The following is a 57,671-nucleotide window of genomic DNA, read 5'->3' as shown; positions in this document are numbered from 1 at the left end:
AAAAGTGAACTTTGGAATCTTGAGTATCCAAGTGGCTATGGCTATTTACAGCATAGTTATGATCAACAACGTGATGAAACATTATTTTCTCAGCAGTACCCTAAGCTGCAAGCGACCCCTTTTAATCTTGAATTACTCACTTTTAGCGATAATCGTGTATTAAAGAATTAATGATGGCTCTATTATCTAAGCCGAAAAATAAGACGATCGAGTATCGTCTTATTTTTTATATTTGAAGAAAACGCATTACTCCGAAACACATGAAGAGTAACTATACCCTCTCCCACGCACTGTTTTAATGTGCTGTTTAGACATTCCTGCTAACACCATTTTACGACGTATATTACTGATATGCATATCAAGGTTACGATCAAACGGGCTAAGCTCTTTCTTCAAAACATCTTTTTGTAATGTGGCTTTTGAGACGACAATATCGTTATTCTTAATTAAGTATTTAAGTAAATCGAGCTCTGTACCAGTTAACGGTAAGCGAGAAAGCTGACTTTCTAATTCCACCGATGTTGAGGGCAAACAATGGCGCTGGCGCTCTAGTCCCACTCTTCGTAAGATTGCCGATATACGTACTAGCAATTCATCAACTTTAAATGGTTTAACCAAGAACTGATCAGCGCCAGCTTGCAAACCATCAAGCATCGTTGCTTCATCTCCTAGTGCTGTAAGCATAAGGATTGGCGTTGCAAAACGCTGACAAATACGGCGAGCAACCTGCATACCGTCAAGAGTAGGTAACATTACATCCAGCAATATCAGATCGACACCTGTTGATTGAAGGTATGTTAACGCAGATTCACCACAATGAACGCAGCTAACTTCATGACCTTCATCTTCGAGAACTTCAGTTAATAACACACATAATTGTACGTCATCATCAACCACTAATATCTTAGACACAATACAACACCTAAACACAATGAATGTGCATATTAATCACCTGCTAAACAGATAACAATAGCTATAACATCTATCCTATTAAGAAAAATTAAGAACTTACCGCTACAAACAAAAAAACGATGCTCTATCTCTAGAGCATCGCTTTTAATACGCTTATCTGATTATTCTTGGCAAATTAAGCTTGCAACTTTTGCTTCTCTTTGTGGCACATACCATGAATCTAACCCCGCCTGAACTAACTGTGTAGCTTGTTCTGGTGTCATTGTACCATTTAACACAGCAACACTGGTTTGGTCGATTTGAGCCTCAAAACTCTGTTTACCTCGAGATAAAATCTGCGCTGCACTTCGAATAGTAGAATCACACTCATTACGCCATCCCATCATTTCTTTCGCTATCGGGTTTTCAACTTCAAAGAAATGGTTAGATAATGAGAAGAAACCAGGAATAGAGTTAGTCAATAACTCAGCATACTCCGCCGTTGTCATCCATTCTAGTAACGCTTTTGCCGCTGGATTATTCTGTGCTTTAGTATTTAACCCTATACCAATATCAGTATGATCGCTGAAATAACATTCATCACCGCGATTTTCTACTGGAGGTGGAAATACGCCAAAATCTAGCTGGCCTGTAAAGGTGCTGATATCCCAAGAGCCAGCAGGATAAATAGCCGCCTTCCCTGTTTTGAACAATTCAATGGAATCGGCATATTTACGTGTCTGATAACCATTGCCTAAAAACTTATTCCAATTCGCTAATTCCTGAAATACTTGTCGGTATTTTGGTGAATCAAAACGCTCAGTGCCATTAATCAACCCTAATCGTCCATCTTCGCCCTTCCAGTAATTAGGGCCTATATTTTGAAAGCCCATCGTACTGGCTTCCCATTTATCATTCGTGCCTATTGCTAAAGGCACATACTGACCACTGTTTTTAATCATATTCAACACATGATTAAACTCAGCCGTTGTTTTAGGTACACTTAAATCGAGTTTTTTAAATGCATCTTTATTGTAGAAAAAACCATGGATTACAGAGGCCATAGGCAAACAGAAGGTCTGTGCACCTGAATCAGTTTGCCAAGGGCTTAATGCAAAGCTCGGGAAGTTCTCCATCCCAGCCATTTCTGTAATATCGCTAAGGTGCCCCTGCGTAAACAGCTTTAACGAACCATCAAATGGACGACAGGCAATCAAGTCGCCAGCATTACCATTGGCAAGATTGGTATTCAAATCATCAAGAAATGAGGTCAACCCTTCTGGTGAGCGATAGGTGATTTTAATATTCGGGTAATGCTTATTAAATGCTGGAATTATTTTATCTTTCCAAATCGCATCATCTTGTCGCCAAGAATCAACCAATACAGTACCTTTTAATGAGGAATCATACTGTTGTGCAGTTACCGATAGTGGTGAAAGACCAGCTAACGCGATACCACTAATAACAAAACTGCGACATAAGGTTGATTGAACCTTTGTATAAAAAGGGGAAGCCATTCTCTGTTTCATATTTATACCTTAAATCGTTCAATCAATTGACGTTGTTCTGCAGCTAGTTTAGATAGCGACTCACTACTGTTTGCAGACTCACGCGCTTCTGACTCTGCGTTGTAAGCAACACTCGCAATCCCATTAATATGCTCAGCAACATCTTGACTCACTGAAATTTGCTCTTCGGTTGCATGAGCAACTTGCTCTGCCATTTCAAGAATAACGCGCATACGATCAGCTATCGTTTGTAGTGTTTCATCTGTCAAACGTGTTTGTTCAACACATTGCTCCGTTTGTTTATGACTTCTCGCCATGACCTTAGTTACCATTTCAGCGCTGTGCTGAAGGTTATCGATCATCTCATTTATTTCTTCTGTTGATTGTTGAGTTCGATTTGCTAAAGCACGGACTTCATCAGCAACGACAGCAAAACCACGCCCTTGCTCACCCGCACGTGCTGCCTCAATCGCCGCGTTAAGTGCCAATAAATTCGTTTGCTCAGCAATGCCGCGGATAACATCTAAGATACTACCTATATTCACCGTAAAGCTTTCTAATTTGCGTGTGATATCAACCGCTTCAGTAATATCAATCGATAGTTGCTCTGTGATGTTTCGACTATTAAATACTAAGTCTCGCCCTTGTTGCGCAGCCTGATTTACTTCATTGACTTCATTCACAGTCAGATCTGATGAACGTGAAATTTCTTTCGCACTGACTTCTAATTCAGAAATAGCAGCGGCTACTTGATCTGTACGTTGTTTTTGATCTTCAACACGGCTCATCGCCTGTTCACTTGTAGCAGCGGTTTTATTTGCCTCTGTTACTAGTTGTAAAGAGCCATCGTTAATTTTGGTGAGAATATCAGCCATACTTTCAGACAGTTGGTCGATTGAGCGAGACAGCGCACCAAATTCACACTGAGATTGGTAATTAGTACGTTGAGTCATATCACCCGCTGTCATCTTACGTAATACCGCATTAATACGTGCTAATGGCGTGTGGATACTTTTTGCCGTAGTAAAGGCAATAATTAAAGCAATAACACCTGAAACCAAACAGGCAATAATAATACTGTACGTCGCTTGGTTGGCTGCAGCATCAGCAGCATTTCGACTATTATATGCATTGCTACTCGCATACTGCATATAATCATTAAGTGCTGTTTGAGTAATAACAACTTGCTGATTAGACTGTTGATTCAAAGCTGACAGTTGACTTTCTAGCTGGTTATTTTCAGCCATAACCGCCAGTAATCCTGTTTTACCCAATGCTAAATCATGGACGCGTTGTAAATTACGCGCATAACGCGCTTTCACATCTTCAGGTACATTAATGCGCTCTAAACCTTGTTTTGCTAATTCAATATCTTTAGCAAGCACTTGGCTTAGTTTTTCAAAGTTAGTATTTTTATTAGCACGACGGACATTTTTTAAGTCACGACTAATACCACTGGTAATAAGTTCAGCTCGATTGCTTAAAGAGCGTTTTACACTCGCACGTTGAAGTAATAAATTCGCAGACCATTGATAAGTATCTTCTAATCGAAGAAACGACAAATTAAGCTCTGTCAATCGGTCATTAACAGCAATCCATTGATTATGCGCATTAATTGTTTTTTGTGATAATTCAAAAAATTTATCAGCTGCAGCAAGTGCCGTTGATAGCTTTAGTCTCGCTTCCTCATCAACAGCATATTGCAATGCTTGTTGTTTTGCAGTGTTAAATTCACGTTGAGCCTGTAATACCGCCTCTTTTCGCTCATTTAATAAGTTCGATGATTGAGTCGTACGGTAATCAACAACTGATAGCTGATTTTCACGTAAGCTCGCGAGTAATTGACTTGCCGATGTAACCATAGGTGTCGACACCTCAGTGACATCAGTAAGGCGATCATGGATTCGACTGGTATTGATATAACTAATACTTCCAACTACGGCAATAAGAATAAACATTATTATAAAGCCGACAATGGTGCGCTGTACTATTGATAATGACATAACATGCTTCTATTTATGATTAAATCACGCCGCAGCTGATTAAATAAGATAAGTATGAATATACTTATTTCGCGGTTCTAAATAAAAAGTTAACAACAGAATCAATATCAAGATCACACTTTATTATTTAAATAGTGATAAAGGTATTTATTATTTTTAATAAAATCCCGTTTAAATTCCAATTTGGTATTAAATGACAGTATTTTTAAATTTAAAAATAACTAATGCGATGTACCTCATATAAATACTTTTAATTTTTAGTTATCTCACTTAATTAAACTTGGCGTATATGCAACAATGTATTTTTATAATTCAAAGATTGATGATAAGAGATAATTTCATGAAACTGTCTATCTATTATTCAGAATCAACCGATCCAAGCTTCAATCAAGCGATTGAAGAAACATTACTGAAACAAGCGAATGGCAACAATATTATTGCTTTTTTATGGCAAAATCAGCGCTCTGTTAATATAGGAAAAGACCAAAATCCTTGGCGTGTATGTAAGCCGAAGCTACTTCGTCGTGAAAATATTAACATTGTCAGGCGTCATACAATTGGCGGTGCTATCTATCAAGATTTAACACACACAAATATTGCGTTAATCGGCCCTACTCATTATTTAACACAATGCTTAATTGAAAAAATATTAATAGGTACATTTGAGCCATTGAAAATAGATATCGCAGTCTCTGACAATCTTGAATGCTTAGTTGAAAATAGAAAAATTTCTAATACTGCGCTATCAGTCTCTGAAGAATATTTATTTTTTCATACTACTTTAAGAGTAAATACCTCTCTTGCTGATATATCAAAGTACATGAACAGTCGTTATTCTATTCTCAATCATCAAAACCTTGAACGATCTTATACCTCTATTAACCAACATATTCGTCCATTAGAACATAATGAATTATGTCATTACATTAGTGACAGTATTCAAAAAACACTAAAGCTTGATGTCGAAAATACGGTTATTGTAAATAACCAGCATCCCGATTGGTTCGAATTTAGTACAAATTTTTATCGTCTGAAAAGTTGGGATTGGAATTACGGTCAATCACCTAGTTTTATTGAATCATTAGAAACTGAATTTTCATGGGGACACGTAGAACTGAAATTGAATGTTGATGCTGGAGTGATCACCAAAGTCTACTATGATGCGCCTACCCAATACCACAATATGATGAATGACCTAAGTCAAGCGGCAATTGGTTATCCATTTAATGCCAAATCTGTTATATCCATTGTCTGTGGCTTATTGCTCACGCATTCAGAAGATTATGATGAGTTGATGGCACTTTCTGAATGGCTACAACAAGAAATTGCATAAGAGTAAAGATGCTAACTTTTAAGGAAAAATTTAGTTTTATGTCTATATATTGAACTAAATCAATTGGACATCAATTACACTATTTTTATCATTAACAACTTCTTGACTTTAGCAGAGGCGGCACCAAATCTAGCCTATCTGCTTTTCCCACAGACTTATACACAGCTTCTGTGGATAATAGGGACTATTTGTTTCTCCTTACGATACGTATTCCATGGGTATTTTTATAACAAGAGTGACTTATACAAATAAAAATTAAACAATAAGAATCATAAGGTTAAATAAAAAAAATGAAATTATTAACTCTAAATAGTTATTAATTTCACTTTATTTATGACATAAAAATACTGTGAATAAATCGTTTTAATTACTCATAATTCAACACAACTTTTGATAAATTTATGCTAAGTAATTTCATCAATATCATTCATAAAAAACCACCAGCTTGTACTGATGGTTTGTGTAAATTAATAGTGAGTCATTTAGCTCTTTTTACGCCTTAAGTAAGTCATCATTCCAAGTAACGTAAGCGATAAAGCACCGATATGGCCGCCACTTCCACCATCATCTTCAGTGATATTACAGTTATTAGCAGAGATACTGTCATTACAGTTCATTTCTGCGTCTGCCTTTTCTTTGGCTAAAAATTCAGGCAATGTGATTACTTGTTCTGGTACAACAGCAACAGACTCATTGATCCAGTCATAATAAGTTCCCACACGGGTATAAAACGTTGGTCGTGTAAGTGATCCACATTGAGGCTCACCTGCTGAACCGCCGCTCACAATACCAATTTGTACCCAGTTGCTATTATTATCTTGGGTTAATAGTGGTCCGCCACTATCGCCAAAACAAGCATCAGGACCGAGCAAATCAGGGCCTTCAAGTTTACGCGCTGGCAATGTACAAAGTTTAGTTGTATTTGATGGGCTATCAATAAAAATACCGGCAGGATCTTGAGACTCAAAACGTTCATAACATTTATCAATTGGGAAACTTGCTAACATTGTTTCTAGCAAGGTATCTGAAGTATCACCTTCATAAGCTAAGCTATTTTCTTCCGCCGTCTCTTCATCTTCTGACGTTGATATTGCTTCTGTTACCCCCCAGCCTTGGACTTTGACATTTTCAGGAAGATTTTTCTCGTTCCACTCTGCCTTTAATTTATCATCAAGCTCCACGGCTAAGCTGGTTGACGCTAGCGTAACTTTACCAACACCATCAAAATCACGGTTTACACGTATAAGCGCGACATCATTATCTAATGCAGTATTAATAATCTCGGTTTCAAGATCAACGCCGTTATCTGTTGAAACTTGAAGTAAAATAAGAGGGTTATAATCAGGATGAACAACAACATGAGTCGCTGAATAAATATCTTTAATATTTGCTGATGCATTATCAACAAGGCCTGTGGTAACGGTTATATCGGATGGTGCTACCACTGCCAAGCCTGATGCTCCAGCTCCTCCGCCACCAACAACGCAGTGAGCTGCAGTGACTAACCAGCGATCATTTAAAACGGTGGCACCACAAAAATGTGATTCATTTGCTTTATTCATACGCAGCGACGCCATGAAATTATCTTCAGTTGCAACCGCGACTTCATCACCACCAATAATATAAGGAACGAGTTTTTGCTGTTCTGTTTGAGCGTAGACAGAACTACTTACCCCTAAAGCAATGCAGACACTCAAAGAATGAGCTAATTTGTTCACCATCATTAAATCCTTTTAAAATACAGCTAATTTAATGATACCGAATACTCTTCATTGCTTGCTTAGAAAGATAAACGAGTTGCGACAGGCTTCTTTTTTCTATGTAACTTGTTCTAACAAACATAGAAAATATTAAATCAAGTCCACAGCAACTCGTTTCAATAGTTATTAGCTACGCTTTCTTCGTAACCAGCCCATTGCCAGTAATGACATCATTAAACCTGCACCAACAGAACCGCCACCACCACCGTTATCGCTATTATCTTTAAGTATTGGTGTTTTCTCTGCAATTACGTTATTAATCCAGTCATCGTAAGCACCTACACGGGTATAGACATCAGGTGAATCAGTTCCACATGGCGGTAGACCAAAACTGGTAATTCCTAATTGAACAGTTTCTCCTGCAGTACTTTGATAATAAAGAGGCCCCCCACTATCTCCAAAACATACCCCCATAAGATCATCCTTCTCAAATGTGCACATCTTTAATGTATCTGCAGGGCTAGAGAACCAATTTTCTCCCGGTGATTGCAAATAACATTGGCTCATTGGTAAATAACTGAGATTTACTTCCATCAAAACATCAGATCCACCTTCATTATTCGTTGCTGTACGCCCCCACCCTTGAGCCAGTAACTTACCATCTTCTTCACTTAACGCAGTTTCAATTTCAAAGGCTTCTTGCTCTGTAGGTAAAGAAACAATCTTCGCCGTGTCTATGTTTCTAGATACAGCTATTAAAGCAATATCGTAAGCAAATTTAGTGTTATTTTTACTATCAAGGCTACCATCCTCATTTTTTAAAGGTTCAGGTAAATAATCTGGATGCACAATAACTTCAACAGCCTGATAAGTATTGTCCGGCTCAAAATCAGAACGCCCTGTTACACCTGCATAAATTTTAATATTTTCTGTAGGTATCGTTTGCAATGAGGCATTTTGCGGGCCCGTTCTTATACAGTGTGCTGCGGTTAATACCCAACGTTTAGCAATTAAACTTCCAGTACATTCCCAAGTCCCAGCTTGAATATACACAGTTGATAACTCTTCAGGATTTGTTTGAACCTGATTACCACCAATAATATATGCACTAATATCACTTTCTGATGCTGTTGCAGTGAGAGGAAAAGACAGTATTCCCGCAATAGCTAGCCCAAACGTTGTCATTTTATTCATACAAGCCTTCTTAATTATTTTCCTTTTAATTAGGCTTATAAAGTAACAAATTATGACCAAACGAGCAGAAGTAAGAAGTAAAAAAGTGACACCATTCATAACCTGAAATAATAATATCTATTACTTAAAGCAGCAATTTTAGCAATCATGCCCATTAAATAAATACGACATCGTAAACATAACTTTGGCTTTGGTTAAAAAGGTTAAAATCTGATTACTTTTTAGTTGTCTCTTGGATAATTTCCTATGATATTTTTCTTCCTTTGGACACTAAACAGTCTGATGTACTATATATTTCGTGATCTCACGCTTGTTTTCTTCCCTTATGATTATTTGATGTGCATAATGTGCCCACAATCACTCTATGGACAATTCCCATGACTATCGAACAAGCTTTAAAAGATCGTAGCGAATCAAAATGTGAACTATGTTCTTCTGAAAATAACCTAGCTGTATACGCAGTTCCAGCGTCTGAAGATAAGAGCGCAGGCTGTAGTGTATACCTTTGTGATACTTGCCGTGGTCAGCTTGAAGCTCCAGAGACAACAGATGAAAACCACTGGCGTTGCCTAAACGACTCTATGTGGAGTCAAGTTCCAGCTGTACAAGTAATGGCTTACCGTCAACTTAAGCGTCTATCTTCAAAAACTGACTGGGCAATGGACCTAGTTGACATGATGTACCTAGAAGATGATGTTAAAGAATGGGCAGATAAAGGCCTTGTTGAAGAAGAACAAGCTTCTGTTCCAACACTTGATGCAAACGGCGCCAAGCTACAAGCTGGTGACAACGTAACAATCATCAAAGACCTTCCAGTTAAAGGTTCTAGCATGGTAATTAAGCGTGGTACTCCGGTACGTAACATCAGCCTAACTGATAACCCTCTTCATATCCAAGGTCGTGCAGACGGCGTTCAAATGGTTATCATTGCGGCATACACTAAGAAATAATTTTTAGTTTCGCTGAACATAGATAAAAGAAAGCCCTTAGCATTCTCATCGTTAAGGGCTTTTTATTATCTCGTTATTTATATCCAACAAAGATCTTTTATTTAGATTTCTTGATAACAACCGTATTGGCTAATTTATCATGCCATCCTTGTTTTCGTTTATCCCAGCCAACGGCAAGTAAGCCTATTCCTAAAGGGATTGCTGATAAATAACGAATAATAAATTGCTTAACCGTCGGTTTATCCCCTGTTGTCGCATCAACAATGATCGATTTTATTGCCATTTTCCCTGGTGTCGCTGATTTGTATAACCAAAAAAGCATCACGCCAATAAATGGCAGACCATAATTAACGAGTAAGCTCGCAGGATCAAATGTAGCGCTCGACCCAGTCGAGAAGAAATCACCGTATAAACTGTACAATAATGGTGCCGTGACTAATGAAACAACCAATGTATCAACAATCGTCGCGACTACACGTTGCCAAAAGCCCACATAAATTACGTTATTAGTAATGCAATCAGTCATACTTTCCAAACTTTCGATTAACAATAAAGTTAATCATGCGTTTACCTAATGATGAATACGGTGAATATAATAGCTTCAATGCTGAAAAAGACGCTTGATACATTACAGGGCGCATCTTCGATAAACGTTCAAAGCCTTCTTTTCCATGATAATGACCTATCCCACTATGGCCGGAACCACCAAAGGGTAAATCATCTTGCGCCACATGTAACATTACATCATTAATTGTGACGCCACCTGAACGCGTCTGCTGAATAACCTTTTGTTGTATATCTTTATTGTTAGAAAAGAGATATAGAGCCAGTGGCCTATCACCTTTATTTATTGATGATATAACCTGCTCTATCGACTGATAGCCAAGGATGGGTAAAATAGGACCAAAAATCTCACGCTGCATGACTTGCATACTCTCATCCACTCCAATAACAAGGTGGAGTGGGAATTTACGCGAGTTCATATCAGGAGATGAATTGGGGATCAAGTTATAAATATCGGCCCCTTTCGCTTTTGCATCTTCTAAAGTCGTCACTAATCGTTCAAAGGACTGACTATCAATAATTGATGTGTAATCTTGGTGGTTAATATCGACAAAGCGCTTAGCTATAATCTTTTTTGCTTTTGTTACAACTTCTGGTAACAAAGCCTCAGGAACATACAGGTAATCTGGCGCTACACATGTTTGACCACTATTATACGTTTTTCCGCCTAAAATTCGCTCTAATGCCTTATTGAGATCATAATCATCAGCAATAATGGCTGGCGATTTCCCTCCAAGCTCCAAGGTCACTGGTACAAGGTTTTTCGCCGCATTTGCCATTACAGCTTTGCCCGTTGCACTTGAGCCCGTAAAGACTAAATGATCAAACGGTAATGCTGAAAATGCTTTACCTGTGTTGCCTTCTTCTGCAATAAAGCGAACCTTTTCTAACGAAAATGTATCTGTAAATAACTGTTGTAGCAATCGACAGAGCTCTGGGGAGTTTTCAGACATCTTCACCATCACTGAATTACCCGCAGCAATCGCGGCAACCAAAGGCGCAATAGCTAAAAATAAGGGATAGTTCCATGGCACTATAATACCAACAACGCCAACAGGTTGAGGTATCACTCTATTTTTAGCAGGTTGAAACCATATCGAGGTATGACGTTTTTGTACTCTCATCCAACGAGACAGATTTTTTTGTGTATATTTAATACATTCAATGCTGGTAAATATTTCAAGCAATGCTGTTTCTGAAGCCGAACGCTGACCAAAGTCCTGTGCAATCGCATGACAAATAGCATGTTGATTCTGCGTAATTAATAATGAGATCTTATCTAAATCGGTTAATCTTTCTTGTAAATCAGGCATTGGACATTGTAAAAATGCCTGTTTTTGTTGTGTTATATATTGATCTAACTGCTCATTCATCCGTATTACTCTCATCACAGAATCAAATTAAAACAAGGCTAAAATGTTATATGTATTGTAAGCATATCGTAAACACAGATCTTTATACTCTAATTCGTTAGCTTATGGTAATGAATCAATACAATACGTTACATAGATATACGCACCATGCTCTATTTTAGACTACCCTCAATTACAAAGGGGATAAGTTGAAGGTTTTAGATATGTCAGTACCTATTTTATATACACTACGACAATGTCCTTACGCCATTAGAGCAAGGTTGAGTCTGGCACTTGCTGAACTTGAATTTGAGCAACGTGATATTGATTTAAGGCGAAAGCCTGCCGAAATGTTAGACATAACACAGAAAGGAACGGTACCTTTACTAGTATTAGAAAATGGTGACTATATTGATGAAAGTTTAGAAATCATGATCTGGTCTTTGAACAAAAATGATCCTCATAATTTACTGTTAACTCATGCCCCCCACTTCTTTGCTGAGATGCTTAGCCTTATAGCAAGAAATGATCATAAGTACATATTAGCTTTAGATCACTATAAATCCGATGCTCGCCATTATAATCCAGAAGTAACAATCTATCGTAAACTTTGTGAATCATTTCTATCTGATCTCGAAAGCCGTCTGTCTAATCACAAGTATTTAATGACAGATACATTGAGCTTAGCTGATTACGCCATATTGCCTTTTATACGACAATTTTCGCATGTTGAACGTCAATGGTTTAGACAAGCCGATTATCCAAATATAAAGCAATGGTTAAGCAGTCTTTATCAAGAGCCTATCTTTTCACAAGCAATGAAAAAGTATCCATTATGGGATAATAGTAGAAGCACAGTTACCAATTAATACAATGACTTCACCATGACAAATTAGTGAATTAGTGGTGAATTTTACGAAGCGAATGTCAGCGCTGTGTTAATAACCATACTAACAATAATAGCTTAATAGTTATGAAATATTCCTTATTCAAATTAGCTTAAGGTTAATCAATAACCTGAGTTTTAATAAGGAATTATTATGGTAAACGATAGTCGTCGCTCATTTATAAAAAAGTCTGCCGTTGTTGGCGCAGGGGCTGCAGCAATAAGTACAACCCCAAATGTGTTTGCAAGTATTGAAAAGGCACTTTCAATCCCTGCGAACCGCAAGCACGGTAGTATCAAAGATGTTGAGCATGTCGTTATTTTAATGCAAGAAAACCGCTCCTTTGATCATTACTTTGGCACAATGACAGGTGTTCGAGGCTTTGCAGACCGCTTCCCGTTAAGGCAACCTAATGGGGATTTTGTTTGGAATCAGCATAACTCTAATCCAGACGAAGAAAGTACATTTAAAAAGACATTATTACCTTGGTATTTTAATACCAGCAAAAATATTGGCTACGAATTTTTTGCAGGTACTCCCCATCTTTTTAATAATGCACAATATGCAAATGCACACGGTAAAATGGACCAATGGCTACCGAATAAAACCGATAGAACAATGGGTTATTTTACAGAAAAAGAAGTCCCTTTTCAGTTTGCTCTCGCGAATGCGTTTACCTTATGTGAAGCTTATTATTGCTCAACACAAACAGGTACTAATCCTAACCGTGTCGTCCACTGGTCTGGTACAAATGATCCTCACGCAAAGAAAAATGGGCCTGTTATTAATAATAATCATGAAAACTTTGATAGCCCAGATGAAATCGAAAACGGTTATAAATGGACAACCTATCCTGAGAGGCTTCAACAAGCGGGTATATCGTGGCGTTTAGTGCAGAATATTAACAATAACTACACAGACAACCCCCTTGCTGGTTTTAAAACCTTTAGAGATGCGCATTATAATAATCCATCAGCGCCTTTCTACTTAAATGGTATAGGAACAGAAACTCAAGCTTCTATCGAAACATTCAAAGCACTTTATAACAGTGATGAAGGCTTACCTAAAGTTACTTGGATTGTAACTGAGGATGAATTCTCCGAGCATCCGGGTTGCTCGACGCCAACATTAGGCGCAGCCTATACATCTGAAGTCTTGGATATACTCACTTCAGATCCTAGCGTTTGGGCTAAAACCGTATTCATTGTTAATTTCGATGAGAATGATGGCTTATTTGACCATATGCCACCACCGTCGGTTCCTCACAAAACACCTGATAACAAGGTGTACGGTAAGTCAAATATCAATACCCATAATGAATATTATTATGATACCGATTATTCAAAAACGGAGGAAAATGTCGATAATTTTGTAAATAACGCTTCACATGGATTAGGACCACGAGTGCCTTGTTACGTAATATCGCCATGGAGTATTGGCGGGAATATTAACTCACAGGTGTTTGATCATACTTCTGTGTTGCGCTTCTTAGAAAAAGTAACAGGCGTTGAAGAGCCAAATATCTCGACCTGGCGTCGTGAAATTTGTGGCGACCTCACCTCTTGTTTTGATTTTGAAAAGCGGAGTCACACAATTGATTTTCCACAGGGTAAATCAGAATTTGAAGCCCTTCAGTTAAAAGCGGCAGCAGAAAAAGAGCATCAGAAACATCTGCCTAAACCTGGTCATGAACATGAATATGGATACGATGAGTCAGGAAAAAGAACCAAACCACAAATGAGTTTAATTGGTTTACCCGTGGTTACACAAAATGGTTCTCGCCCATCTTGCCAGCTTCCATATGCGCCTAAAGTAGATATTAAATTTAAATCTGATGCCGTAATGTTTGAGTTCGCTAACCAAGGCAAACAAGGCATCGTATATCAAACCTATAACTACCTTGCCCATAATGAGCCCCAGCAAGACAAATTTCTCGCTCCAGAAAATAGCCCATATGATATGACCATGCCACGTCAATACAGTGTAGCGTCAAAAGGAGCCAATAAGCTTGAACCTGCAGTTTCAGATAAATGGACAATTGGTGATCATAGAGACTTTGATTTAATGACCTTTGGTCCCAATGGCTTCATTCGTCGAGTAAAAGGTTTTACATCTGAGCATAGAGAGATGCCAATTGTTTCAATCGTTCACAGAGAGTCAAGAGCAGGTCATGCTACCCCTCACCTATCGTTTAAAATTGAAAATCGCTCTAAACAAACTCAAATCATTACAATAACAGATAATATTTACGGCAAAGATCCTGTGGAAATTAAGATAAAGGCGGGGAAAGTAGAACATATCGCTTATAAAACCTGTAAACACTGTTGGTATGATTTATCAATAACAGCAGATAATTGTAAATATTTCTCATTACAAGCAGCAGGACGTATTGAGATGAATCACAAACACAACTTTCAAGCTGTTACAGATCCTGAGATGGGTAACTTTTCTTGCGATAGTGAGCTAAATAGCTTACGGAGTTAATATTTGAAATAGAAACCAGACAAGTTATTGTCTTCATTACCTTGTCTGGTTTTTCTAATTACTGATTACGGCTTAAGAAATATTCATCCTGTAAGATATACATTCGCTTAATATCACAGTACTTACCATTAATGAAAATTTCTTTCACTAGATGGCCTTCCTCTACAAAACCACATTCTTCATACAAGTGGATCGCTTTTTCATTCGCAACCGATACATGCAAATATACTTTATGTAGATTAAGAATCGTAAACGCATAGTTTAGCGCACGATTAATTAAAGTACGCGCATAACCATTACCCTGAAATTCAGGCGCAATAATAATCTGAAATTCCGCTGTACGGTGGATATTGTTAATTTCAACCAGTTCAACAAGACCAATTGACTCTTCATCTTCATTTTCAACAATAAAGCGACGCTCAGTACTATCATGAATGTGTTTACGATATAGCTCTTCAAGCTCTGCAAACGATTCATAAGGCTCTTCAAACCAGTACGCCATAATCGTGCGGTTGTTATTTAATTGATGAATAAAGCGAAGATCAGTTTTCTCTAGTGCACGCAGACGAATAGCATTGCTCATTTATCTATACCCTTGATAGTAATGAAGCAGTAAATACAGAAGACTTACTACTAATACAGAAAAAATACCACTTTACATCACAAAAAAAAAGAAAACTTGTAACAAGATATTCGACGAAGCATGCCAATGCTTAGTAAGCTAAAACGGTGTCACTATTTCTGTTATTAAATCTAGGAAGCAGCTTACTTTCGATGCGACATGTTTACGTGTTGGATAGAGCGCATAAACATCAATTTCAGGGAAAATGTAATCATCAAATAATAGCGTTAATTCACCTGATTGTAGTTGTGCCTCTATATAAAATTCAGGTACACGGATAATACCCAATCCATTATCAACCAGTGCTAGTGACATTTCCGTACTATTACTCAATACGCGTTGTTGTACTTCGACTAGTGTTTTGTTTCCTGCTTTATCTCGGTATTCCCAGACATTGAATTTTTTCAAATTAGTATAACAAAAGCAGCTATGAGCGGATAATTCCGAAGGATGTTGTGGGTAACCATAGACTTTTAAGTATTGTTTTGATGCCACTGTGCAAATTCTGCTGCTATAAATACGCTTACAAATCAAACTCGAGTCATCTAATTTAGCAGTAGCGCGGATAACTAAATCATAACCGTCGGCAATCACATCAATAGGCTTATCACTCATATCTAGATCGAGCGTAACTTCAGGGTATCGAGATAAATATGTTGTGAAAACATCGGCTAAATACTGTTTACCAAACCAGACAGGGCAACTAACTTTTAACGTTCCTTTTGGCTCAACGGTACTTTGTGTTATTTCCGCAACGGCTTGCTCTGCATCACTAATCAGTTGTACACACTCTTGATAATAAGTCTTCCCTTCAGGAGTTAAAGCAATGCTCCTTGTGGTGCGATTAAGGAGTCGAACCCCTAAGCGACTTTCAAGTTTGGCGATTTCTTTACTTACATAAGAATTAGAGTGTCCAGTAGCTTCGGCAGCGGCACCAAAACCACCGCACTTCACTACTTGAACAAACACAGTGATACCATCAAACAATCGATTATTAGCCATATGGAATCTATCTAATCACTTTTAGCCTATTAATTACATTTGAACTCTAATATACACTCTGTACAAAGGTTAACAACGGTATGTTGTTAAAAGACTTATCGATGAGGATTTAAAAATGAAACTACTTGCTTTTGCGGCATCTAACAGCCAACACTCTATCAACCATGCATTAGTGACATATGCGGCATCACAAGCTAATGCTGATGACGTTGAAATTTTAGACCTTAATGATTTTGAAATGGCGATTTACAGTATCGATCGTGAAAATAACTCAGGCATTCCAGAACAAGCACAAATCTTTTTCGATAAGATTGGCCAAGCGGATGCTATTTTAATTTCATTTGCAGAATATAACGGTTCATATACATCGGCTTATAAGAATGTTTTCGATTGGACCTCACGTATAGATCAAAAGGTATTCCAAAATAAACCAGTGATCATGCTAGCTACTTCTCCGGGTCCTGGTGGCGCTGCGAGTGTATTAAATAGTGCTGTTACGTCTGCACCTTATTTTGACGCCAAGGTGGTAGGATCATTATCTATACCTAGTTTCTATGAAAACTTTGATTTAGAAAAAAACACATTAATTAACGATGATTTAAACCAGCAATTAACAGAGCTAATTAATAAGTTAGAACGTTAACAGCCTACAAAAATAAAATTAAGTTGATGGTTTTTCATAATCAAATCACTTTACATACGAGAGTGGCAACAGTCGCACAACTCACGAATACTCACTCTAATTAGCTTCATGATAAATTATAAGGTTGCTGTATCTAAATATTAAATATAGCAATCTTCTTTTCACTGCCATTATTCAGTTTTCACCATCACACTTGACGCTTTACTCACAAAACTGAACAGCCCTCCTCCTAAATCCTGTTATAGTTTAGATAAACGGTTAAAAAGTAGGCAGATTACACGTAAAATATATCTACCGAACAATACATCATAAAAAATAGATCCTTACTAGTATGTCGTAACTTGCTATTTTCTTTATAAAAACATGCTTTTTCGATAATATTGTTCACATTTAAACGTTTAAAACGTGAAATTCGTATAATCTTGTATCATGCTTAAAGAGCAGTAGCGTTAAAGGAGTACGCTTATGAGCACAAGGTTATGCGAAACTGCCAGCCTAGAACTCGAAGTTCAAAGTGCTGTGCAGCAAATCCTAACCACTATGGCATTAAATCCGTCATCTAATAGCCATAGTGCAAAAAAAAATGCGTGTATCTTTCAAAATAAGATCACTTACACGCTCTATCTACTTCTGCAATCATTTCAAGGAGCGTCTCTTAATACCATCAGCAAACAATGCCATTATGGATTTAGTGCCAACTTTCAGAATTTTGATCAAATAAGTCAGGAATTGACTGAGGTTATTCGTCAATCACAACAAGACTTTGCTATTAAAGCGGCGAACAGGCGTGGAACACTGACCCACATCACTCAGAAAGAAACAACTGATTTGGTTAAAAATACATTTAATACTGAATGTGAAATGGTCATGTCTGCTTTATCTATTCAACAAATCACATCACTCATTAACGCATTTACAACACAAGAGGATATAACAAAAAGTCTCGACCTTGTATTTAGTCGAGTTATTGTGAATCAAGATATTGATAAAGGCTTTCAACTATCAAAGCAAGCGACATATAAACTTGTCGAACAAATTTCACACTCGATTACTGGAGAACTATGTCGACTTATTTTAACGCAACATATAAGTCAACTACACCAAGAGGATTTTGAGTTATACTTACAGACGGTCAGAACGCTTGCTGAGCATTTTATCAGCCAATCTTATTTACTCAATGCCCCTTTTCTAATAGATAAGACCGATTTCGATAATTTAGAATAGCTTCAAGTAGCAGGATTATTCCTGCTACTTATCAATGATAAGTATCTTGAACATTACTTAATCACACGTATGATCGAAAAATCCTATTACTCTTATATAAAAGCAATCCTTTCTTATGCCTACATTGTTACGTTTTATAGAAATACACTGGAAAGTTATTACTTTACTAACGCTAATGTTAATTACAGTTTTATCACTATTACCTCAACCCAGCTTACCCCAAGTACCAGGAACAGATAAAACACATCACTTTATCGCTTATAGCGCATTAATTTTTGCTATTGGCCTAAAAATGCCTAAATATTGGTTTTGGTTATTTGTCGGGTGTATTACATGGAGCGGAGTAATTGAATTAATCCAGCCTTATGTTAATCGCTATGGCGAATGGCTAGATTTAGCTGCAAATACCGGAGGATTAATCACAGGCTTTATTCTTTCTCGTATTTGTTACAAGCTATTTTTATCAAAGTAACCATAAGTTTTCACATTAATGATGGCAGTTAATTATCATATATATCTTCCACATAGAACAGAATGAGGTCTGTAAAGTTAACGTCAAACATGCTGGCAATATTTTATTTATTCACATGTTTTTAAACTACTTCTTTCCGATAACGAACAGAGGTAATAAAAATAATGGCATACAATATTGGCAGAGCGGTTTATTACCCTGCCCTAAATCTTTTCAAGATAATCAGAAAATCATGAGTTTCATGATGTGAAAGTTCTAAATTTCCTTATCAAAGACACCTAAGATTAAAGGTGCGATTACCGAACGAAATATAAAAATAGAACACAATGCATATAACGCAATAACCACAAAAAAGGTGGCAGATATAACCACTTACTCGTCTTCGAGTATAATGGAATCGTTCAGCGCACTGCCGATAACAACGTCAACTTTAGTGTTAATAGTTATGTATTAAACGACATATCAAAAACAACGCATAAAAATGCCCTGTCTGATACTTATCAAGTAATATTAATCAAGGAAAAGGGAAACAGCTTTATTACAATGCAAATATTGGCGTTTTGAGGTAAAAAAGCAGAACAAATTAGTTATTTACACTCATCTAACTTATATACGTGACACCGCACACATAAATGGGCAAAAAAACAACAGTTAGATGTGCAAAATTTATAAGTTTATATGATTTGTACTAAATATAAGATTGCTATTTTTAAAATAAACGCACTAGTAATAAAATAAATTGAATTTAAATCAATAGATTAAGTTAATATTACAGAATACTCTGTAGCAGGTGCAATCTATACCAACACTCAATTATCTTGTATTACAAATAAAATCCTAGCACTATTCACGATCTATTTTGATAATTGGAAATGTGTAACGACTACGTACCTTAAATTGAATAAGACAAATTTTACACGTCCATAGTCTTTACAACATTTTAAAAAATGTATTTTGAATCAACAACAAAACAATTAAAACGCTATACTAAAACAGTTTGGGGAAAAACAATGAATCCTGAAGATAAACAATTTGCCGTTATTGGTCTTGGCAGATTTGGTATGTCACTTTGTCAAGAACTTAGCGAGCGTGGCGCTCAAGTACTTGCTATCGATCTTGATGAAACCTGTGTGCGTAAAGCGGCAGATGTCGCAACTCAAGCTGTTGTTGCTGATTGTTCAAATGAAGCCACCATTTCTGAGCTAAAATTGGACGATTATGATCTTGTTATGGTATCAATTGGTGAAGATGTTAATGCCAGTATTCTTACTACTCTTCTTTTAAAAGAGGCGGGAGTGAAAACAGTTTGGGTTAAAGCAAAGGATACACCTCATAGCAAAATCTTATCTAAAATTGGCGCAGATAAGATCATCCGTCCAGAACGTGATATGGGGATTCGTATAGCTCGCAATATGTTAGATAAACGTATTTTTGAGTTCTCTGAACTAGGAAGTGGTATTTCACTCGCAGAAGTGGTCGTTACAGCAAAAAATATGGGACGTAAAATATATGAACACCCATGTGGTGCTCATAAAGAAACCCAAGTATTAGCACTTAAACGTGGCCCTGAAGTACGTAAAGCTCCTGATCCAAGCACTGAATTACAAGTAGGCGATATTTTAATTATCACAGGACCTGAAAAAATATTAACTGAGACTTTAAGAAAGCTATGAGTTTCATTCCAAACAGGGGCATGTATGTCCCTATCAAAACTGACAACCATAAAAAAAGATGGTCTGAACCTAAGATCATCATTTTTAGTTTTTTAGCCATTTTAATGCCAGCAGCAATCCTGCTCACGTTACCTGCATTTTCAGTTTCAGGGCTTAGTTTTGTCGATGCTCTATTTACTGCAACTTCTGCGATCAGTGTAACGGGCTTAGGTGTAGTAGATACAGGCTCGCATTTTTCCATTAGTGGTAAAGTGTTATTAATGCTACTCATGCAAATTGGCGGTTTAGGACAAATGACATTGTCTGCCGTTTTACTTTACATGTTTGGTTTGCGGTTAAGCTTACGTCAACAAGCATTAACGAAAGAACAATTAGGACAAGATAAATTCACAAATATTCGCCGCCTTGTAAAACACATCATTATCTTTGTGCTTATTTGTGAATTGATCGGTATATTTTTTCTGTCGCTACGCTGGGTACCTGAGATGGGTTGGGAGCAAGGTCTATTCTTTGCTGTCTTTCATTCGATTTCAGCCTTTAACAATGCGGGTTTTTCTTTATTTTCAGATGGCTTAACACGCTATGTTGATGATCCTCTTGTTATTATTACGATTTCATCATTATTCATATTAGGCGGTTTAGGTTTTACTGTTATTTCTGATATCAAAAGAAATGCACACCGTGGGTTCCATTTTTTATCTTTGCATTCAAAAATAATGATAATAGCAACACCCATCCTATTATTTGTTGGTACCGTAATGATTTGGCTTTTAGAACACCATAATAGCCACACTCTTGGGTCACTTAATGAATCAGGGCAATGGTTAGCAGCCTTTTTCCAATCAGCTACAGCACGTACAGCCGGTTTCAACAGTGTTGATATTGGTAAGTTTACTGAACCAACTATGTTGGTCATGATGCTATTAATGCTTATTGGTGCTGGTTCAACATCTACAGGTGGCGGTATTAAGGTATCAACCTTTGTCGTAGCTATTTTGGCAACATGGTCGTTCTTAAAGCAACGTGATCGTGTAGTGCTATTTAAGCGCACAATTTCAAACCAAACGGTGACAAAATCATTAGCCATCATTGTGGTTAGTGGCATTGTACTTACCATTGCAATGTTTGCCTTAATGATCACGGAAAAAGCCCCATTCTATGAGGTAATGTTTGAAACCATTTCAGCATTTGCAACCGTAGGCGTTACTGCTGGTTTAACAGCAACCTTATCTGAACCCGGTAAATACATCATGATAGTCGTCATGATCATCGGTCGTTTAGGCCCACTAACCTTGGCATACATGTTAGCTCGTCCTAAACCAACCTTGCTGAAATATCCTGAAGATAACGTCGCAGCAGGTTAAAATAAGAAAAACATAAAAAGGCTTGTCACTATGTATCGTGACAAGCCTTTTTTATTGCTAAATCGATTCATTCACTACAATAAATCAATGTTGAATCGTAACACTATCCAATTGTTCTTTAAGATCTTGATCGTATTCATCTAACCAGGCGTAACGTTCACGATACATTTTACGCTTTGGTCGTTTGATATCTTCCATTGCGCGACGCTCTGTATGTAATGGTAATGAATAAAAAGCATCATTGTATTCTTCACCATTATGTTCTTGCCATAATTGATCATAGTTAAGGTTGATCGTTGATGCTTTTTTACCATAGCGCTTAGCAGTGTATACATGTGCACTATTTTTAACCGCATATATATGCTCAATATTCATATCATTAGCAAATAAACGTAAGGTTTCAACCATAAAAGACTTTGGTCGTAAGCCATAAAAAGCTTTCGTAAATAAACGACTAAATCCATTATCGTTAGAACCACCTTGCATACAACCAACATAAATATCATTATCAATAACGGTAAATGCAATAGCGTAATAACGGTGATCATTGCTATCTGTCAGTATTAACGCTAATTCCCCTTCGCGGCGATAAGTGTGGTCAAAACTTAGTTTAACTTGATAGGACTTTTCTTCAATATCAAAGCTATAAAGCTCTAATTCATCAGTATAAATAGTATGTCGAGCTGAATCTGAAAAATGGCTTTCCATCCAGTTATAATGTTTTTTTAAAACCTCAACAATTTGATTTTTAGAAAAACACGTAGCCAAATAGGGTTTTGTAAAGCGCATTAAAAATTCAGGTTGCTGATCAATGACTTCTTTTCGTTGATCATTTAAAAAGAAATGAGCGAGTTCATTATATTGGCGTGAATATACCATCGCTCTAATCGCGTATTTAGCGATAGATAATGTTTTACCGTGATTTTTATGACTGTAAGCGAGCTTTGCAGACTTTAATATACTCATAAGATATCTCTAATCTTGTTTTTCGCAATTGTATACGAAATAAGTATAAAGAATAAGTAATAGAATTATATTTAATAAATTTAATTATCTTCACTAAACAGAAGATGAAAGGTAATATTCATTCATTGAAATAATGAACAGAGAAATCTCATGGAAAAATTAATGCCATACCTTGCTAAATTCGCCTTTACTGTCTCTATGATTATGTTTGTAGTCGGCGGAGGCATGGCACTATATGCGATGTTTTATGGTTAATTAACGTTATAAACGCATACCACCATCAATTTCAAGAATACGCCCAGTGAAGTAGTCATTCTCAATAATATACTTCACTGTATGGGCAATCTCTTCAGGGTTACCAACACGCTCAAAAGGTGCTGATGCCTTCATTTTTTCAAGCACTTCGGGCTTCAATTGGTCAGTTAAAGGAGTATCAATCAAACCGGGAGCAATTGCAGCAACACGAATACCGTATTTTGCTAACTCTTTCGACCAGCCCACAGCCATCGTTGCAACTGCCGCTTTTGACGCCGCGTAGTTAGTTTGGCCTAATGTTCCTGCTCTAGCGACACTTGAAATGTTAATAATAACGCCTTGAGATTCTGTCTTGATCATCTTTTCAGCGGCTTCTCGTCCACACAAAAATGAACCAGTAACATTAACATCCATCACCGTTTGAAATTGGTCTAGCGGCATTTTCGTTAATACGTCATTACTTTCACTAACCAGGAAGCCATCATCAAGAATACCAGCATTGTTAATTAAGACATTAATATGACCGAAATCTTCAATAATATGTGCAAATGCTTGAACAACTTCATCTTCGCTTGTTACGTCAGCCTCATAGATCATTGCTTTACTGTTTAACATATGACACTGATCTTGCGTTTGACGTAACCCAGCTGAGTTGATATCAATTAAAGCCAATTCAGCGCCCATTTGAGCTAGAGTTACAGCCATCATTTGGCCTAGACCTTGACTAGCACCGGTAATGACAACAACGCTATTCTCAATATTCATTAATTGCTCCTGAATTAAAACAAAAGTTTAACTCTGTTACTTTAACGTATATTTATCCATCACAATATTTCTATTCATAAAATCTAAGTTATTATAAATAATTAGCTAATATTGACCTGATTAATTGGATTCTCATGCTCAGACCAGATAGGTGTAAATATTTGCTCAATTACCTTGTTATCAACATCATTTACAGATGAATAAATCCAGTTAGGCATATAATCTTTATCAATTAAATGCGCTCGGACACCTTCTTTGAACTCACCTAACAAACCACAATTTACTGAAAGACCCAGTTCCATTTTTATACAGTCAAGTAAAGATACATCTTTGTAGCTTTGTATTTGTTTAAAACAAATGTGTGCGGTAATAGGGCTACCTGCATTCATGGCCTTTTTTGCTGTCTCTATCCAGCGGCCCAAACCATCAATGGCATTAATTTGGTCGTAAATAGTGGGTAATGATTGAGCAAAACAAGCCGCCTGAATTTGTGCAAAGTATGGCATCAATTGATTTGCAGGTAACACAGAGTGCGCTTTTTCAGCACCGTTATTTAATATGACCGAGATTGCTTCTGATACCAATGACTGACTTTGCGTATCAGCCAATATTGTTGACCATGGGTAATGCTTTAATTGTTTAACAACATTATCATAAGCACTATTTGCAACAATATGATCAACCATTGCTAAATCTCGAGCATCACAAACGTTGACATGTGCACCTGTTAAGCCCAAAAACATACCGATCCCATCAGGAAGCTGGTTTAAAAACCATGTCGCACCAACATCAGGATATAAGCCAATAGTTATTTCCGGCATCGCTAATACTGTATTCGGTAAAGCAACGCGATGGCTTGCGCCAATATATAATCCTAATCCTCCCCCCATGATATACCCATGTCCCCACGCAATTACGGGCTTGTTATAGTGATGGATGAGTAAATTACAACTATATTCAACGGAGAAATATTCCGTTAAAAATGGCTTAGCTACGTGACTTTCAATTTGATCTAACGCTATCTTTGGTGGCTTTTGTTGATGCTTTAAAGCAGGATCATTTTCCATTGCATAATACATACTGCGCACATCCCCACCTGCACAAAAAGCGCGATCACCCACCGATTTAATCATTACAGCAACAATGCTTTCATCTTCACGCCAAAGCTGTAAATACTGGTAAATCGTTTTATGCATATTTAACGTAAGTGCATTAAGCGATGATGGATTATCCAGCTCTAGTACACCAATACTATGTCCATCAGTACAACGGATATAGGAAACATTCACCATTCCTGTCATCACTTACTCCTTTAACTTATTTCCAATCTTCAATGTCATACTATTTAACATCAACTTCAATCGCAATTGCCAATGCTTCTCCTCCACCAACACATACAGCAGCAACACCTTTTAGCGTTTTCGTGCCACTCAACATTTGCGCTTGTTGTCGTAATGCATGGGTTAATGTCACCACGACTCTTGTTCCTGTCGCGCCTATTGGGTGACCTAATGCACAAGCTCCACCGTTAACATTCACTTTTTCAGCATCAATACCTAGCTGCTCTATCGCGGCAATTGTCACCACAGCAAAAGCTTCGTTAATTTCCCACAAGTCCACATCATCAATAGACCAATTAAGATCATCTAATAATTGGTTAATGGCATGAATAGGTGCAATAGTAAATTCATCGGGGGATCGACTATGACTGGCATAACCTTTAATTGATGCCAGTGGATATAAGCCTTGTCGTCGAACTTGTTCAGCTTCCATTAACACTAAAGCTGCGGCACCGTCACCAATAGCACTTGATGAAGCGGCAGTGATCGTACCTTGTTCACCATGTTGCGAAAATAGAGGAGGAAGGTTTGGTATTTTCTTAATATTCACTTCATTCGGGTGCTGATCTTTTTCAACCGTCACTAATGCTTTTTGACTCTGAGCAGTAATAGGGACGATTTCAGCGTGAAATGCCTGACGACTATCCGCTTTGCGGGCTTTATTAATTGACCTTACAGCCCATTCATCCATGATTTCTCGTGAAATATTATATTTTGTTGCCGTTTGTTGACCATAAACGCCCATTAAGTGCCCATCAAATGCATCTTGCAATCCATCTAGATATAAATGATCAAGTACCGCTTTATGGCCTATTCGCATACCGTTTCGACTGTCTGTGAGTAAATAAGGTGCATTGGTCATACTTTCCATGCCTCCAGCGACAGCCGTTCGAATCGCTCCAGCTTTAATCATATCGCAAGCCAATAAGATTGATTTTAACCCTGAGCCACAAACTTTGTTTATCGTAGTACAGGAAACCGATACAGGAATTTTTGCCATCAAAGCTGCTTGTCTTGCAGGGGCTTGCCCAACACCTGCCGTTAATACACAGCCCATAAAGACTTCATCAATCAATTGTGCAATGTGCTCATACTCTATCTCATTATTATGTTCTAAAGTCGTATCTGTTGGCTGAACACGTTTAACATCTCGTAATGCTGCTTCAATAACAATACTACCAAGCTGAGTGGCGGAAAAATGCCGTAAATCGCCTTGAAAACTCCCAATTGGCGTTCTTTTAGCAGCAACGATCAGAATATCCTTACTCATACCAATCACCTCTTTACGTCAATTTAGAAAACATTGCCTGCAGGAATATTAGGGGATTTCTTGACGCTTTTGTAAGCATAGCACTAACATTTACGTAAACGTTAAGAAACATTTGCTGGGATTTTAATACTCAAAATCACTGCTCTGCTTAACCGATAGGTGAAAAGTTTTTACCTATCTAACGTTGCAGGAGACTCAATGTGATGACTTTCAAAATCAGCGAGCTTGCAAACGAATTTAAAATAACACCACGCAGTATTCGCTTTTATGAAGATATAGGTTTGCTTTCACCTAAACGAGATGGCGTTAATCGTGTCTATGGACGACGAGATAAAATTCGACTCGGTTTAATACTTCGCGGTAAGCGTTTAGGCTTTTCTTTACAAGAAATCGGGGAACTCTTCAGTTTATACGATGACAACAAAAGCCATGCTCAGCTTCTTTCCATGATCAACATCATCGACCAAAAACAACGACAACTGACCCATCAACGCGCCGATATTGATATCACTCTTATTGAACTTGAACGCGCAAAAAAACGCTGTATGCACACCCTAATAAAAACAGAATCATACAAAGACAAGTAATCTGAACAGGTTCCGCAAAGGAGGCTTTACTATGCATAGCCAATACTCACCACTCAACTTTGATTTAGGTGATACTGCCAATATGCTGCGCGAACAGGTTAACTTATATGCTGCTGAACATATTGCTCCTATCGCTAACGAAATAGATCAAGACAATCAATTTCCCCATTACCTCTGGCAATCATTAGGCGAAATGGGCTTACTTGGCGTCACCATTGCTGAACAATACGGTGGGGCTGCTATGGGCTATTTAGAACATGTTATCGTGATGGAAGAGATCAGTCGTGCTTCTGCTTCAATCGGATTGAGCTACGGTGCTCATTCTAACTTGTGTGCAAACCAAATATTCAGAAATGGTAATAATGCTCAGAAGCAACAATACCTACCAGCATTAATCACAGGAGAACACATTGGTGCACTGGCAATGAGCGAAGTGAATGCTGGGTCTGATGTTATGAGCATGCAGTTAAAAGCAGAAGATCACGGTGATCATTTTTTACTCAACGGTAATAAAATGTGGATCACTAATGGACCAGAAGCCAATACGCTTGTGGTCTATGCCCGCACCTCAGCCAACGCAATCACTGCTTTTATTATTGAATCACAATTTGATGGTTTCTCTACTGCGCAAAAGCTCAACAAATTAGGTATGCGTGGTTCAAATACGTGCGAGTTAGTTTTTATTAACTGCAAAGTACCGAAACAAAACGTACTGGGTGACGTCGACCACGGCGCAAAAGTCTTAATGAGTGGATTAGACTTCGAGCGCGTAGTACTTGCTGCCGGCCCACTCGGTATCGCGCAATCATGTTTGGATGTCGTGATCCCTTACATCCATGAACGAAAACAATTTGGCAAAGCGATTGGTGAATTTGAGCTGATCCAAGCCAAAATTGCAGACATGTATACCCAACTCAATGCTGCTCGCAGCTATGTTTACACCGTTGCAAAAGCCTGTGACCGCGGTGAAGTCACCCGTAAAGATGCAGCTGGCGTAATTTTGCTTAGTGCTGAACTAGCCACAAAAATGGCGTTAGAAACCATTCAAATACTCGGTGGTAATGGCTACATCAATGATTACCCTGCCGGACGTTTATTACGAGATGCCAAACTTTATGAAATTGGTGCAGGAACTTCAGAGATAAGACGCATGCTAATTGGACGTGAATTATTCTCAGAATCAGCTCGCTAAGGAGTAAGCCATGGCTCAACTTACCTCAAAAGTAGATACAACCAGCCAATGGTTCAAAAACAATAATGATGAGATGCAATTGTTGGTTGACGACTTAAACACCCAGCTAGAGATAATCCATCAAGGTGGTGGAGAATCGGCATTAGCACATCAAAAAAAACAAGGTAAACAACCAGTAAGACAAAGAATTCATCAGTTACTTGATAAACACAGTCCATGGTTAGAAATAGCCCCTTTTGCCGCACTAAATGTCTATAGCGAAGCCGTGCCTTGTGCTGGCATTATTGCTGGCATCGGCTACATCCACCAGCATGCGTGTATGATCATTGCCAACGATCCTTCAGTTAAGGGTGGAACATATTTCCCACTAACGGTAAAGAAACACCTGAGAGCCCAAGAAATCGCTGAAAAGTGTCATCTTCCCTGTATTTATATTGTTGATTCTGGCGGCGCTAACCTACCCCACCAAGCCGAAGTCTTTGCCGATAAAGATCATTTTGGTCGCATCTTTTTCAATCAAGCTCAAATGTCAGCGAAAGGGATCCCTCAAATTGCCGTAGTTATGGGGTTGTGCACTGCAGGTGGCGCATACATTCCAGCCATGTCTGACGTGTCTATCATGGTAAAAGATCAAGCAACAATCTATTTAGCTGGTCCCCCTTTAGTAAAAGCAGCAACAGGTGAAGAAGTAACAGCACAAGAATTAGGTGGAGCCGATGTTCATTGTAAAAAATCAGGTCTTGCTGATTATTATGCTAATGATGAAGCACATGCATTGAGTCTTGCACGTGATGCTATTGCTAGCTGCAATATACCAAGTGCTAGTATTCATCATGATTCGACTGCTTCTCCACCTAAATACAGCATGGATGACATCTACGGCATTGTGGGTACCAATATCCGTATTCCATTTGATATTAAAGAGCTCATAGCCCGTTTAGTCGACAACTCTGAATTTGACGAATTTAAAGCTATGTATGGCAATACCCTCGTGTGTGGCTTTGGATCCATTGAAGGTCACACTGTTGGTATTGTTGCTAATAATGGCATTCTATTTTCAGAATCGGCACAAAAAGGCGCTCACTTTATTGAGCTATGTTGTAAGCGGAAAATCCCTCTGTTGTTTTTACAAAACATCACCGGATTTATGGTTGGTAAACGGGTTGAAGCAGAAGGTATTGCAAAACACGGCGCAAAAATGGTGATGGCTGTTGCCTGTGCCAATGTGCCCAAATTTACCGTTATCATCGGAGGCTCTTACGGCGCAGGGAATTATGGTATGTGTGGGAGAGCTTATGATCCAACTCTGTTATGGATGTGGCCTAATGCGCGCATATCCGTCATGGGAGGTGAGCAAGCCGCTGAAGTCTTATCACAAATCACTCAGGCTATCCGCCAACGAGGAAATAAACCTTGGACAGAGCAAGACGAACAACAAATCAAACAGCCGATTTTAGCGCTCTATGACAAACAAGGTCATCCCTACTACGCCAGTGCAAGGCTGTGGGATGACGGCATTATTGATCCTAAATCTACACGTGATGTATTAGCTCAGGCGCTTTCAATTACTCAGCATGTCCCTATAAAAGAAACCCGATTTGGTATTTTCCGCATGTAACTTTTTAGGTCATATTATGAAAACACAACCAAATATCTTAGTGTCGGTTTCACCTAATAATATCGCGACCATTACTTTAAACCGTGTCGATAAATCGAATGCTTTTAATGCTGAAATCATCGGTGATCTGCTCACCGCCCTTAATCAACTTAAAATAAACAAAGAGATACGCGGCCTACTACTTGAAGCCAATGGTAAACATTTTTCATCGGGTGCTGATCTGCATTGGATGAAAAACATGGCTTTAGAAACAGAGCAAAATAATCAACAAGATGCAGCTCAACTTGCTGAACTTCTAAATCAACTCAACCACTTTCCAGCTCCCACCATTGCCATCGTTCAAGGTGCTGCTTTTGGGGGGGCATTAGGGTTAATTTGTTGCTGTGATATTGCTATTGCAAGTATCAACGCTAAATTCTGTTTAAGTGAAGTAAGGTTAGGGTTAGTGCCAGCGACAATTGCCCCGTATGTTTGTCGTGCAATTGGGATCCGCCAAGCAAAACGTTTTATGTTAACCGCAGAGTTAATCACGGTAGAACAAGCACTCGAACTTGGTCTAATTCACCTTATTTGTGATGATATACAACAAGAAAAACAGGTAATACTTCAGCAAATCTTAACCAATAGCCCAGCAGCGCTTGCAACAGTCAAAACCTTATGTCGTCAATGTGAAGTCGAAATCATTGATCAACGTTTAATTCGTTATACCAGTGAATTAATCGCCCGAGTTCGATGTTCACCACAAGCACAAGAAGGCATACAAGCTTTTTTCGATAAAGTCCCACCAAGTTGGAGTAAAGCCAATGACATTAACGAATAAGCTTCAATTATCGCTACCCGATGCTATTACCGTTTTTGAGGTTGGGCCCCGTGATGGATTACAAAACGAACCTCATCTTTCAACATTAGGTGATAAAGCAACAGCGCTTAAAATAGCGCTGATTAATGAACTGAGTCAGACAGGCTTAACGCATATCGAATCAGGTGCGTTTGTTTCGCCAAAAATGATCCCAGCGATGGCTGATTCGGATAGTGTATTTTCGCACATTCAACGCCATCCCAATATTTTCTACTCAGCTCTGACTCCTAATTTACAAGGCCTAGAAGCGGCCATTAACGTTAATGCCAATGAAGTCGCTATCTTTACTTCTTGCTCTGAAACCTTCACGCAAAACAATATACACGCCAGTATTGATGAAAGCCTTCGACGATTTGAATCTGTTATTGCGATAGCCCATCAACACTTAATACCTGTACGTGCGTATTTATCCTGTGTGATAGATTGTCCGTACGAAGGAAAAACACCACCACAACAAGTCGCAGAAATTGCAAAAGCTCTCATCGACATGGGCTGCTATCAAGTGTCACTGGGAGACACAATAGGAACAGGAACGCCATTACGCGTTGCTACCCTGTTGGAATGTGTAAATCAGCAACTTCAATCAAAAGCCATCGCCGTCCATTTCCATGATAGTTATGGGCAAGCAATCGCGAATATTTATCAAGCAATGCAAATGGGCATTACGACAATAGACAGTAGTATTGCGGGATTAGGTGGTTGCCCATATGCACCAGGAGCAAGTGGTAATGTAGCAACAGAAGATGTTCTTTATTTATGCCAAGGACTTAACATCAAAACCGGCATAGATTTAGAAAAATTCACACTGGTTAGTCAAACATTTTGCCAACAATTGGGGATACGACCACAGTCTAAAGTTGCTTTAGCTATGGCGCATCGCCCATAAACTTTATTCAGCGTCTCTACGAACTCGTTCTTCAGATTCAAGCTCGTTCACAGCGTCCCACAACTGTTGTTCACGGATACGTTGACGCTCTAAATTAGCATTAATACCATCGACAATCTGTTTATCTAATGGGCCTAAATAGTGATCAGCACAATCATGAAAGATACTCCGAAATTCTTCCATCGTTGGTAGTCGGTTATTATGCTCTTCAAAGTTATCAAAAATATCATGAACTTTTACTGACATATCCCGTTTAATGCTTTCTATCTCTGAACTATCCATACATCCCTCGAGCGCACTTAGTTTCATATGATTCAATAACAGAAATATCTAAAACTGTCATTAAGTTCTAGAACATACCATTAATATTTACACTACATGTCACAAAAGCTTTGTGATAATAAGCCACAATATTCAAAAGCGATTGATAAATACTGTGTATCAATAATATCCTAGCTATGAGGACGTAAGCATAAAAATCATTTTCAGTATAGTGTGATTACACATCATTCAGATGATGATTTAGTGATGAAAATATAACAACTGAGATAATTAGCTTTGTTAGCATAAAATCATAACAATTTAAGTGTCTCTATTCTCAGTAAAAAATAACATCTGTATTTTGATGTTTATTTAGAACTATAGTGACGAATTCGAAAAGGAAGTTTGAACAAATTGAAACCATTAGTCTCATTTAAAACTCGCTATAAACAGCTTTGTTTACCGTTTTTTTTATTCTCAATAATACCCAGTATTAGCCAAGCTGAACCCGTTAGCGATACGAGTACTGATCCCAACAATCAATCAAGCATGGCAGATTGGGTTGATGACTCACACCAATCACTTACCAACACCGTCCATGATATTGGCGAGTACCTTGACGAAAGTTTAGCGAAAGACGATGACGAAAGTGCACTTACCAACCGAAGCTATTTACGTATTCGTAATCGTTTAGCCTACTCTTACCGTGGCAAACTTGATAATGACTTCAAAGTTTATTTCAAACTTGACCTGCCCCATGTAAAAAGAGACTGGAAACTAATCATTGATTCCGAGCCCGGCGACTTCGATAGTCTTGAAAACAAGCAACGTGGTATTGCCACAGGCAACAAAACCACATCAGGCGATACTGTGGGTGCATTTCGTCTTCAAGATGCCCACTTTGGCAACTGGAATTCAGATTTTGATATTGGTATTAAATTAAAGCTTCCACTTGATCCTTTCACAAAAATGCGACTTACACGCGTTGATCCTATTAGTGAAAACTGGACAACCCGACTTGAACAACAAGTCTTTTATTATCACTCAAAAGGGTTAGGTTATCTGAGTGAGCTCAGTGGCTATTACGCGATAAACCCTGAGCATTCGAAAATATTCAAAACCACAACCAGCGCGCAGTACTTGAAAGAAGACGATAAATGGGAACTTCTCCAGCAATTTGAATTATTCCATCGTTATGATGATAAGAATTTATTCGAATATTCAACAGGGATCAGTGCTGATACTGGAGAAAATAAAGAAATCACAAACTATTGGATATCTGCAACATGGAATAAACGTATTTACAAACACTGGCTATATCTAGGTGTTCGTCCGCAGCTAGAATTCCCTCGTGAATACAACTATCACGCTAACCCTGGGGTCATGATTGAGCTTGAAATGTTCTTCTCTAAAAACAGAAAAATTGATCGTTTAGGCCGTTATATTCCTAAACCAACTCACCCATAGGCACAAAAGTAATTATGGTATGGCTATAACGATGATGCGAAATACCGCCTCATCGTTACCATCAAACCATGAACAACGACACAAAATCTGATCACTGCACTTCACTCTCATCAATAACTGGAATAATTTAACAACTAGGCAACAATTTCGCTTAGGAGTACATTATGTTTCATTTAAAGAAAGTGATCTTCTCTGTATTGTTCCATTTCTATCAGTTTTTCAGGCTTAGTTTTCCGCTATGGCTAATGATTTCATCACTTGGTGTCAGTCTTGGCTTAATATTACTTCTTTCTGGTGATAATCATTTTCAACAAGGGATTAGTACCATAACCAGTTTCAGTCTCATCACTATCTATCTGATAATACTAAAATACTTCTATTCAAAATTATTAAATTGGAGTGATACTCGCTCTTCTAAAGAGATAGTTGTATCGCTTAAGCAATAATGCATTTAGTTCATCGCTTAAAATACTCACAATTTCAACCACTATGGCATTGGTTACGGTTTGATTAAGGGTATTGCTATAATATACTCATAACGAATTATAATGGTTTTGCTTGTCGCTTTTGTAATCACAGCAAGATTGAATATATAACTGAGTATATTATGAATAAATATTTACCCTTTATTGGCTTAACTTTATTGATTTCAGGTTGTGCGACACAGACTGTACCGCAATCAGAACCACAAGTGATCACAAAAATCGTAAAACAAGATACGGCGCCAGTAGAAAAAAAAGGATATGACGATGGTTGTAAAAATGCCATGGAAGCGCAGTTTTTACCATCCAAAGAAATAGTAAATAGCTACGATACCGTAAATAGAGCAGCTTACCTAAAAGGCTGGGAAAAAGGTTATAAACAGTGTGTTATTGGTTTAGGTCCAGTCAGAATCAATAGTTCTATGCCAGCGGGTCAAACAAAATAATATTGACAATCAGGGGCTATATTTAATTAGCCCCTATCTTCGCTGTGTTAAATCAATCACGACATAACATTTGCTTGTTCTTCTATTCGCTGAACTAAGCCTACTGGCAGTTTTAATGCTTGGGCTAATGCGTCAAGATAAGCACGCTCTAAGAAATGATCGACATCAATAGCCAATAATGTAACTAAATAAACTTCAGAAGCTTGCTCTAAGCCACTAACTTGCGCCGCAATGACTTGGGGATCTAACGGTGCATTTAGCCAACGAACAATCACAGTTTCAACATCATGGCTGATCCCATTTTCAATCATCCATTGTGCTATCGCTGTTTTTTCTTGCTCGTCAATATGACCATCAGCTTTTGCTGCAAAAATCATAGCTTGAACTAACAAGTCTTGGTTTGTTCTTAATTGGGTATTTGGGGAAATCGCTTGCTGTGAGTCCATTGCCATATTAGAAGCATGTGATGACTCTTGCGACCATTTCTTATAAGCCTGATAAGCGACCGTGCCAATCACAGCAGTACCACCAACTAAGGCAGCTTTACCACCATATTTTTTGGCTAATTTACGACTTTTCTTATTGCCTAATAATGCACCAACAACCCCACCGGCTGTCGCTCCTTTTAATAAATCAGAGGTACTTGAACTAGATGTGGTTTTTCCCTTATCCATATAATTACTAGCTTGATTTATTAGCTGATCGAATAAACCTTTCATCGTCATTCTCCATAAAAAGGGCATATATTAATACTATGGAAAAACAGATTAATTAAACAGCTTTAAAGCGTAAATCAATGTAAATTAGCCACTTTATTCACATAGACAATTGAATAATAACAACCAATAGATACCATTAATAATATTATTATGTATCTATTAAGCATAAAAAAACGCTCTAAAATAAGAGCGTTAATATAAATTCAATCTGGTTCAATAAATAGATTAAACGGTATAAAGAACTTTAATCACATGCCAACCAAACTTAGTCTTTACAGGTTCTGGAATTAATCCGCGTAAGTTATTATTTTTCTTTTTTAACGCTTCACTGGTACTGATTGCTTTACCAGAAAAGACCGCTTTATCAAACTGCGGCACCATTGCACCTTTACGGAACTCACCAAGATCTCCCCCTTTTTTACCCGACGGGCACGTTGAGTGTTTCTTAGCAAGATCTTGAAACTTTGCACCCTTTTTAAGCTGTTCTAGAATATCATCAGCCAATTCTTTGTGTTTCACTAAAATATGAAGTGCGTGTGCGCTAGAAGCCATCGTGGGTTACCTATTTCATTACTTTTTATTGCGCAATTTTGCGATAAATGCCGTAAACTAGCAAGCTATTCACTAAATTTGAATAAAATTTAAAAACACCATTCATGCAATACTTATTCTACTATAACGGGATCATAATTTTCGAATAAAAGCTTAAAAATTTAACGACTTATGACCATTACACACGTTATCATAATCGTCTCATTCACTTTCCATTCATGGTTGTTACGTTACAATTATAAATATGAAAATACGTCATAGATATTTATATATAGTCGGGCTTCTCGGATCGTTGACTTTCTGTGCATTAGCAACGCCGATAACCCACGATGAAGAGCATCACGATGATGTAATGACAGCTGTCGAGAAAGGATTAATCAAGCCTTATTCAGCCCTTCAACATAAAGTCTCTCAACAGTTATCAGCACGTATAATTAAAGTAGAGCTCAACGAAGACAATGGTGAGTGGATCTATGAACTAAAGCTTATTGATAATCAAAACAATATAATAAAAGTTGAATATCAAGCTCAATCTTTACAAATGTTAAATATCAAAGGACGACATTTAGAAAATGTCATCAGGGCTCCAAAATGAAAATTCTTGTCGTAGAAGACGAAGTAACTTTAGGCGAACAAATTATCGCTGGTTTAGAACAAAGCGGTTGGGTGGCAGAGCTTTCTTGTGATGGTATTGATGCCCTCTATCGTGCAACATCAGAACCTTGGGATGCTATTGTTTTAGATTTGGGTCTTCCTAAACTTGATGGTATTACCGTATTAAAAGGTATTCGTGAAGAAAATGTAAACTGCCCTGTCGTTATTTTAAGTGCACGTAATGAACTCACACAACGTGTCGATGGCTTAAATGCAGGCGCTGATGATTATCTAACCAAACCCTTTCAGATGGTGGAATTAGTCGCTCGTGTTAGAGCGCAACTTCGCCGTTCTACAGGTAATGCCTCTCCTGTTATTCAAGCTGGTAATTTAAGCCTTGATACACGTACTTCCAAGGTGACTTGGGAAGGTCAACTCATTGATCTTACAGCACTTGAATTCAAAGTGTTATCTTATCTTATGCATAACACTGATAAGGTTATTTCACGTACAGAATTAGTGGAACATATCTATAAGCAAGATTTTGATCGTGATTCCAACACAATTGAAGTCTTCATTGGTCGTATACGTCGAAAAATTGGCAATGATGTAATAAAAACAGTTCGCGGTCTTGGATATCGGATTAATGCGAATTAATATGCGGAAAAAAGGCCAGCCAAGTATTCGTAATCGCCTATTAAGCGCTTCTGCAATATGGCTATTAGCGATCACACTCACGGCTGGTTATCTTGTGCCAAGCTTTATTAAAAGCTACCTTATTGACCAAGAAAAAACCCAGCTTTATTTATACCTTGATCAAATTACAGCGCTTGTCGATATTGATGCGCATGGTCGTGTATTTCTTGATGGTCGATTATCAAACCCGCGATTTAACTCCCCTTATAGCGGTTTGTATTGGTCACTCAAACTCAACAAACAACATCTACGTTCACGCTCGTTATGGGACACCACCATTTCAGGGAATAGCGAAGAGGGTTTTGAAGGTCCTAATAAACAATCCTTAATCGTGGTTAAACGTAAATTCCTACTGCCTGATAGTGATTATCCAGTAGAACTATCCGTTGCCGTCAATCAGGATCGATTACTCAAGACCTTGCAACAACTAACGCGAGGTTTATGGTTAATTTTAACCATTATGGCAATTGGTATTCTCACACTTACCACGCTACAAGTCAGCTGGTCACTGTGGCCTCTACGTAAATTGCGTCGAAATTTAAAGCTAGTGCGAGAAGGACATTCTACAGAACTAACTGGATTATATCCTGTTGAAATACAACCGGTTATTGATGATTTAAACGCCTTACTCTTCCACTATCAAGAGCTACTATTACGTGCACGTAATCATTCAGGGAATTTATCTCACGCACTTAAAACACCCATCGCTATTTTGAATAATGAAGTCGCGTTACTCGATGAACCAACAAAAGCCAAGCTAGTACCCGCTCTCCAGCAGTTACAACAGCACATCGATTATCATTTAGGTCGTGCTCGTATGGCTGGCGCTGTGAATATCCTAGCGGCAAAAACCGCCGTTTCTAGTCGAGTGGATGCGATCTCCTTAGCCATGGATAAAGTCTACGCAAATCGAGAGCTGATCTTAGTTAACGAGCTTGATAGCAGTGTGATGGTTGCAGTAGAAAGCCGTGATCTTGATGAAATGATCGGTAACTTAATCGAAAACAGCTATAAATGGGCTAACTCTTTGATTCGCGTCTACCAAGAGTCGAACCAATCAGGTCAAATTACCCTTGTCATTGAAGATGACGGCATTGGTATTGCAGAAGAAAAATGCAAGCAAGTACTTCACCGTGGAGTGCGGTTAGATGAAAATACCCCTGGAACAGGGCTTGGATTAAACATCGTGAATGAACTAGCGCATAGCTATCGTGGTGATTTAATTTTAAGCAAAAGCCAGCGCGGCGGTTTGAAAGCAAGCCTCATTTTACCTAAACCTAGAAACTGAAAAAACCCTGCTAGTTACTAGCAGGGTTAAACACACTCATATCGCAAAATCACAAATTACCCCACCAAACCATTCAACAAGATTGATGATAGTTATAAATCACGCATTAAGATTTCATAATCTTCTTGCGCCGATTCAATAAGGTGTTCGAGCTCTTTCGCATCTTGGTTTCTAAGATCTAGTTGCCAATTGACTTTTGATTCAACTCGGCAGACTAATAATGTTTTTGTTCCGGTCTTGCTAAACCATAATTGCGAGAATTCAGCTTCTTGCTCTGCATTATCCTCAAGAATATTAACGCGTAACTTACCCGTTGGGATTACGCTAATATGAGCATGCCGCTGAACTTTACCAAGTAAGGTAAAATCACGTTGTTCCACTAACATCACATCATCCTCCTAGTGTGGCCGTACTCAGAGTCTCTTCAATAATTGCATAATAAACAACCAACTATTAAAGTGTAGATGCTTTACAGAACATGTTTTATGCGAATGCCGCATTAATATAACTATCAAATATTCTGTTTTAAACATAGTGTCATCATATGCTTAATAACAAGGATCTACGACTATAGAAACCAAATAGTACACAGTGATATAGTGAATAAAACAGAATAGGAAGTTGATAATAAATGATAGATTTTCGTTCAGATACGGTAACTCGCCCTTCTCCCGCAATGCGTCAAGCGATGTCCCAAGCACTTGTGGGTGACGATGTTTATAGCGACGATCCAACCGTTAATGATTTAGAGCTTTTTGCAGCGGAACGCCATGGATTTGAAGCCGCACTTTTTTGTAGTTCTGGCACTCAAGCTAATTTACTGGCATTAATGGCACACTGTGAACGTGGAGATGAATATTTATGTGGCCAACAGGCACATAATTATAAATTCGAAGGCGGCGGTGCAGCCGTTTTAGGTTCGATCCAACCTCAACCGATAGAAAATGCCGATGATGGCACACTTCCTTTCGAAAAATTGATAGCTGCAATTAAACCAGACGATCCTCATTTTGCCCGCACAACACTTTTAAGCCTCGAGAACACCATCAATGGTAAAGTGTTACCGCTCACCTACCTTCAACAAGCGCGTGAATTTGTTGAACAACATAACCTAAAACTTCACCTTGATGGGGCGCGTGTTTATAACGCAGCCACCGCACTTAATGTCGATATTACAGAAATTGTTCAATATTTTGATTCTTTCACCATTTGTTTATCAAAAGGTTTAGGTGCGCCAATTGGGTCACTATTACTGGGTGATCAAGCACTAATAGCCAGAGCCCGTCGCTGGCGTAAGGTTCTTGGTGGCGGCATGCGCCAAGCAGGAATCATTGCCGCTGCGGGTAAAATTGCACTGACTGAAAATACAGGTCGTTTAGTCGATGACCATTCCAATGCTAAATACTTAGCGGAACAATTAAATACAGTGAATGGTTTTGAAGTAAACACGAGTCACGTACAAACAAATATCTTATTTGCAAAAGTCGATAGTAAGATAGATCAAACCCAATTGGCGACCACATTAAAAGCACAAAACATTTTGATCTCAACTGGAAACCCATTGCGATTTGTCACTCATTTAGACATTACAAAAGACGATATTGATATTTTTATCTCTGCATTAAAAGCCGCTGTTTGATCTTTCACCTCCCCCCCCCCACACAAAATTACAATGTGATCTTGTGTGGGCTTTTCTTTTTTATCTCTGTTATTGCTGCCATATGGAATCTTTTCACAAATAATAATTACTCTTGTGGTATATATTTTTGCGACACTCAACTTTTACATGATTTTTTGATACCTGCCTCACTTTCTTTAACTTGAACCTTTGCAACCCTCTTCTTGCTCCTTTAATTTGTTTAAATATTAATGATAATCACTTTCATTATCATGTAGTTTTATTTTTGCAGGGAGAGCATCATGGAACAAGCGTTTCATTCAGACCCAATACTGAAAGTACGTGATCTCGAAGTCACCTACATTACAGACAATGGCGACTTTAAAGCCGTAAAATCAGTAAATTTTGATATAGGTAAAAGTGAAATATTCGGCTTAGCGGGTGAGTCGGGATGTGGTAAAAGTACTATCGCTTTTGCTATTAATCGCTTACACAAGCCGCCAGCACTTATCACAAAAGGCAGTATTGAATACAACGGTACAAACCTTATCGCATTAACTGAACAACAAATGGGCGTTGTTCGCTGGAAAGACATTGCAATGGTATTCCAAAGTGCAATGAACTCATTAAATCCCGTACTCCCTATTCAAGAGCAATTTGCTGATGTAATGCGCCACCACCTTGGCTACAGCAATGAACAAGCAAAAGAACGTGCCGAAAAGCTGTTAGATCTGGTTAATATCCCTCGCGAACGTTTATCCGAGTATCCACACCAATTTAGTGGTGGTATGCGTCAAAGGCTCGTTATTGCGATAGCGCTATGCCTCAACCCAAAACTCATTGTTATGGACGAACCAACCACGGCGCTTGATGTTGTTGTTCAACGTGAGATTTTGCAGCAAATATATCAACTACGTAAAGAATTCGATTTCTCTGTGTTATTTATTACTCACGATCTTGCGCTTATGAGTCAACTTTGTGATCGCATTGCCGTAATGCGATACGGTGAAATTGTTGAAGTCAATCAAGCACGTGAAATACGTAACAATCCTCAACACCCATACACCCAAAAGTTATGGGCATCATTCCCTAACATTCATGAAGACGCCCCACACGTTTCTATCTCAGCAGAGGAAATATCGTAATGGAACAACCAATTATTGAATTAAATAATGTGGTGAAAGAGTTCACTGCTGGCGGTGGTTTTGGTTCGACTGAAATCTTTCGTGCTCTCGATAATATCAGCTTTAAGCTCTATAAGGGGCGCACTTTAGCTCTTGTTGGTGAATCCGGCTGTGGTAAAAGTACCTGTGCAAAGCTCATTACTAAAGTTCACGGCGTAACGGAAGGTGAAATTTTATTTAAAGGCGATAATGTCGATACTATTCGTAAACGTAAAGATGTATTGAATTATCGCGGTAAAGTCCAAATGGTATTCCAAGACCCTTTTGGATCGTTAAATCCCACTCATACTATTCGCCATCACCTTACTCGCCCACTGTTAATTCATAAACAAGTGAAGGGTAAAGACGCAATAGAGCAGCGTTTAAATGAACTAATGGAATTGGTTGAGTTACCGATTGAAGATCTTGATAAATACCCCCATCAGCTCAGTGGTGGTCAACGTCAACGTGTGAACCTAGCGCGCGCAATTGGTGTGGGTGCTGAAATCATCCTCGCCGATGAACCCACCTCAATGCTTGATGTTTCTATTCGATTAGGTGTGTTGAACCTAATGAAAGAAATGAAAGATAAAATTGGTATTGGCTTTTTATACATTACTCATGACTTAGCTACTGCACATTATATCGCAGAAGAAACCGCAGTAATGTACCGTGGTCGTATTGTTGAATGGGGAGACACTCGCTCTATTTTACGTAACCCACAGCACCCTTATACTAAATTATTAATCTCTGCAGTGCCCGATCCTGATCTACCCTTTAATAAACTCGTGAATTCAGAACCCGATTATTCACAGAGCGCCGATAAGATCCGTGCAATAAGTTTGAAGTCTGTTTCAGGACATCGCCAAGTTGCTGACAATCACTTTGTAGCAAACTGGGATGAATCAGAAGTCAACGCACTTAAAGAGGAAAAAATCGCATGATGACACTTCACTGCTGGTTAGAATCAGTTAAAGGGTGGTACCAACCCAACCATAACCATGATTTTTCAGAGTTGGTTACTCTCATTCAGCAAACGCCTAGCAGCATGATGGATGAATTAGACAATGAGACTGGCAGTGAAGCTTTAGCCTACTGGCTAGATGCGTGTTTTCGCTTAACTAAATATTATCAACATCAAGGCTATAACGAGCAGGCATTTGGTTACATTCAACTTTCTTATGCCAAACTTCAAGCCGTGGTATGTGATGCCAGTTATAGCGCAGAGCTAAAGCGTTGGAGCTTAAAAAAGCTAGATCGAATCATTGTTGCTATGGTGGAGTTTTGCCAACATCAAACCGATCCTCAATGGCAGCAAGAAAGTGTCCAACTCATTAACCTACATGTCGCTTTTATGGAATCACAGCAGCATTTGAATTTAAAATATTCGGCAAAAAATTAAATCCCATCCGGAACCTAAAAACGAGTATATATTCACTTTTCACCTAGAAAAGTGAATATTGCTCTTTTTTTCTTTATCTATCAAGACATTACAGTCAACAATACTTTTTACCCACAAATATTTAAACAAAAAAATTATCGTAAAACGATAATTTTTTATTGCTTATCTCTAGTTTAGTCTCTATCCTTGCCTCATCAACTTAAGAGGTAATACATGTCTAATATCCAAAAGCAAAGTAAAAGAGCTCGTTTACTGTTTCAACTATTTTTCGTTTTAACACCTATATTAGTTTGCTATTTTTGGCTAACCATTGATACGCCATATGCCTATTTAACGAACACTGGAATAGTACAAACATCGTATGATGATTTACACAACATTACTCAAGTGCCATTAACACTCACAACAAGACTCATCGCAACGTTAGCTAGCCTCATTTATTGCTCAATTATCATGTATGCTTTAACAAAGTTAATTAAACTCTTCCGTAATTATGAAAATAACAATATCTTTACCTTAGAAAATGCAACTATTTATCAAAAACTTGGCTATAGCATATTTTATTGGGTCGGTGGCTCAATATTCTATCAACCAATTATGACGCTCATACTTAGCTTCAATAATCCACCAGGACAGAGAATGATCGCTATTAGTTTTTTGGGTATAGATTTTATCACCATTATTATGGGACTAATCGTATTGATAATTTCATGGGTAATGAAAGAAGCTTATATTCTTGCGGATGAACAAAACTTAACCATTTAAGAGCCGACGATGACAATACGTATTAACTTAGATGTCATGATGGCTAAACGCAAAATGCGATTAAAAGCATTGGCTCAAGCTATGGAGATGACAGAGGCAAACTTATCTATTCTTAAAAACGGTAAAGCGAAGGCAGTACGCTTTTCAACCTTAGATAAGTTATGTGAATTACTTGAATGCCAACCTGGTGATATTCTCGAATTTGAAGAAAATCACAACGATAATTAAATAATATAAGTAGGCGTTATTTAACGCCTACTTGTGATTTTCATTTCAAAACGTAATGGCATCACTTAGTGTCTTGGTTTTACCCACACCGATTTAAAATCAAACCAACCTAATTGATTAGACGCCATCCCTTCCAATTCACCGTTACCATCAACACCTAACCACGCGTGGAATAAGGGTAATACTTGGCCTGAATTGACCAATAAGTTCTGAATCTCTTCTAATGGAAATTCAGGCGTAATATTCATCCGCCAATTATCTATGAGGATCTCAAGTTGCGTGAATGCTTGAGGTGGCATAGCGCGTTCAATTTGTTCAAAGTTATATAACCACGGCAATATCGCATCGGCTCTATCACTCCCAAGGCTCATGCCATTTAACCAGAGATCTATTTTATCGGCTTGTTTGCCTTGCATTATCTCTTCAAAAGCAATTTCAATCACTTTAAGCGTAATACCGTCATTCGCTAATATTTCAGCTATCAATTCAGCCATATAAGGATAAATAGGATGTTCTTGTTGATAGGCCAGTGTCACAGAGCGTTTAGTCGTTGGCACAACAATATCGTGTGGGTAATCCGTTGCACAAACCCATCCTGGTAATAAGCCATAGGCATTAATCATCTTAAAGTTAGAGACTTTATTAAGATCTAAATGACGCATAATACTCAAGCTGTTTAAACGAGATTGAAAATAATCTAACCAAACTTTTTGTTGAGCTAAGCCTTTATTTCTATTTAATAATAAGTAATTACAGCCTTGATCTAAACTTAACTTATTAGATACCGTTGCACTTTGTGTCTGCGCTAACTCTAGTGATGGCTTTAAATAACAAGCAGAAAAACCCGTTAAAATCCAAATTTCGACCACGTCTGTTAAGGCACGAAAACCAAAATACATATCAAATGCTTCAAGTTTTAAACGCTGCTTATCATTAATCGTGACTTTATAAGGCCCCGTACCGACAGGAAATGCGGTTGCATCAGAGCGACGATGATCCTTTGCAGGCTGAATAACAGCACTGATATTCGCGAGTAAAGCAGGAAGGTGAAAATCATCCCGTTTTAAATACACATCTATCGTATTAGCAAAGGGCGAAATAACATCATCAATATGCTTAAACAATGCTTGCTGTTTCACTTCCTTAAACGTTTGAATAATATCATCGCTTTCAAGTAACCGCCCATCATGAAAACGGATTGCTGGACGAATATGAAAACGCCAATGTCTTACCGAGATCATTTCCCAAGCATGAGCAATATCAGATTCAACTTCCCCTTTTTCCTCATTAAATTGGGTTAATCCACTGAAAATTTGTCTAACAAGGTGTTGTTCAGAGCGGCGAAGCGGCTTGAGAGGATTAAGATTACCGAAGCTACGGTAATAAGGTAGTCGCACAATTTGCCTACCATGAACATGCGAAATACCCAATTGCTCATGAATCAATTGCACCAGTTTTTCAGCATTATTATCTAACACAGACAAGGCTGTTTCTAGTTTGCCATCAGTCACTAACTTACGCGCTTGCATAAATTGTAACTCACTGTCAGTGCTATTAAATATTAAGCGTGATTGCTTTCCGCGCCCAACGGCAGGTTGCCAATCGATCCAGCCTTTATCGACCATCTTATTGATGACCATGCGCACATTACGACGCGTACAAAATAAAACCTCTGAAATATCATGAAGATTAGTCTCAGTATTCCTACCTGAGTAATGGTTGTACAAACGCTGGAATTGCAATTTTAATCGTTGACCGCTCATAAAGAGGAAACCTTATTCCCTATATTGTTCTCTTTTAACTTCCTCATTTTAGCGTAAAAATATAACAGTCGATATGAAAACAGGTTTTGCTCTACTTACAGTGTGATACCTATTGAAATATTGATGAGTCTACAAAGCCATTTGTAGCTTAATGAACATTAACTTAGGCTCTTTCCCCCAAAAGAGTTTATTTACCCTGAGTGCTCATTAATTTAAGTCCGACCTAATACAGAACGTGTTAGGTTGGACTTTCCCTGTATTCTTTTATTGTCATTAGATTGATAAATACCGTGTTTATGCTGGTGATAAGTTAACTAAAAAAAGAATACGATGAATAAACTAAAACGCTATCAATATGAACAATATGCGATTTTATGTCAGCTGGCTTACCCTGATGATTTTGATCATACCCAATATGGTTTTTTACCTGAGGGCAGAGAAGAAATTGTCGATCGCTGGGGACGCACTATTATTCGTATTTTATGGGGCGAGAGTAAAGAAGTCGTCTTAGTCTTTAAAGGGTCGCAAAACATATGGGATTGGCTACTCAACCTTGCATGTTTCCCGAAAAAAATCGAATCACAACCTAAGCCATATTACGTTCATTGGGGTTACCATTATCTAATACATCAAAAAAGCATAAAACGTAACTATGCTTTTCATCAATGTCATCCAGATTTAAGCGATAGCCAAAAGCTCGATATCTTTCAAGCATCATATTTAACCTCACACCGCAATCAATCGAACTACAACGAAATCATTAAACAGATCCAAGCCGTAATAAAACCCTTAATTGAATCCGGTAAGCACATTAGCTTAACTGGTCACTCGTCTGGTGGTGCAATGGCGGTACTCAGTGCTGACTACTTACACCAATATTATCCAAATGCAATAAAGCGTGTAGTCACTTTTGGGCAGCCAGCAACAGGGTTTTGGAGTTTTAAAAAACACTACCCATTGCATCAACAAACCTACCGTATCTGTTGTGATCTAGATATTGTCACCTTTCTGCCCGCGATTCCTTTTATGCATTGGCACGTTGGGCAAATGCTCTGGTTGCACAACGGTAAAATATATCAAAACATTCCCACCATCATACGATTATCACGATCAATAATAAGTTGGATCATGCGCCCTTTTAGTTATCACTTCATGCAAAAGTATATTCGTAATAAAGACTTTTTTGATAAGCGCTGATCCAACGTCAAGTTACTGAATAAAATTATAGATACGACGTGCTAAGTATTTTGCCGTATTTATATCTTTAGCATCAGGTTTACCGTCCTCAGAGGTAGCAACGACGCCAGCCTGACAACCTAAACGGTTTACTCCCAATGCGTTGAAATTTGAAGGGCTATCTATTCCCATCCAAATCATGCCATGTTGCGATGCTAATATTTGGAAATACCGTAGCGTTTCAGTTTGATCGCCATTCGGTGAGCCACCAGAAGTTATTCCTGCTGCTATTTTTCCTGATAATCTCTGATCGCACCATTGATCACTTGTTGCATCAGCAAAGGCTTTGAACTGTGCCGCGACAGATCCCATATAAGTTGGAGAGGCAAAAATAATCGCTTGGCAGTGCTGAAGTTTTTCCATTATTTCATGATTAACAAATCGCCCTTCTATAATTTCTGTTCCCGTTATCTTATGCATAATAATCTCTACAGGATCTGATACTAACTCGTCACAACAAGCCTCGACTAAAGCTTCTGTGATGCCTGTATTCGAGAAATAAACAATACCTATCGCTTTCATTAAAACGTCCTTATTCAGTTCATAAATCTCAACATAGGATAAAACCTCAAGTAAACCTGAGGTCAAACATTAATGAGATTTTTTAAATCAATACATATGAATTATCATATGTGTCATAATTACCGTGTATAACTATTTAGAAATGGAAAAGACGATAAGGATATACCGCATGACACATCCAACATGGGAATTACCAATAAGCAATAAATCAGCAGGATTGGTACTAACCCCTTGTCCAGGAACAAAAGGCACGCCATTAGTTGACAGCATTGATCAACTGAAAGCACAAGGTGTCACAATTGTTGTCACAGCATTAAGCATCAAAGAAATGGAAGCAAAGAAAGTGGGTCTGTTACCACTGGTTGTTCAGCAAGTCGGGCTTCAATGGTTCAATACCCCAATAAAAGATGATTGTGCCCCAGATGAAAGCTTTCAACCGCATTGGGATGCAATCTCCCCTGCATTACACCAAGCATTAGATAACGGGGAAAAAGTCGCGCTACATTGTATGGGTGGCTCAGGCCGGACTGGTTTACTTGCAGCCCACTTATTATTAGAAAAAAACTGGCAATTAGAAGACATCATTAGCCAAGTTCAAGCATTAAGACCCAATGCTTTCACTAAAGAAGTGCAAGCTGAATATATTCGTGATATTGCTCTTATTAATAAGTAAAGACACCTTTTAATGGCACAGTAACGGAAGCAGAGATCATCTCTGTTTTCGTTTACTCGTTGTTTAACGTATCAGTTTCTCTTTTTACCGTTGTGTCGCATTAATCAAAGACGCAAGATCAGAATTATTCCTGATTTTTATCTGTCTCAGCTTCTCTCACACAATCACACTATAATTACATCACTATTAGCAAATATAAGCCTAGCCACTATTAATACGTCATATAGCTTAATAACGTTACCACTTTCAAACTAGCGAAAAGGAATACATGGTGAGATCGATATTATTAGCAACATTACTCTTGTTTTCTCTCCCGTCATGGAGTGCTAGTTACTGTCTAAAAACAACCTTAGGTGACTATGTATGCCCGCCGCCTTTTGGTCATATCTACGCAGATAAACTCGGCAACCCACTATGTGGTAAAGGGCAATGCATCAAAGACCGACAAGATAACTACCAGTGTTCCAAACAAGATGGTGGCTTTGCGATAAAAAACGACCTTGGTGATATTTTATGTACCGGAGGCTGCGAACCCGCCTCAGAAAAAAATTGCCAAATACCTAAACCTTAACGCTACTCTCTCTAAAGAGAATTAAAAAAGAAACAGATACAAAAATGGCTACCGCTCTTTCAAGTCGGTAGCCATTTTTATTAACAATCTTTGTTACTAGAACACGTTAAGCAGATGCGAGTTTATTCGCGCGAGCTTTACGCTTTAACAAACGGAATTCATGCTTTGCTAAGTGGCTATCCATTGAAGAACGTAGCAACTTGTAAAGTAAGATAGAACCGTCAATTTCTTCTTTACGGTTAGTTAAGCTTTCAATGTTTAAGCCCAGTGGTAAGTCATACTCCACTACCGCATCCAAGATCTGATTTAAGCTGTTACAACACATCTTAATCGACTCATGCAGTGGGTTTTCCGCATTCAAAATACGCAAACTTGTTGCTTCAGGAACGCTTACACCTAGCCACTCAATAAACTCTAACGTTTTTGCACTACCACAAGGTGAGAAGGTTAAGATAATACGCTGCGGTTTTAAGCCTTGCTCTTTACACTCAATCGCGTAACGAGTCAGAATATCAATCGTCGCCTGAGTATCGTAAATCGCTTGAGAAATAAAGAAGTTACAACCTTGCTTATACTTTTCAATTAAACGTTCATGCTCATTACCTTTCTTAGCATGACGCTCAGCAATCATAATACCGCCGGTAAAGAAGTCATTACGGTTTTCAGCCAGCGTTTGATATGCCGTAGATAATGGCAGTGAAACATCATTTTTCGCCGATGGACTACCCACTAATACCATGTCACGTACACGGTACTCATCCCACGCTTCATTTAGCCACTCATCAAACGCTTCCGTTTCTGACTGCACCACACTCTTGTAAGTGATCACAGGACGGTCGGTTTTCTTATTTAAAAGTGATGAGTAATGACGAGGATCATGGGTCGATTTAAAAGGGAACGGACGCGGCTTATTAGTACGTGATGCTTCATCTTGAATATCGTAAACAATCAAACCATCAATCGCGAGATCACGAATACGATCAACTAAACGATCAGCAATGCCTTCAACATCTTCAATCGGTGTACTGGTTTTTGGTGGGGTTGTACCAATAAAATAAACACCGCGTGTGATGTCGTTATAACGGACACGCAGTTCAGATTCAGGGGTGGGTTGATATTGATCCGACATAAATGCTCACTTCCATGTTGTCACAGTGTATTACCCAATAGATAACACCTGATTAATTTTTATAAAGCCGTAGCAATGTCTTTTGCCACGGTTTATCTCATCCTTGTGTGTTGCCTTACCTTACCGTTCTCTTTTAAGGTGAAAATTTATGTTATTTATCAAATTAGCAACACAATATATGCTTTAGTTTTACCTAAACCCAATAGATAAATCAAAGAAAAGTCACTGTTTTTAACTTACTGGGTTAAATTAGCGACATTCTTTGTCTATCCATGAAAGATAATCACCAAAACCATTTGTTATCGGTAGTTGAATGATTTCAGGGGTTTCATAATCATGAAGCGCAACAATCGTGGCTTTAACCTCTTCAAACAATGATGTTTTGGTTTTAATGAGCACTTGCTGCTCTTGATCGCAATTCACTTCACCTTGCCAATGATAATAAGACTGAATAGGCATCACCTGTACACACGCCGCTAAACGTTGGCTAATCAGCTCATTGATAATAGTTTTCCCTATCTTGGGATCTGAAAACGTTGTTAAAACAACACAATATTGACCAGCCATACTTATTTCACCTTTCTTCATATTTTTATCTTAATAGCCTAAATCATTCAGAATAAGAATTTACAAGCAAAGTCCCATTATTTAAATCAATGACAGAAGCATCATATAACGCTGACACAACGCTTACATTCGCTTCCTATTATCGCGCCGTTTCTCCCCTACCAAGAAACTATCTTTTATTCGTTAAGGAACTCGAATAGTGCGCAAATTTAAAATTCTATCATTAAGCCTAGCTGTTTCTATTGCCCTTGTTGGCTGTAATGATGACCACCACCACCATGATGACAACAATAAAGTTATTGATGGACAAACACTGACCCACACTCCAGAAGTCGTGAGTAAAGGTGATCAGCAAGTAAACAAACAAACCATCACCTTGGCTGCAACGTCTGACTTACACGGTCGCCTTCGCGGCTATGACTATGCCATTGATGCTGAAGACAAACACGCAGGTTTAACCCGTATTGCTACTATCTTAGAGCAACAACGCCTTTTAGATCCTAACCTTATTCTGTTAGATATCGGTGATACGGTACAAGGCAATTCAGCACAGCTATTTAATGATATGGAAACGCATCCAATGATCGATGCCTTACAATATCTTAATTACGACTTATGGGTGCCCGGTAACCACGAATTTAACTTTGATCGCTCATTCCTTGACCGTAACTTAGAAAACTTTGATGGCGCGGTAATTTCTAGCAACATCAAATGGGAATCAAATAACGCAAACTATCTGCGTGGCTTCCAGATTTATAACGTTAACGGCTGTAAAGTAGCGGTTATTGGTTTAACCCCTTCTTATGTCCCTAACTGGGAAGCATCAGCACCCGAGCATTTCAAAGGCTTAAAGTTTGAAGACGAGCTAAATGCAACACGTGCTGTCGTTGATGATGTTATTGCTCGCCACCAGCCGGATATTATTGTTGGTGCGCTGCACTTAGGTCGAACCGATCAAGGTGTTGGTGTATACAACATTGCCGCAGAGCTGGCTGACAAGTTTGATGTGATCATGGCAGGACACGAACACGCAACTTACATTGAAACCGTGAAAAAAGACGATCCTAACGGTAACGACATCAGTGTGAAAAGTGGCCTAGTTGAAGACAAAGCAAAATCAGGTAAATACGACGACAGTAATCGCCAAGGTTCAGTAAAAATCATTGAACCGGGTAAATGGGGTTCAGATTTAGCCATGGCGAAAATTGACGTTGAAAAAGATGCGTCAGGTAAATGGAAAATCGTTGATACCACCCTTTCTAACCTTGATACCAAAGAGATCGCAGAAAATCAGAACATGGTTGATGAATACCAAGATATTCATGATCGTTCTGTAGAAGATGCTCGTGAAACTTTGGGCAAAGTAGACGGTGACTTTGTTAACGGTGGCGGTGCTGATGAAGCAACAAACGATGACTACTTTGTTGATGACTTAGGTACGCGACTATACAGCACCATTCACAAAGCAAAAGTACAAGACAGCGCACTGATTGACTTAATTCAGTTCATTGAGCGTGAAAAATCAGGGGCGACAATTTCTGCTGCTGCGTTATTTAGCGACACTTCTAACCTACGTGATGGTCAAGACTACCAACGTAAAGACTCCGCAAACCTGTACAAATACGATAACGCACTCATTGGCGTAAACATCACAGGTGCACACCTTAAAGAGTACATGGAGTGGTCATACAACTACTTCAATACTTACAAAGAAGGTGATTTAACCGTTTCATTTAATCCAGAAGTTCAAGCGTATAACTACGACTTATTCGATGGTGCCATTGAATACACCGTGGATCTTACAAAGCCTGCTGGTGAACGTGTTGACATCACCCTTGTTGACGGCAAAGCGTTTGATCCAAATGCGACATACAAACTAGCATTAAACTCATACCGCTTTGGTACCCAAGGGGTCACTAATGGTTGGTTCACGAAAGATGATGTGTTCTACGATTCAAGTGATGCAACGGTTCCAGCAATCCGAGATATGATCACCGCTTACGTAACAGAGCATAACGGTATTAGCATCAACGATGAGCACCTAAACACCACGAATAACTGGCAAATTAAGCAGTTAGCACCGAACGGTGAAATCACAAAGAACCGTGCTAATAGCGATATCTGGGAACAGTTTACTCATCAACAACTGTGTATTCATATCAACCCAGATAACGTGAAATACCCAAGTATTAGTCATGCGTTAAACATGAACGATCCAACCAGTTATTTCAAAAACAAAGCCTATAAAGCAGACGGCAGTGCAACGAAAGAAGCACTCAACCTTGGCTGTAGCTGGACGGTTGATCCAAATAACAAAATTTAATCGTTTATAGCTTTCAACACCCTAAGCGGTAGAGACCCTCTACCGCTTTTTTTCTCTGACTATCTCTGTAGGCCACATGTTTCAAAAATACGTTTTCCCGATCATGATTTTTGCGCTCTCAACAGCTATTTTTCTTTACTCCCCTTTGTTGAGCCAATCTTTCCATCCAAATAAAACACAATCTCAGCATTTCGTCTCCGCAAAAGTGGAAAACATCATCGATGAAAATATCTTTGAAGATGATTTAGCGCCTGGGATATATCGCGGTACACAACACCTAAAAATCAAAGTACTTGAAGGTGAGCATGCCAATGAAACCGTTGAAATCAATAACCCATTAAGTCGTCAACATAACGTGTTATTGGATAAAGGTTCAGAATTCATATTGATGATCCGCGAAACCATTCACGGCAGCCATTTTTGGGCGTTTAACCACCAGCGTACTACTCCCATCTACACCATGGCACTGGTCTTTATTGGGCTTATTTTATTGTTTGGTGGACGCGCAGGCTTAAACGCTGTGATTTCACTGTATTTCACAGCCGCACTGATCATTGGCGTATTAATTCCAGCCATATTTGACGGAATAAACCCAGCCTTGGTCACTATCGAATTAATGGCAATAAAAATTGTCGTTAATTTCATCCTAGTTGCTGGTTATAACAAGAAAAGTCTGTGTGCGATATTAGGCACCTTAGTTGGGGTTATCATGGCGGGTATTTTTGCTCAAACCTTTGGCGAATGGGCACACCTATCAGGTATTTACTTAGATAAAGGTGAAGATGTCATTTACCTTGCCACAGAAAATCCTATTCAAGTGCGTTGGCTGATGTTTGTTACCATTATGATTGCCGCGCTAGGCGCCGTGATGGACGTTGCCATTTCAATTGCTTCATCGTATCAAGAGCTACAACAAGCCAATCCTAAACTCACTCCCAAGCAATTGATGCTTGCCAGCATGAACATAGGCAAAGACATCATGGGAACCATGACAAACACGTTAATTTTAGCGTTTGCAGGTAGCTCGCTCACCACCATCATGATGGTCTGGGGTCTTTCAATGCCTGTTGAACAGTTTATGAATACCCCAGTGATCGCGTTAAGCATTATTCACGGTTTAGCAGGCAGTATCGGTATTGTGCTTACCATTCCATTTACAGCCTTTATTGCTAGTAAAATCTTTAACCATCAAACTAATGAAAAACCAGAAATCAACGCTAACGTTAACAATGCTTTAGATAAGTAAAAAACTCAGTGTCTTTTTCGTAGTGATTTTTTTCATATAAGTTCTGCGCTTTTAAATTATCGATAGCAGTACTTAACATAATGAAAGAGGCCTGAGTTTCTTTCGCTAACTGATCAGCGCGATCAAGCAGCAACTGCGCAACCCCATGTTGGCGAGCAGATTCGGTTACAAACAGATCATAAAGCAACCAAGTACGATTCATTTCAAGCGAGCAAAACAGCGGATATAATTGAGTAAAACCAACATATTGCCCTTGTTCATCAACCACAAAGTAGATAACCGACTCTTTATTTCCTAAGCGTTGTTGCAGGTATTGAAGTGGGTTTTTCTCGCTATAATCTACTTCATAAAACGTTAGATATGCCTCATACAAAGGCGTAACGTGAGTTAAATCATCAAGGGTGGCTTCTTTAACAGTAAACATGACATACACCTTTTTTGGCTTAGATTGTTCTACCATTAATACCAATCATAGCCGCCAACTGACAAACAAACTGAGATTGAATTTTTAATACCCGCCACTCATCGATTACTTATAATCAGCTCATCCAGCAACAATAAGTCATCTGGCGTAAAACGGGATTTAAATGAAAAGGCATAAGGCGTTTCGCCATGTTCACGCAAATGCTCAAGTCGCGACACAGCGTGTTGTGGCGTGGGGATCTCATCATCTTCAACCCACCATAAAACATAATTAGCTTCCGTTAAGCCATGGAACCATTCACTTTTACGGCGCATAAAATCTTTATGATGCGTGCGGAACATAAAGTTTTTAAGATCATCCACCGAGTCCCAAATCGACATATTGACGATGATAGAAGGATCATCAAATAGCTGAATTTTCGTCGCATCACCAGATTCATCTTTTAAGCGCCATACAAAGCCATCACAGCTTTCAGCTATCGCATTCACCTTATCTAAGTTATCAACAAAGTCTTTAATCTCAGGTGCATCTAATGGGTATTTTGCCTTTGCGATATTGAATTGTGCCAGCTTCATGATTCGTCATTCTCCTTTTTCAAAAAAGTCGGATAATAAACTACGCTCATATTTGATAATGCGATCTATTGCTTTGCAAATTTATCCCTTCCATACGGTTCATAAGCAGTGAGGCTCTTAGAACTGCAAAAGCTAAGGCAGTGTTATTCGACCCTCAGATGGAAGAAAATAGCCGTGATGTTTTCCGCTGATCTTTTCCAATAAAGGCAACCACTTGCGTCGATGAAATTCAAATACACCTCTTTATCCGGTCAATAACGTATCTGACATAACAAGTGACATACCTTTATCCCTCTAATTACACATTACACCGCTTCTTTCAGATCGACACTGGCATGTAACTGCCCGACCGCTTTTAACCAACGCTTAATGTGTGGGTAGTCGCGTAAATCATAACCACCGTCATCAGCTACATGGGTGTAAGCATATAATGCAAAATCCGCTATCGTGACATTGTCACCTACCAAGAAGTTTGATTTCGACAATTGCTGCTCCATCACATCGAGGGCTTTATAGCCTTTTGCATGTAACGCTTCATACTGTTCAACTCTGTCTGCTGGCATACCCAAATAAACTTGAATGTAACGTGCTACCGCAATATAAGGTTCATGCGAATACTGCTCGAAGAACAACCATTGATAGACTTTAGCTTTGAGAAAACTGTCTTGGGGTAAATATTCAGAGCCTTCTGCGAAATAACTCAAAATCGCATTCGACTCATACAGCACTCGGCCATCATCCAACACCACAACAGGGATTTTTCCATTAGGATTCAACGCTAAAAATTCAGGCGTATGGGTTTCGTTCTCCAAAATATTAATATGCTGCCACTGATGCTCAATCCCTAGCAGTGACAAAATCAACTTCACTTTCAAACAATTTCCCGACTGTAAATCGCCATAAACAACCATAACCACTCCTTGTATTGTCTGGGTTTGAACTGAAAGCACTTTTCCGCCCTCATTGATAAAGTTAACTGTAATCAGCAAAGCACGATTCGACTATCGTAAAATACGAATACCAACTATCAATAATATTGAAGTATTTACCGCTTGTTATGGAAGTGATTTAACGCTATGTTTTTATTGCTAAATAGAGGGATATCATATGGATATTGATGCATTAAGAAGCTTTTTAGCTTTCGTAGAAACTGGCAGTTTCACCCGCGTAGCCAAGCAAAGCTTTCGATCTCAATCTGCCATTAGCATGCAGATGAAAAAGCTTGAAGATGAACTCAATACTCAGCTATTTACTAAAGATGGTCGAATGCTGGTATTAACAGAAGATGGGCAACGCTTAGCAACGCATGCCACCCAAATTATCGCAACCCACGATGAAGCCTTGCTAGAACTTAAAAACAAGTTACCGCAACAAACCATCCACCTTGGTTGTCCTGATGATTATGCGGAGTCTATCTTGCCCTATATTGTGGCTTTACTCCGTGAAGAACACCCACACATTAGCCTGCAAATCACCTGTGCGCCAAGCGTATATTTAAAAGGTTTACTTGACAGTAATCGACTTGATCTTGCTATTGTTACCCGTTCACCTACCTCACAAGAAGGCTATTTTCTCCAAACCGACAAAGGTATATGGGTTGGCTCGCCACATCACGACATTGTTAACCTGCAACCTTTACCAATTGTATTATTCCAACGCGACTGTAAATTCCACGATGCCGCCATTGAAGGCTTCATAAAACGTAACCGCCATTATCAGCTCGTCAGTTGTTGCAGCAGTGCAACGGCAAACAAAGGCTTAGTAAGACAAGGCTTGGCAATTTCTGCGATGGCGAAATGCAGCATGCCGAATGATCTGATCGAGCTTACCGCCCCGCACCTGCCTAGCTTACCTGTGGTTGATATAGTGTTATCACTGCCGAGTAAGCCACACCTTTTACTTTCACCTGAAAGTATCAACCGCATGATTGATCGCTACCAGTGTGAACAATTTGCGACAGAAAAGTGCTAAATACCGAGTGCCTATTACATAAGAAACGATGATCTTTAATTGAATAACAGTATTACTTTCAAGACAATCAAATCAAAAAGCTTTAGCTAATCTCAAAAGTACGATTACTTAGATACTGACTTTTTTGTTGGGATCTTTCATACATAAACAATAGGAATATGCTATGAAAAAATGGAGTCTTTTAGCTTTGGCATCGGCTTTATTGCTGGGGTGTGGTTCTAATGATGCTGAAGATGCGATTGTAGAAACCGTTGGGCTAAATATCGATAGCTTATCGAGCCAACAAAAACAAAATTATGCCCAGATCTCAACTGACATTAATACATTGATTATTTATATTGGTGGCCAATGTTTGACGGCTGAATCAAACAAAAATCCTAGCCTGACGCTGACAGGCTTTACCTGTAACATCGCCGATCATAAAGACGCAGTAAGCCAAACTCAGTTTTCTAGCATTTCGTTGATCAGTGGCGTGCTTGATATTACCCGTTCTAGTGAAACCGACTTCAAAATTCAAACCAAAGATAACGTCAAGTTTCATGCTGCTAGCATTAGCGATGGCACATTAAATTATCGCCTTGTTGATGATAACGCGATTCACTTTATTGTAAATGAAACAGGATCAGATAGCGCATCGTTCAGAGGCTTCTTCCGTGACGATAAAACCGTAGATGTCACCTATTGGACGGCAGAATCATTAGGTACCACCCCATTTGATTATGATGAAGATACCAATAGCCAACATAGCTGGCTGGCAAACGGCACAGCGAAAATTACAGGGAAAGACGATAAAACCTTTAACTGGGGAACCAGTGCCACTGGTGAGGTAGAGCTACCGCTAACAGAATAATATTGAGCGGCTAAGCCGAAAACTCAAACGCCCTGTTTGACAACAAAGAGAGTTAAACAAGCGCACTAAGCGACTTCTTGAAACAAAAGCCAGTATATAAATCAAAGTGTTGTCATCACTAAGATGGCAACGTTTTTTCATTTACGCAATTCTCTAAGTCGACTAATAACAAACAGATAATCAACCAAACTAATGACTCCACCATTAGAATAATGCAAACTATTATCATTACTGTTATTTGAGATGGATTTTTACGTAATGAATATTGCAATTTGGGGTGCTTCAACTGGATTAGGCGCAGCAATGGTAGATTACTTTTATGCTCAAGGTATGAACGTTATCGCCATTGCACGTAACCCGAATAAAAATACCAAGCTTGCCGAGCACAACATACCGTCCCTTTGTTGTGATGCAACAGATAAACAACAAGTTGAAGCGGCGGTATCAGCACTGCCCGACAACACCTTTAATATCTCGACAATGGGCAGTTTTCGCTCTGATACACCTGTCGATTATATTGGCCACCGCTACTTAAC

General features: G+C 38.6%; 59 protein-coding genes (2 of these 59 cut by a window edge). 35 read left to right on the top strand and 24 right to left on the bottom strand.

Going from position 1 to position 57,671, the window contains the following annotated elements:
* Window positions 1–171, top strand: partial view of a hypothetical protein gene (locus C9J38_RS10005; protein ID WP_233218493.1) — the final stretch only. 465 nt of this gene lie to the left of the window's left edge; only the last 171 of its 636 coding nucleotides appear in the window; the start codon falls outside the window, past its left edge; its stop codon occupies window positions 169–171.
* 75 nt (window positions 172–246) lie between these two features.
* On the opposite strand, the gene C9J38_RS10000 is transcribed toward C9J38_RS10005, so the two are convergent.
* From C9J38_RS10000 to C9J38_RS09990, 3 genes are all read right to left on the bottom strand, one after another.
* Entirely contained in the window at window positions 247–912 is a 666-nt protein-coding gene (locus C9J38_RS10000; RefSeq protein ID WP_107206957.1) for a response regulator transcription factor, read from the bottom strand.
* A 161-nt stretch (window positions 913–1,073) separates the two neighbouring features.
* The gene (locus C9J38_RS09995; protein WP_107206956.1) at window positions 1,074–2,420 is read right to left on the bottom strand and encodes an ABC transporter substrate-binding protein; all 1,347 of its coding nucleotides are present in this window, start codon (window positions 2,418–2,420) and stop codon (window positions 1,074–1,076) included.
* Between the two features lie 2 nt (window positions 2,421–2,422).
* Complete coding sequence (locus tag C9J38_RS09990; RefSeq protein WP_107206955.1) at window positions 2,423–4,402, bottom strand: methyl-accepting chemotaxis protein; 1,980 nt, start codon at window positions 4,400–4,402, stop codon at window positions 2,423–2,425.
* 340 nt (window positions 4,403–4,742) lie between these two features.
* On the opposite strand from C9J38_RS09990, the gene C9J38_RS09985 reads away from it, so the two are divergent.
* Complete coding sequence (locus tag C9J38_RS09985; RefSeq protein WP_107206954.1) at window positions 4,743–5,735, top strand: lipoate protein ligase C-terminal domain-containing protein; 993 nt, start codon at window positions 4,743–4,745, stop codon at window positions 5,733–5,735.
* Window positions 5,736–6,217: 482 nt separating this feature from the next.
* Here the strand turns inward: C9J38_RS09985 and C9J38_RS09980 are convergent, their stop codons facing one another.
* Together C9J38_RS09980 and C9J38_RS09975 are read right to left on the bottom strand one after the other, a co-directional pair.
* Window positions 6,218–7,459 (bottom strand): trypsin-like serine protease, encoded by a 1,242-nt coding sequence (locus tag C9J38_RS09980; RefSeq protein WP_233218492.1) that lies wholly within the window; start codon window positions 7,457–7,459, stop codon window positions 6,218–6,220.
* Window positions 7,460–7,621: 162 nt separating this feature from the next.
* A complete protein-coding gene (locus C9J38_RS09975) occupies window positions 7,622–8,629 on the bottom strand; it encodes a trypsin-like serine protease (protein WP_107206952.1) in 1,008 nt (335 codons plus the stop codon).
* A 377-nt stretch (window positions 8,630–9,006) separates the two neighbouring features.
* On the opposite strand from C9J38_RS09975, the gene C9J38_RS09970 reads away from it, so the two are divergent.
* Window positions 9,007–9,579, top strand: a complete 573-nt coding sequence (locus C9J38_RS09970) for an alkylphosphonate utilization protein (RefSeq protein WP_107206951.1) — start codon at window positions 9,007–9,009, stop codon at window positions 9,577–9,579.
* A 97-nt stretch (window positions 9,580–9,676) separates the two neighbouring features.
* On the opposite strand, the gene C9J38_RS09965 is transcribed toward C9J38_RS09970, so the two are convergent.
* Together C9J38_RS09965 and C9J38_RS09960 are read right to left on the bottom strand one after the other, a co-directional pair.
* Window positions 9,677–10,105, bottom strand: coding sequence for an RDD family protein (locus C9J38_RS09965; RefSeq protein WP_107206950.1), 429 nt, complete (start codon window positions 10,103–10,105; stop codon window positions 9,677–9,679).
* The gene (locus tag C9J38_RS09960) at window positions 10,098–11,516 is read right to left on the bottom strand and encodes a coniferyl aldehyde dehydrogenase (RefSeq protein ID WP_107206949.1); all 1,419 of its coding nucleotides are present in this window, start codon (window positions 11,514–11,516) and stop codon (window positions 10,098–10,100) included. The genes C9J38_RS09965 and C9J38_RS09960 overlap by 8 nt, the downstream gene beginning before the upstream one ends.
* Window positions 11,517–11,719: 203 nt before the next feature.
* Between C9J38_RS09960 and C9J38_RS09955 the strand changes: the two genes are divergently transcribed.
* Window positions 11,720–12,364: a glutathione S-transferase gene (locus tag C9J38_RS09955; RefSeq protein ID WP_107206948.1), complete on the top strand. Its 645-nt coding sequence runs from the start codon at window positions 11,720–11,722 to the stop codon at window positions 12,362–12,364.
* A gap of 171 nt (window positions 12,365–12,535) precedes the next feature.
* Window positions 12,536–14,866 (top strand): phosphocholine-specific phospholipase C, encoded by a 2,331-nt coding sequence (locus C9J38_RS09950; protein ID WP_107206947.1) that lies wholly within the window; start codon window positions 12,536–12,538, stop codon window positions 14,864–14,866.
* A gap of 58 nt (window positions 14,867–14,924) precedes the next feature.
* On the opposite strand, the gene speG is transcribed toward C9J38_RS09950, so the two are convergent.
* Together speG and C9J38_RS09940 are read right to left on the bottom strand one after the other, a co-directional pair.
* Window positions 14,925–15,449: a spermidine N1-acetyltransferase gene (gene speG, locus C9J38_RS09945; protein WP_107206946.1), complete on the bottom strand. Its 525-nt coding sequence runs from the start codon at window positions 15,447–15,449 to the stop codon at window positions 14,925–14,927.
* A 138-nt stretch (window positions 15,450–15,587) separates the two neighbouring features.
* Entirely contained in the window at window positions 15,588–16,490 is a 903-nt protein-coding gene (locus tag C9J38_RS09940; protein WP_107206945.1) for a LysR family transcriptional regulator, read from the bottom strand.
* Between the two features lie 115 nt (window positions 16,491–16,605).
* On the opposite strand from C9J38_RS09940, the gene C9J38_RS09935 reads away from it, so the two are divergent.
* The 5 genes from C9J38_RS09935 to C9J38_RS09915 all read left to right on the top strand — a co-directional run bounded on the left by C9J38_RS09935 (window position 16,606) and on the right by C9J38_RS09915 (window position 21,866).
* Window positions 16,606–17,133 carry an NADPH-dependent FMN reductase gene (locus C9J38_RS09935; RefSeq protein ID WP_107206944.1) on the top strand — a complete coding sequence of 176 codons (528 nt, stop codon included), beginning with the start codon at window positions 16,606–16,608 and terminating at the stop codon, window positions 17,131–17,133.
* A gap of 465 nt (window positions 17,134–17,598) precedes the next feature.
* Window positions 17,599–18,357: a hypothetical protein gene (locus C9J38_RS09930; protein ID WP_107206943.1), complete on the top strand. Its 759-nt coding sequence runs from the start codon at window positions 17,599–17,601 to the stop codon at window positions 18,355–18,357.
* Window positions 18,358–18,472: 115 nt separating this feature from the next.
* Window positions 18,473–18,829, top strand: coding sequence for a hypothetical protein (locus tag C9J38_RS09925; RefSeq protein WP_107206942.1), 357 nt, complete (start codon window positions 18,473–18,475; stop codon window positions 18,827–18,829).
* Window positions 18,830–19,839: 1,010 nt separating this feature from the next.
* Window positions 19,840–20,502 carry a TrkA family potassium uptake protein gene (locus C9J38_RS09920; RefSeq protein WP_158259293.1) on the top strand — a complete coding sequence of 221 codons (663 nt, stop codon included), beginning with the start codon at window positions 19,840–19,842 and terminating at the stop codon, window positions 20,500–20,502.
* A gap of 20 nt (window positions 20,503–20,522) precedes the next feature.
* A complete protein-coding gene (locus tag C9J38_RS09915) occupies window positions 20,523–21,866 on the top strand; it encodes a TrkH family potassium uptake protein (protein WP_233217642.1) in 1,344 nt (447 codons plus the stop codon).
* A gap of 84 nt (window positions 21,867–21,950) precedes the next feature.
* On the opposite strand, the gene C9J38_RS09910 is transcribed toward C9J38_RS09915, so the two are convergent.
* From C9J38_RS09910 to C9J38_RS09890, 4 genes are all read right to left on the bottom strand, one after another.
* Window positions 21,951–22,832 (bottom strand): VirK/YbjX family protein, encoded by an 882-nt coding sequence (locus tag C9J38_RS09910; protein ID WP_107206939.1) that lies wholly within the window; start codon window positions 22,830–22,832, stop codon window positions 21,951–21,953.
* Between the two features lie 261 nt (window positions 22,833–23,093).
* Entirely contained in the window at window positions 23,094–23,852 is a 759-nt protein-coding gene (locus C9J38_RS09900) for an SDR family oxidoreductase (protein ID WP_107206937.1), read from the bottom strand.
* Window positions 23,853–23,953: 101 nt separating this feature from the next.
* Window positions 23,954–25,153 carry an enoyl-CoA hydratase/isomerase family protein gene (locus C9J38_RS09895; protein WP_107206936.1) on the bottom strand — a complete coding sequence of 400 codons (1,200 nt, stop codon included), beginning with the start codon at window positions 25,151–25,153 and terminating at the stop codon, window positions 23,954–23,956.
* A 40-nt stretch (window positions 25,154–25,193) separates the two neighbouring features.
* Entirely contained in the window at window positions 25,194–26,462 is a 1,269-nt protein-coding gene (locus tag C9J38_RS09890; protein WP_107206935.1) for a thiolase family protein, read from the bottom strand.
* A 203-nt stretch (window positions 26,463–26,665) separates the two neighbouring features.
* Between C9J38_RS09890 and C9J38_RS09885 the strand changes: the two genes are divergently transcribed.
* Genes C9J38_RS09885 through C9J38_RS09865 form a run of 5 tightly spaced genes read left to right on the top strand, consistent with a single transcriptional unit; the run spans window position 26,666 to window position 31,604 of the window.
* Window positions 26,666–27,049 carry a MerR family DNA-binding transcriptional regulator gene (locus C9J38_RS09885; RefSeq protein WP_199188099.1) on the top strand — a complete coding sequence of 128 codons (384 nt, stop codon included), beginning with the start codon at window positions 26,666–26,668 and terminating at the stop codon, window positions 27,047–27,049.
* Window positions 27,050–27,080: 31 nt separating this feature from the next.
* A complete protein-coding gene (locus C9J38_RS09880; RefSeq protein ID WP_107206933.1) occupies window positions 27,081–28,241 on the top strand; it encodes an isovaleryl-CoA dehydrogenase in 1,161 nt (386 codons plus the stop codon).
* Between the two features lie 10 nt (window positions 28,242–28,251).
* Window positions 28,252–29,859 (top strand): carboxyl transferase domain-containing protein, encoded by a 1,608-nt coding sequence (locus C9J38_RS09875; RefSeq protein WP_107206932.1) that lies wholly within the window; start codon window positions 28,252–28,254, stop codon window positions 29,857–29,859.
* A gap of 16 nt (window positions 29,860–29,875) precedes the next feature.
* A complete protein-coding gene (locus tag C9J38_RS09870; protein WP_233217808.1) occupies window positions 29,876–30,679 on the top strand; it encodes an enoyl-CoA hydratase-related protein in 804 nt (267 codons plus the stop codon).
* Window positions 30,663–31,604: a hydroxymethylglutaryl-CoA lyase gene (locus C9J38_RS09865; protein WP_107206930.1), complete on the top strand. Its 942-nt coding sequence runs from the start codon at window positions 30,663–30,665 to the stop codon at window positions 31,602–31,604. Before C9J38_RS09870 ends, C9J38_RS09865 begins: the two co-directional genes overlap by 17 nt.
* A gap of 3 nt (window positions 31,605–31,607) precedes the next feature.
* Here C9J38_RS09865 and C9J38_RS09860 read toward each other — a convergent pair whose 3' ends face one another.
* A complete protein-coding gene (locus tag C9J38_RS09860; protein ID WP_107206929.1) occupies window positions 31,608–31,886 on the bottom strand; it encodes a hypothetical protein in 279 nt (92 codons plus the stop codon).
* A 393-nt stretch (window positions 31,887–32,279) separates the two neighbouring features.
* On the opposite strand from C9J38_RS09860, the gene C9J38_RS09855 reads away from it, so the two are divergent.
* The 3 genes from C9J38_RS09855 to C9J38_RS09845 all read left to right on the top strand — a co-directional run bounded on the left by C9J38_RS09855 (window position 32,280) and on the right by C9J38_RS09845 (window position 34,260).
* On the top strand, window positions 32,280–33,332 hold the full coding sequence (locus C9J38_RS09855) for a hypothetical protein (protein ID WP_107206928.1): 1,053 nt from the start codon (window positions 32,280–32,282) through the stop codon (window positions 33,330–33,332).
* A gap of 164 nt (window positions 33,333–33,496) precedes the next feature.
* Window positions 33,497–33,778 (top strand): hypothetical protein, encoded by a 282-nt coding sequence (locus tag C9J38_RS09850; protein WP_107206927.1) that lies wholly within the window; start codon window positions 33,497–33,499, stop codon window positions 33,776–33,778.
* A gap of 161 nt (window positions 33,779–33,939) precedes the next feature.
* The gene (locus tag C9J38_RS09845; protein ID WP_107206926.1) at window positions 33,940–34,260 is read left to right on the top strand and encodes a hypothetical protein; all 321 of its coding nucleotides are present in this window, start codon (window positions 33,940–33,942) and stop codon (window positions 34,258–34,260) included.
* 56 nt (window positions 34,261–34,316) lie between these two features.
* Here the strand turns inward: C9J38_RS09845 and C9J38_RS09840 are convergent, their stop codons facing one another.
* The gene (locus C9J38_RS09840; RefSeq protein WP_107206925.1) at window positions 34,317–34,979 is read right to left on the bottom strand and encodes a tellurite resistance TerB family protein; all 663 of its coding nucleotides are present in this window, start codon (window positions 34,977–34,979) and stop codon (window positions 34,317–34,319) included.
* A gap of 225 nt (window positions 34,980–35,204) precedes the next feature.
* A complete protein-coding gene (locus tag C9J38_RS09835; RefSeq protein ID WP_107206924.1) occupies window positions 35,205–35,531 on the bottom strand; it encodes a peptidylprolyl isomerase in 327 nt (108 codons plus the stop codon).
* Between the two features lie 352 nt (window positions 35,532–35,883).
* On the opposite strand from C9J38_RS09835, the gene C9J38_RS09830 reads away from it, so the two are divergent.
* The 3 genes from C9J38_RS09830 to C9J38_RS09820 are packed head-to-tail and all read left to right on the top strand — an operon-like array spanning window position 35,884 to window position 38,109.
* A complete protein-coding gene (locus tag C9J38_RS09830; RefSeq protein ID WP_233217632.1) occupies window positions 35,884–36,126 on the top strand; it encodes a PepSY domain-containing protein in 243 nt (80 codons plus the stop codon).
* Window positions 36,123–36,782, top strand: a complete 660-nt coding sequence (locus tag C9J38_RS09825) for a response regulator transcription factor (protein WP_107206922.1) — start codon at window positions 36,123–36,125, stop codon at window positions 36,780–36,782. The genes C9J38_RS09830 and C9J38_RS09825 overlap by 4 nt, the downstream gene beginning before the upstream one ends.
* Entirely contained in the window at window positions 36,772–38,109 is a 1,338-nt protein-coding gene (locus tag C9J38_RS09820) for a sensor histidine kinase (protein WP_107206921.1), read from the top strand. Before C9J38_RS09825 ends, C9J38_RS09820 begins: the two co-directional genes overlap by 11 nt.
* Window positions 38,110–38,201: 92 nt before the next feature.
* Here the strand turns inward: C9J38_RS09820 and C9J38_RS09815 are convergent, their stop codons facing one another.
* The gene (locus C9J38_RS09815; RefSeq protein ID WP_107206920.1) at window positions 38,202–38,495 is read right to left on the bottom strand and encodes a hypothetical protein; all 294 of its coding nucleotides are present in this window, start codon (window positions 38,493–38,495) and stop codon (window positions 38,202–38,204) included.
* 245 nt (window positions 38,496–38,740) lie between these two features.
* On the opposite strand from C9J38_RS09815, the gene ltaE reads away from it, so the two are divergent.
* The 6 genes from ltaE (at window position 38,741) to C9J38_RS09785 (ending at window position 43,285) form a co-directional block, all read left to right on the top strand.
* Window positions 38,741–39,748, top strand: a complete 1,008-nt coding sequence (gene ltaE, locus C9J38_RS09810) for a low-specificity L-threonine aldolase (RefSeq protein WP_107206919.1) — start codon at window positions 38,741–38,743, stop codon at window positions 39,746–39,748.
* A gap of 281 nt (window positions 39,749–40,029) precedes the next feature.
* On the top strand, window positions 40,030–40,872 hold the full coding sequence (locus C9J38_RS09805) for an ABC transporter ATP-binding protein (protein WP_107206918.1): 843 nt from the start codon (window positions 40,030–40,032) through the stop codon (window positions 40,870–40,872).
* Window positions 40,872–41,834 carry an ABC transporter ATP-binding protein gene (locus C9J38_RS09800; protein WP_107206917.1) on the top strand — a complete coding sequence of 321 codons (963 nt, stop codon included), beginning with the start codon at window positions 40,872–40,874 and terminating at the stop codon, window positions 41,832–41,834. The genes C9J38_RS09805 and C9J38_RS09800 overlap by 1 nt, the downstream gene beginning before the upstream one ends.
* A complete protein-coding gene (locus C9J38_RS09795; RefSeq protein WP_107206916.1) occupies window positions 41,831–42,292 on the top strand; it encodes a hypothetical protein in 462 nt (153 codons plus the stop codon). The genes C9J38_RS09800 and C9J38_RS09795 overlap by 4 nt, the downstream gene beginning before the upstream one ends.
* Before the next feature lie 213 nt (window positions 42,293–42,505).
* Window positions 42,506–43,057, top strand: a complete 552-nt coding sequence (locus C9J38_RS09790; protein WP_107206915.1) for a DUF2975 domain-containing protein — start codon at window positions 42,506–42,508, stop codon at window positions 43,055–43,057.
* A gap of 9 nt (window positions 43,058–43,066) precedes the next feature.
* On the top strand, window positions 43,067–43,285 hold the full coding sequence (locus C9J38_RS09785; protein WP_005364730.1) for a helix-turn-helix transcriptional regulator: 219 nt from the start codon (window positions 43,067–43,069) through the stop codon (window positions 43,283–43,285).
* A gap of 65 nt (window positions 43,286–43,350) precedes the next feature.
* On the opposite strand, the gene C9J38_RS09780 is transcribed toward C9J38_RS09785, so the two are convergent.
* On the bottom strand, window positions 43,351–45,048 hold the full coding sequence (locus C9J38_RS09780; RefSeq protein WP_107206914.1) for an SgrR family transcriptional regulator: 1,698 nt from the start codon (window positions 45,046–45,048) through the stop codon (window positions 43,351–43,353).
* Between the two features lie 330 nt (window positions 45,049–45,378).
* On the opposite strand from C9J38_RS09780, the gene C9J38_RS09775 reads away from it, so the two are divergent.
* A complete protein-coding gene (locus C9J38_RS09775; protein ID WP_107206913.1) occupies window positions 45,379–46,245 on the top strand; it encodes a DUF2974 domain-containing protein in 867 nt (288 codons plus the stop codon).
* A 12-nt stretch (window positions 46,246–46,257) separates the two neighbouring features.
* Here C9J38_RS09775 and C9J38_RS09770 read toward each other — a convergent pair whose 3' ends face one another.
* The gene (locus C9J38_RS09770; RefSeq protein ID WP_107206912.1) at window positions 46,258–46,806 is read right to left on the bottom strand and encodes a flavodoxin family protein; all 549 of its coding nucleotides are present in this window, start codon (window positions 46,804–46,806) and stop codon (window positions 46,258–46,260) included.
* Window positions 46,807–46,975: 169 nt separating this feature from the next.
* On the opposite strand from C9J38_RS09770, the gene C9J38_RS09765 reads away from it, so the two are divergent.
* Both C9J38_RS09765 and C9J38_RS09760 read left to right on the top strand, forming a co-directional pair.
* Window positions 46,976–47,479 (top strand): cyclin-dependent kinase inhibitor 3 family protein, encoded by a 504-nt coding sequence (locus C9J38_RS09765; RefSeq protein ID WP_107206911.1) that lies wholly within the window; start codon window positions 46,976–46,978, stop codon window positions 47,477–47,479.
* 268 nt (window positions 47,480–47,747) lie between these two features.
* Window positions 47,748–48,050, top strand: a complete 303-nt coding sequence (locus C9J38_RS09760; protein WP_233217807.1) for a hypothetical protein — start codon at window positions 47,748–47,750, stop codon at window positions 48,048–48,050.
* Window positions 48,051–48,156: 106 nt separating this feature from the next.
* Here the strand turns inward: C9J38_RS09760 and C9J38_RS09755 are convergent, their stop codons facing one another.
* Both C9J38_RS09755 and cutA read right to left on the bottom strand, forming a co-directional pair.
* Window positions 48,157–49,179 (bottom strand): methylenetetrahydrofolate reductase, encoded by a 1,023-nt coding sequence (locus tag C9J38_RS09755; protein WP_107206910.1) that lies wholly within the window; start codon window positions 49,177–49,179, stop codon window positions 48,157–48,159.
* 249 nt (window positions 49,180–49,428) lie between these two features.
* Window positions 49,429–49,746, bottom strand: coding sequence for a divalent-cation tolerance protein CutA (gene cutA / locus C9J38_RS09750; RefSeq protein WP_107206909.1), 318 nt, complete (start codon window positions 49,744–49,746; stop codon window positions 49,429–49,431).
* A gap of 199 nt (window positions 49,747–49,945) precedes the next feature.
* On the opposite strand from cutA, the gene C9J38_RS09745 reads away from it, so the two are divergent.
* Window positions 49,946–52,069, top strand: coding sequence for a bifunctional UDP-sugar hydrolase/5'-nucleotidase (locus C9J38_RS09745; RefSeq protein WP_107206908.1), 2,124 nt, complete (start codon window positions 49,946–49,948; stop codon window positions 52,067–52,069).
* Between the two features lie 76 nt (window positions 52,070–52,145).
* The gene (locus C9J38_RS09740; protein WP_107206907.1) at window positions 52,146–53,315 is read left to right on the top strand and encodes a YibE/F family protein; all 1,170 of its coding nucleotides are present in this window, start codon (window positions 52,146–52,148) and stop codon (window positions 53,313–53,315) included.
* Here the strand turns inward: C9J38_RS09740 and C9J38_RS09735 are convergent.
* From C9J38_RS09735 to C9J38_RS09725, 3 genes are all read right to left on the bottom strand, one after another.
* Window positions 53,293–53,739 carry a GNAT family N-acetyltransferase gene (locus tag C9J38_RS09735; RefSeq protein WP_107206906.1) on the bottom strand — a complete coding sequence of 149 codons (447 nt, stop codon included), beginning with the start codon at window positions 53,737–53,739 and terminating at the stop codon, window positions 53,293–53,295. The two genes, C9J38_RS09740 and C9J38_RS09735, sit on opposite strands and share 23 nt — an antisense overlap.
* Window positions 53,740–53,837: 98 nt before the next feature.
* Window positions 53,838–54,314 (bottom strand): DUF3291 domain-containing protein, encoded by a 477-nt coding sequence (locus tag C9J38_RS09730; protein ID WP_107206905.1) that lies wholly within the window; start codon window positions 54,312–54,314, stop codon window positions 53,838–53,840.
* Window positions 54,315–54,619: 305 nt separating this feature from the next.
* Window positions 54,620–55,225 (bottom strand): glutathione S-transferase family protein, encoded by a 606-nt coding sequence (locus C9J38_RS09725; protein WP_107206904.1) that lies wholly within the window; start codon window positions 55,223–55,225, stop codon window positions 54,620–54,622.
* Window positions 55,226–55,421: 196 nt separating this feature from the next.
* Between C9J38_RS09725 and C9J38_RS09720 the strand changes: the two genes are divergently transcribed.
* The 3 genes from C9J38_RS09720 to C9J38_RS09710 form a co-directional block, all read left to right on the top strand.
* On the top strand, window positions 55,422–56,285 hold the full coding sequence (locus C9J38_RS09720; RefSeq protein ID WP_107206903.1) for a LysR family transcriptional regulator: 864 nt from the start codon (window positions 55,422–55,424) through the stop codon (window positions 56,283–56,285).
* A 163-nt stretch (window positions 56,286–56,448) separates the two neighbouring features.
* Entirely contained in the window at window positions 56,449–57,135 is a 687-nt protein-coding gene (locus tag C9J38_RS09715; RefSeq protein ID WP_107206902.1) for a hypothetical protein, read from the top strand.
* A gap of 258 nt (window positions 57,136–57,393) precedes the next feature.
* A protein-coding gene (locus tag C9J38_RS09710; RefSeq protein WP_107206901.1) for an SDR family NAD(P)-dependent oxidoreductase crosses the window boundary here: on the top strand, window positions 57,394–57,671 show its 5' portion. It continues 355 nt past the right edge of the window; the window shows 278 of its 633 coding nt (coding positions 1–278); its start codon is at window positions 57,394–57,396; its stop codon lies off the right edge, out of view.

Origin of the sequence: Photobacterium sp. GB-210 (assembly GCF_003026075.1) — a bacterium.
In the GTDB taxonomy this organism is placed as follows: domain Bacteria; phylum Pseudomonadota; class Gammaproteobacteria; order Enterobacterales; family Vibrionaceae; genus Photobacterium.
Note: the sequence above shows the minus strand (reverse complement) of the source record. Positions and strands in the feature narration are given on the sequence as shown.

Coding starts and splice junctions, on each gene's coding strand:
- C9J38_RS09995 (WP_107206956.1), bottom strand. CDS start 2,420: ATGAAACAGAGAATGGCTTCCCCTTTTTATACAAAGGTTCAATCAACC.
- C9J38_RS09990 (WP_107206955.1), bottom strand. CDS start 4,402: ATGTCATTATCAATAGTACAGCGCACCATTGTCGGCTTTATAATAATG.
- C9J38_RS09985 (WP_107206954.1), top strand. CDS start 4,743: ATGAAACTGTCTATCTATTATTCAGAATCAACCGATCCAAGCTTCAAT.
- C9J38_RS09980 (WP_233218492.1), bottom strand. CDS start 7,459: ATGATGGTGAACAAATTAGCTCATTCTTTGAGTGTCTGCATTGCTTTA.
- C9J38_RS09975 (WP_107206952.1), bottom strand. CDS start 8,629: ATGAATAAAATGACAACGTTTGGGCTAGCTATTGCGGGAATACTGTCT.
- C9J38_RS09970 (WP_107206951.1), top strand. CDS start 9,007: ATGACTATCGAACAAGCTTTAAAAGATCGTAGCGAATCAAAATGTGAA.
- C9J38_RS09965 (WP_107206950.1), bottom strand. CDS start 10,105: ATGACTGATTGCATTACTAATAACGTAATTTATGTGGGCTTTTGGCAA.
- C9J38_RS09960 (WP_107206949.1), bottom strand. CDS start 11,516: ATGAATGAGCAGTTAGATCAATATATAACACAACAAAAACAGGCATTT.
- C9J38_RS09955 (WP_107206948.1), top strand. CDS start 11,720: ATGTCAGTACCTATTTTATATACACTACGACAATGTCCTTACGCCATT.
- C9J38_RS09950 (WP_107206947.1), top strand. CDS start 12,536: ATGGTAAACGATAGTCGTCGCTCATTTATAAAAAAGTCTGCCGTTGTT.
- speG (WP_107206946.1), bottom strand. CDS start 15,449: ATGAGCAATGCTATTCGTCTGCGTGCACTAGAGAAAACTGATCTTCGC.
- C9J38_RS09940 (WP_107206945.1), bottom strand. CDS start 16,490: ATGGCTAATAATCGATTGTTTGATGGTATCACTGTGTTTGTTCAAGTA.
- C9J38_RS09935 (WP_107206944.1), top strand. CDS start 16,606: ATGAAACTACTTGCTTTTGCGGCATCTAACAGCCAACACTCTATCAAC.
- C9J38_RS09930 (WP_107206943.1), top strand. CDS start 17,599: ATGAGCACAAGGTTATGCGAAACTGCCAGCCTAGAACTCGAAGTTCAA.
- C9J38_RS09925 (WP_107206942.1), top strand. CDS start 18,473: ATGCCTACATTGTTACGTTTTATAGAAATACACTGGAAAGTTATTACT.
- C9J38_RS09920 (WP_158259293.1), top strand. CDS start 19,840: ATGAATCCTGAAGATAAACAATTTGCCGTTATTGGTCTTGGCAGATTT.
- C9J38_RS09915 (WP_233217642.1), top strand. CDS start 20,523: ATGTATGTCCCTATCAAAACTGACAACCATAAAAAAAGATGGTCTGAA.
- C9J38_RS09910 (WP_107206939.1), bottom strand. CDS start 22,832: ATGAGTATATTAAAGTCTGCAAAGCTCGCTTACAGTCATAAAAATCAC.
- C9J38_RS09900 (WP_107206937.1), bottom strand. CDS start 23,852: ATGAATATTGAGAATAGCGTTGTTGTCATTACCGGTGCTAGTCAAGGT.
- C9J38_RS09895 (WP_107206936.1), bottom strand. CDS start 25,153: ATGACAGGAATGGTGAATGTTTCCTATATCCGTTGTACTGATGGACAT.
- C9J38_RS09890 (WP_107206935.1), bottom strand. CDS start 26,462: ATGAGTAAGGATATTCTGATCGTTGCTGCTAAAAGAACGCCAATTGGG.
- C9J38_RS09885 (WP_199188099.1), top strand. CDS start 26,666: ATGACTTTCAAAATCAGCGAGCTTGCAAACGAATTTAAAATAACACCA.
- C9J38_RS09880 (WP_107206933.1), top strand. CDS start 27,081: ATGCATAGCCAATACTCACCACTCAACTTTGATTTAGGTGATACTGCC.
- C9J38_RS09875 (WP_107206932.1), top strand. CDS start 28,252: ATGGCTCAACTTACCTCAAAAGTAGATACAACCAGCCAATGGTTCAAA.
- C9J38_RS09870 (WP_233217808.1), top strand. CDS start 29,876: ATGAAAACACAACCAAATATCTTAGTGTCGGTTTCACCTAATAATATC.
- C9J38_RS09865 (WP_107206930.1), top strand. CDS start 30,663: ATGACATTAACGAATAAGCTTCAATTATCGCTACCCGATGCTATTACC.
- C9J38_RS09860 (WP_107206929.1), bottom strand. CDS start 31,886: ATGGATAGTTCAGAGATAGAAAGCATTAAACGGGATATGTCAGTAAAA.
- C9J38_RS09850 (WP_107206927.1), top strand. CDS start 33,497: ATGTTTCATTTAAAGAAAGTGATCTTCTCTGTATTGTTCCATTTCTAT.
- C9J38_RS09845 (WP_107206926.1), top strand. CDS start 33,940: ATGAATAAATATTTACCCTTTATTGGCTTAACTTTATTGATTTCAGGT.
- C9J38_RS09840 (WP_107206925.1), bottom strand. CDS start 34,979: ATGAAAGGTTTATTCGATCAGCTAATAAATCAAGCTAGTAATTATATG.
- C9J38_RS09835 (WP_107206924.1), bottom strand. CDS start 35,531: ATGGCTTCTAGCGCACACGCACTTCATATTTTAGTGAAACACAAAGAA.
- C9J38_RS09830 (WP_233217632.1), top strand. CDS start 35,884: ATGACAGCTGTCGAGAAAGGATTAATCAAGCCTTATTCAGCCCTTCAA.
- C9J38_RS09825 (WP_107206922.1), top strand. CDS start 36,123: ATGAAAATTCTTGTCGTAGAAGACGAAGTAACTTTAGGCGAACAAATT.
- C9J38_RS09820 (WP_107206921.1), top strand. CDS start 36,772: ATGCGAATTAATATGCGGAAAAAAGGCCAGCCAAGTATTCGTAATCGC.
- C9J38_RS09815 (WP_107206920.1), bottom strand. CDS start 38,495: ATGTTAGTGGAACAACGTGATTTTACCTTACTTGGTAAAGTTCAGCGG.
- ltaE (WP_107206919.1), top strand. CDS start 38,741: ATGATAGATTTTCGTTCAGATACGGTAACTCGCCCTTCTCCCGCAATG.
- C9J38_RS09805 (WP_107206918.1), top strand. CDS start 40,030: ATGGAACAAGCGTTTCATTCAGACCCAATACTGAAAGTACGTGATCTC.
- C9J38_RS09800 (WP_107206917.1), top strand. CDS start 40,872: ATGGAACAACCAATTATTGAATTAAATAATGTGGTGAAAGAGTTCACT.
- C9J38_RS09795 (WP_107206916.1), top strand. CDS start 41,831: ATGATGACACTTCACTGCTGGTTAGAATCAGTTAAAGGGTGGTACCAA.
- C9J38_RS09790 (WP_107206915.1), top strand. CDS start 42,506: ATGTCTAATATCCAAAAGCAAAGTAAAAGAGCTCGTTTACTGTTTCAA.
- C9J38_RS09785 (WP_005364730.1), top strand. CDS start 43,067: ATGACAATACGTATTAACTTAGATGTCATGATGGCTAAACGCAAAATG.
- C9J38_RS09780 (WP_107206914.1), bottom strand. CDS start 45,048: ATGAGCGGTCAACGATTAAAATTGCAATTCCAGCGTTTGTACAACCAT.
- C9J38_RS09775 (WP_107206913.1), top strand. CDS start 45,379: ATGAATAAACTAAAACGCTATCAATATGAACAATATGCGATTTTATGT.
- C9J38_RS09770 (WP_107206912.1), bottom strand. CDS start 46,806: ATGAAAGCGATAGGTATTGTTTATTTCTCGAATACAGGCATCACAGAA.
- C9J38_RS09765 (WP_107206911.1), top strand. CDS start 46,976: ATGACACATCCAACATGGGAATTACCAATAAGCAATAAATCAGCAGGA.
- C9J38_RS09760 (WP_233217807.1), top strand. CDS start 47,748: ATGGTGAGATCGATATTATTAGCAACATTACTCTTGTTTTCTCTCCCG.
- C9J38_RS09755 (WP_107206910.1), bottom strand. CDS start 49,179: ATGTCGGATCAATATCAACCCACCCCTGAATCTGAACTGCGTGTCCGT.
- cutA (WP_107206909.1), bottom strand. CDS start 49,746: ATGGCTGGTCAATATTGTGTTGTTTTAACAACGTTTTCAGATCCCAAG.
- C9J38_RS09740 (WP_107206907.1), top strand. CDS start 52,146: ATGTTTCAAAAATACGTTTTCCCGATCATGATTTTTGCGCTCTCAACA.
- C9J38_RS09735 (WP_107206906.1), bottom strand. CDS start 53,739: ATGTTTACTGTTAAAGAAGCCACCCTTGATGATTTAACTCACGTTACG.
- C9J38_RS09730 (WP_107206905.1), bottom strand. CDS start 54,314: ATGAAGCTGGCACAATTCAATATCGCAAAGGCAAAATACCCATTAGAT.
- C9J38_RS09725 (WP_107206904.1), bottom strand. CDS start 55,225: ATGGTTGTTTATGGCGATTTACAGTCGGGAAATTGTTTGAAAGTGAAG.
- C9J38_RS09720 (WP_107206903.1), top strand. CDS start 55,422: ATGGATATTGATGCATTAAGAAGCTTTTTAGCTTTCGTAGAAACTGGC.
- C9J38_RS09715 (WP_107206902.1), top strand. CDS start 56,449: ATGAAAAAATGGAGTCTTTTAGCTTTGGCATCGGCTTTATTGCTGGGG.